The organism is Vibrio sp. 947 (assembly GCF_033339115.1).
GTDB classification, from domain to species: Bacteria; Pseudomonadota; Gammaproteobacteria; order Enterobacterales; family Vibrionaceae; genus Vibrio; species Vibrio alginolyticus.
In genome coordinates this window covers 209,245-259,516 of the sequence record NZ_JAWOTX010000008.1, presented here as the reverse complement: position 1 = coordinate 259,516, position 50,272 = coordinate 209,245, and the positions used below count along the sequence as shown (strand labels likewise).

The 50,272-nt window shown below is 44.9% G+C and carries 47 protein-coding genes and 3 tRNA genes; 19 read left to right on the top strand and 31 right to left on the bottom strand.

Annotated features, from left to right (window positions below; all coding sequences use genetic code 11):
* Positions 1 to 507: 507 nt before the first annotated feature.
* The 14 genes from R7Q39_RS13085 to R7Q39_RS13020 form a co-directional block, all read right to left on the bottom strand.
* Complete coding sequence (locus R7Q39_RS13085) at positions 508 to 1,662, bottom strand: flagellin (protein WP_005382038.1); 1,155 nt, start codon at positions 1,660 to 1,662, stop codon at positions 508 to 510.
* A 427-nt stretch (positions 1,663 to 2,089) separates the two neighbouring features.
* Positions 2,090 to 3,283: a flagellar hook-associated protein FlgL gene (gene flgL / locus R7Q39_RS13080; RefSeq protein WP_005382037.1), complete on the bottom strand. Its 1,194-nt coding sequence runs from the start codon at positions 3,281 to 3,283 to the stop codon at positions 2,090 to 2,092.
* Between the two features lie 13 nt (positions 3,284 to 3,296).
* Positions 3,297 to 5,237 (bottom strand): flagellar hook-associated protein FlgK, encoded by a 1,941-nt coding sequence (gene flgK, locus R7Q39_RS13075; RefSeq protein ID WP_115385803.1) that lies wholly within the window; start codon positions 5,235 to 5,237, stop codon positions 3,297 to 3,299.
* Positions 5,238 to 5,397: 160 nt separating this feature from the next.
* Positions 5,398 to 6,324, bottom strand: a complete 927-nt coding sequence (gene flgJ / locus R7Q39_RS13070) for a flagellar assembly peptidoglycan hydrolase FlgJ (protein WP_053807678.1) — start codon at positions 6,322 to 6,324, stop codon at positions 5,398 to 5,400.
* 16 nt (positions 6,325 to 6,340) lie between these two features.
* Entirely contained in the window at positions 6,341 to 7,432 is a 1,092-nt protein-coding gene (locus R7Q39_RS13065; protein ID WP_005393118.1) for a flagellar basal body P-ring protein FlgI, read from the bottom strand.
* A 43-nt stretch (positions 7,433 to 7,475) separates the two neighbouring features.
* On the bottom strand, positions 7,476 to 8,255 hold the full coding sequence (flgH, locus tag R7Q39_RS13060) for a flagellar basal body L-ring protein FlgH (RefSeq protein ID WP_005382033.1): 780 nt from the start codon (positions 8,253 to 8,255) through the stop codon (positions 7,476 to 7,478).
* 30 nt (positions 8,256 to 8,285) lie between these two features.
* Positions 8,286 to 9,074: a flagellar basal-body rod protein FlgG gene (gene flgG / locus R7Q39_RS13055; RefSeq protein WP_005382032.1), complete on the bottom strand. Its 789-nt coding sequence runs from the start codon at positions 9,072 to 9,074 to the stop codon at positions 8,286 to 8,288.
* A gap of 18 nt (positions 9,075 to 9,092) precedes the next feature.
* Positions 9,093 to 9,842 (bottom strand): flagellar basal-body rod protein FlgF, encoded by a 750-nt coding sequence (flgF, locus tag R7Q39_RS13050; protein WP_005382031.1) that lies wholly within the window; start codon positions 9,840 to 9,842, stop codon positions 9,093 to 9,095.
* A 330-nt stretch (positions 9,843 to 10,172) separates the two neighbouring features.
* Complete coding sequence (gene flgE / locus R7Q39_RS13045; RefSeq protein ID WP_005382030.1) at positions 10,173 to 11,486, bottom strand: flagellar hook protein FlgE; 1,314 nt, start codon at positions 11,484 to 11,486, stop codon at positions 10,173 to 10,175.
* Between the two features lie 30 nt (positions 11,487 to 11,516).
* Positions 11,517 to 12,227 (bottom strand): flagellar hook assembly protein FlgD, encoded by a 711-nt coding sequence (flgD, locus tag R7Q39_RS13040; protein ID WP_005382029.1) that lies wholly within the window; start codon positions 12,225 to 12,227, stop codon positions 11,517 to 11,519.
* 17 nt (positions 12,228 to 12,244) lie between these two features.
* Positions 12,245 to 12,658 (bottom strand): flagellar basal body rod protein FlgC, encoded by a 414-nt coding sequence (gene flgC, locus R7Q39_RS13035; RefSeq protein ID WP_005393132.1) that lies wholly within the window; start codon positions 12,656 to 12,658, stop codon positions 12,245 to 12,247.
* A gap of 5 nt (positions 12,659 to 12,663) precedes the next feature.
* Positions 12,664 to 13,059, bottom strand: coding sequence for a flagellar basal body rod protein FlgB (gene flgB / locus R7Q39_RS13030; RefSeq protein ID WP_005382026.1), 396 nt, complete (start codon positions 13,057 to 13,059; stop codon positions 12,664 to 12,666).
* Between the two features lie 303 nt (positions 13,060 to 13,362).
* On the bottom strand, positions 13,363 to 14,190 hold the full coding sequence (locus R7Q39_RS13025; RefSeq protein ID WP_005382024.1) for a CheR family methyltransferase: 828 nt from the start codon (positions 14,188 to 14,190) through the stop codon (positions 13,363 to 13,365).
* 11 nt (positions 14,191 to 14,201) lie between these two features.
* Positions 14,202 to 15,128 (bottom strand): chemotaxis protein CheV, encoded by a 927-nt coding sequence (locus R7Q39_RS13020; protein WP_005382022.1) that lies wholly within the window; start codon positions 15,126 to 15,128, stop codon positions 14,202 to 14,204.
* Between the two features lie 76 nt (positions 15,129 to 15,204).
* Between R7Q39_RS13020 and flgA the strand changes: the two genes are divergently transcribed.
* The 3 genes from flgA to R7Q39_RS13005 all read left to right on the top strand — a co-directional run bounded on the left by flgA (position 15,205) and on the right by R7Q39_RS13005 (position 16,835).
* The gene (flgA, locus tag R7Q39_RS13015) at positions 15,205 to 15,951 is read left to right on the top strand and encodes a flagellar basal body P-ring formation chaperone FlgA (RefSeq protein WP_005382020.1); all 747 of its coding nucleotides are present in this window, start codon (positions 15,205 to 15,207) and stop codon (positions 15,949 to 15,951) included.
* 116 nt (positions 15,952 to 16,067) lie between these two features.
* The gene (gene flgM / locus R7Q39_RS13010; RefSeq protein ID WP_005382018.1) at positions 16,068 to 16,382 is read left to right on the top strand and encodes a flagellar biosynthesis anti-sigma factor FlgM; all 315 of its coding nucleotides are present in this window, start codon (positions 16,068 to 16,070) and stop codon (positions 16,380 to 16,382) included.
* 27 nt (positions 16,383 to 16,409) lie between these two features.
* Positions 16,410 to 16,835, top strand: a complete 426-nt coding sequence (locus tag R7Q39_RS13005; protein WP_005382015.1) for a flagella synthesis protein FlgN — start codon at positions 16,410 to 16,412, stop codon at positions 16,833 to 16,835.
* A 102-nt stretch (positions 16,836 to 16,937) separates the two neighbouring features.
* On the opposite strand, the gene flgP is transcribed toward R7Q39_RS13005, so the two are convergent.
* Positions 16,938 to 17,369 (bottom strand): flagellar assembly lipoprotein FlgP, encoded by a 432-nt coding sequence (gene flgP / locus R7Q39_RS13000; RefSeq protein WP_005382014.1) that lies wholly within the window; start codon positions 17,367 to 17,369, stop codon positions 16,938 to 16,940.
* A 9-nt stretch (positions 17,370 to 17,378) separates the two neighbouring features.
* Positions 17,379 to 18,017, bottom strand: a complete 639-nt coding sequence (locus tag R7Q39_RS12995; RefSeq protein WP_005382013.1) for a FlgO family outer membrane protein — start codon at positions 18,015 to 18,017, stop codon at positions 17,379 to 17,381.
* Between the two features lie 169 nt (positions 18,018 to 18,186).
* Between R7Q39_RS12995 and R7Q39_RS12990 the strand changes: the two genes are divergently transcribed.
* The 3 genes from R7Q39_RS12990 (at position 18,187) to R7Q39_RS12980 (ending at position 20,358) form a co-directional block, all read left to right on the top strand.
* Positions 18,187 to 19,320, top strand: coding sequence for a flagellar assembly protein FlgT (locus tag R7Q39_RS12990; protein WP_005382012.1), 1,134 nt, complete (start codon positions 18,187 to 18,189; stop codon positions 19,318 to 19,320).
* Positions 19,321 to 19,495: 175 nt separating this feature from the next.
* A tRNA-Arg gene (locus tag R7Q39_RS12985) sits at positions 19,496 to 19,572 on the top strand.
* A gap of 279 nt (positions 19,573 to 19,851) precedes the next feature.
* Complete coding sequence (locus R7Q39_RS12980) at positions 19,852 to 20,358, top strand: hypothetical protein (protein WP_005382011.1); 507 nt, start codon at positions 19,852 to 19,854, stop codon at positions 20,356 to 20,358.
* A gap of 115 nt (positions 20,359 to 20,473) precedes the next feature.
* On the opposite strand, the gene R7Q39_RS12975 is transcribed toward R7Q39_RS12980, so the two are convergent.
* From R7Q39_RS12975 to chiP, 4 genes are all read right to left on the bottom strand, one after another.
* Positions 20,474 to 21,436: an OmpA family protein gene (locus tag R7Q39_RS12975; RefSeq protein WP_005382010.1), complete on the bottom strand. Its 963-nt coding sequence runs from the start codon at positions 21,434 to 21,436 to the stop codon at positions 20,474 to 20,476.
* Between the two features lie 640 nt (positions 21,437 to 22,076).
* Positions 22,077 to 23,504, bottom strand: a complete 1,428-nt coding sequence (gene gltX, locus R7Q39_RS12970; RefSeq protein ID WP_005384075.1) for a glutamate--tRNA ligase — start codon at positions 23,502 to 23,504, stop codon at positions 22,077 to 22,079.
* A gap of 177 nt (positions 23,505 to 23,681) precedes the next feature.
* On the bottom strand, positions 23,682 to 24,278 hold the full coding sequence (locus tag R7Q39_RS12965; RefSeq protein ID WP_031780870.1) for a DUF2057 domain-containing protein: 597 nt from the start codon (positions 24,276 to 24,278) through the stop codon (positions 23,682 to 23,684).
* Positions 24,279 to 24,401: 123 nt separating this feature from the next.
* Positions 24,402 to 25,523 carry a chitoporin gene (gene chiP / locus R7Q39_RS12960; protein ID WP_005382007.1) on the bottom strand — a complete coding sequence of 374 codons (1,122 nt, stop codon included), beginning with the start codon at positions 25,521 to 25,523 and terminating at the stop codon, positions 24,402 to 24,404.
* 478 nt (positions 25,524 to 26,001) lie between these two features.
* Here chiP and R7Q39_RS12955 point away from each other — a divergent pair, with 478 nt between their 5' ends.
* Positions 26,002 to 28,698: a heavy metal translocating P-type ATPase gene (locus tag R7Q39_RS12955; RefSeq protein WP_213890057.1), complete on the top strand. Its 2,697-nt coding sequence runs from the start codon at positions 26,002 to 26,004 to the stop codon at positions 28,696 to 28,698.
* Positions 28,699 to 28,719: 21 nt separating this feature from the next.
* Complete coding sequence (locus R7Q39_RS12950; protein ID WP_318076363.1) at positions 28,720 to 29,169, top strand: DUF411 domain-containing protein; 450 nt, start codon at positions 28,720 to 28,722, stop codon at positions 29,167 to 29,169.
* A 65-nt stretch (positions 29,170 to 29,234) separates the two neighbouring features.
* Here the strand turns inward: R7Q39_RS12950 and R7Q39_RS12945 are convergent, their stop codons facing one another.
* Together R7Q39_RS12945 and R7Q39_RS12940 are read right to left on the bottom strand one after the other, a co-directional pair.
* Positions 29,235 to 29,927, bottom strand: a complete 693-nt coding sequence (locus tag R7Q39_RS12945) for an oligogalacturonate-specific porin KdgM family protein (protein ID WP_005382004.1) — start codon at positions 29,925 to 29,927, stop codon at positions 29,235 to 29,237.
* A gap of 438 nt (positions 29,928 to 30,365) precedes the next feature.
* Positions 30,366 to 33,017, bottom strand: a complete 2,652-nt coding sequence (locus tag R7Q39_RS12940; protein ID WP_262602730.1) for a beta-N-acetylhexosaminidase — start codon at positions 33,015 to 33,017, stop codon at positions 30,366 to 30,368.
* A gap of 494 nt (positions 33,018 to 33,511) precedes the next feature.
* Here R7Q39_RS12940 and R7Q39_RS12935 point away from each other — a divergent pair, with 494 nt between their 5' ends.
* Both R7Q39_RS12935 and R7Q39_RS12930 read left to right on the top strand, forming a co-directional pair.
* Positions 33,512 to 34,384, top strand: coding sequence for a TraB/GumN family protein (locus R7Q39_RS12935; protein WP_172563351.1), 873 nt, complete (start codon positions 33,512 to 33,514; stop codon positions 34,382 to 34,384).
* 137 nt (positions 34,385 to 34,521) lie between these two features.
* Positions 34,522 to 34,905 carry a hypothetical protein gene (locus R7Q39_RS12930; protein ID WP_005384085.1) on the top strand — a complete coding sequence of 128 codons (384 nt, stop codon included), beginning with the start codon at positions 34,522 to 34,524 and terminating at the stop codon, positions 34,903 to 34,905.
* A 185-nt stretch (positions 34,906 to 35,090) separates the two neighbouring features.
* Here R7Q39_RS12930 and R7Q39_RS12925 read toward each other — a convergent pair.
* A tRNA-Pro gene (locus R7Q39_RS12925) sits at positions 35,091 to 35,167 on the bottom strand.
* Positions 35,168 to 35,426: 259 nt separating this feature from the next.
* Between R7Q39_RS12925 and R7Q39_RS12920 the strand changes: the two genes are divergently transcribed.
* From R7Q39_RS12920 to rluF, 3 genes are all read left to right on the top strand, one after another.
* A complete protein-coding gene (locus R7Q39_RS12920; RefSeq protein WP_005382236.1) occupies positions 35,427 to 35,567 on the top strand; it encodes a DUF3149 domain-containing protein in 141 nt (46 codons plus the stop codon).
* A 132-nt stretch (positions 35,568 to 35,699) separates the two neighbouring features.
* Positions 35,700 to 36,281: a DNA endonuclease SmrA gene (gene smrA / locus R7Q39_RS12915; protein ID WP_005382233.1), complete on the top strand. Its 582-nt coding sequence runs from the start codon at positions 35,700 to 35,702 to the stop codon at positions 36,279 to 36,281.
* A gap of 94 nt (positions 36,282 to 36,375) precedes the next feature.
* Positions 36,376 to 37,533 (top strand): 23S rRNA pseudouridine(2604) synthase RluF, encoded by a 1,158-nt coding sequence (gene rluF / locus R7Q39_RS12910; RefSeq protein WP_017634839.1) that lies wholly within the window; start codon positions 36,376 to 36,378, stop codon positions 37,531 to 37,533.
* Positions 37,534 to 37,597: 64 nt separating this feature from the next.
* On the opposite strand, the gene ybaK is transcribed toward rluF, so the two are convergent.
* The 8 genes from ybaK to hemA form a co-directional block, all read right to left on the bottom strand.
* Positions 37,598 to 38,071 (bottom strand): Cys-tRNA(Pro) deacylase, encoded by a 474-nt coding sequence (ybaK, locus tag R7Q39_RS12905; RefSeq protein ID WP_005384092.1) that lies wholly within the window; start codon positions 38,069 to 38,071, stop codon positions 37,598 to 37,600.
* 102 nt (positions 38,072 to 38,173) lie between these two features.
* Positions 38,174 to 39,856, bottom strand: coding sequence for a bifunctional UDP-sugar hydrolase/5'-nucleotidase UshA (gene ushA, locus R7Q39_RS12900; protein WP_318076362.1), 1,683 nt, complete (start codon positions 39,854 to 39,856; stop codon positions 38,174 to 38,176).
* Between the two features lie 220 nt (positions 39,857 to 40,076).
* The gene (gene kdsA, locus R7Q39_RS12895; RefSeq protein WP_318076361.1) at positions 40,077 to 40,928 is read right to left on the bottom strand and encodes a 3-deoxy-8-phosphooctulonate synthase; all 852 of its coding nucleotides are present in this window, start codon (positions 40,926 to 40,928) and stop codon (positions 40,077 to 40,079) included.
* A 53-nt stretch (positions 40,929 to 40,981) separates the two neighbouring features.
* Positions 40,982 to 41,791 (bottom strand): SirB1 family protein, encoded by an 810-nt coding sequence (locus R7Q39_RS12890; protein WP_005384098.1) that lies wholly within the window; start codon positions 41,789 to 41,791, stop codon positions 40,982 to 40,984.
* Between the two features lie 6 nt (positions 41,792 to 41,797).
* A complete protein-coding gene (locus R7Q39_RS12885) occupies positions 41,798 to 42,181 on the bottom strand; it encodes a SirB2 family protein (protein ID WP_005382225.1) in 384 nt (127 codons plus the stop codon).
* 40 nt (positions 42,182 to 42,221) lie between these two features.
* Positions 42,222 to 43,076 (bottom strand): peptide chain release factor N(5)-glutamine methyltransferase, encoded by an 855-nt coding sequence (gene prmC, locus R7Q39_RS12880; RefSeq protein WP_318076360.1) that lies wholly within the window; start codon positions 43,074 to 43,076, stop codon positions 42,222 to 42,224.
* A gap of 3 nt (positions 43,077 to 43,079) precedes the next feature.
* On the bottom strand, positions 43,080 to 44,168 hold the full coding sequence (gene prfA, locus R7Q39_RS12875) for a peptide chain release factor 1 (RefSeq protein ID WP_005382222.1): 1,089 nt from the start codon (positions 44,166 to 44,168) through the stop codon (positions 43,080 to 43,082).
* Positions 44,169 to 44,197: 29 nt separating this feature from the next.
* Entirely contained in the window at positions 44,198 to 45,454 is a 1,257-nt protein-coding gene (hemA, locus tag R7Q39_RS12870; protein ID WP_005384104.1) for a glutamyl-tRNA reductase, read from the bottom strand.
* A gap of 134 nt (positions 45,455 to 45,588) precedes the next feature.
* Here hemA and lolB point away from each other — a divergent pair, with 134 nt between their 5' ends.
* The 6 genes from lolB to R7Q39_RS12840 all read left to right on the top strand — a co-directional run bounded on the left by lolB (position 45,589) and on the right by R7Q39_RS12840 (position 50,270).
* Entirely contained in the window at positions 45,589 to 46,227 is a 639-nt protein-coding gene (gene lolB, locus R7Q39_RS12865; protein ID WP_258476597.1) for a lipoprotein insertase outer membrane protein LolB, read from the top strand.
* Positions 46,224 to 47,096, top strand: coding sequence for a 4-(cytidine 5'-diphospho)-2-C-methyl-D-erythritol kinase (gene ispE / locus R7Q39_RS12860; RefSeq protein ID WP_005384108.1), 873 nt, complete (start codon positions 46,224 to 46,226; stop codon positions 47,094 to 47,096). Before lolB ends, ispE begins: the two co-directional genes overlap by 4 nt.
* 27 nt (positions 47,097 to 47,123) lie before the next feature.
* On the top strand, positions 47,124 to 48,068 hold the full coding sequence (locus R7Q39_RS12855; RefSeq protein WP_005393176.1) for a ribose-phosphate pyrophosphokinase: 945 nt from the start codon (positions 47,124 to 47,126) through the stop codon (positions 48,066 to 48,068).
* A gap of 151 nt (positions 48,069 to 48,219) precedes the next feature.
* Positions 48,220 to 48,810, top strand: coding sequence for an aminoacyl-tRNA hydrolase (gene pth / locus R7Q39_RS12850; RefSeq protein WP_005384112.1), 591 nt, complete (start codon positions 48,220 to 48,222; stop codon positions 48,808 to 48,810).
* 10 nt (positions 48,811 to 48,820) lie between these two features.
* Positions 48,821 to 49,912 carry a redox-regulated ATPase YchF gene (gene ychF, locus R7Q39_RS12845; protein ID WP_005393178.1) on the top strand — a complete coding sequence of 364 codons (1,092 nt, stop codon included), beginning with the start codon at positions 48,821 to 48,823 and terminating at the stop codon, positions 49,910 to 49,912.
* 284 nt (positions 49,913 to 50,196) lie between these two features.
* A tRNA-Met gene (locus R7Q39_RS12840) sits at positions 50,197 to 50,270 on the top strand.
* Positions 50,271 to 50,272: the final 2 nt, after the last annotated feature.

Below are 50,272 nucleotides of genomic sequence, written 5' to 3'. Positions count from 1 at the left end.
TGGTGATTTCTCCAATTGATTTTCCGGTGTAGCGGTTTCCGACGTCTCGGAAAACCAAGTAGTTCTCTCAAAGTTACCTCTATTAACGACACCAAATTCAGAAGCTTTAGAAAAAAGTTTAAAAAAATAACATTGCGAGATTTAGCTAATAAAATTGAAGAAAAGTAAGAAAAAGTGCTCAAGTTTCCACAAATCGAGCCGAGAGGGATAAATTGTATAGAAAACCAGCAAAAGGAAACAATTGAAGATAAGTTCGCAGACGATAGACGTGAAAATTAGAAAAGAAAAAGCCCCTTTTCCTTTGAGAGAACTGGGGCTAGGTTGGTCGCCAGAGCCTATGTGGAGATCAAGAGAAATGAACACATTTCCGGCATACCGAGTGCAACTTTACATTGAAAATGATTGGCAGGTGAGAGATGAGAGAGCCGCTCATTCTATTGTAAAGTTGCTTGCCAAAAGCCTGCATTCCCATCCACGTCTGAATGTATTGAGTACAGGCTAAGTAAACTACTGCAATAGTGACATTGCAGAGTTTGGCAACTGTTTCGCTTGAGCAAGAATCGATGTACCTGCCTGTTGCAAAATTTGTGCTTTGGTCATTTGCGTGGTTTCTTTCGCAAAATCTGTATCTTTAATTCGGCTGTTCGAGGCGTCAACGTTTTCTTGGATATTCGCCAAGTTGTTGATGCTGTGACTCAGACGGTTTTGCTTCGCACCTAAGTCTGCACGTTGCGAGTCTACGTATTTCAGTGCCGAATCCAGCACAGAAATCGCGTTTTGAGAACCTTGTACCGTGGTCATATCAATATCTTGTACTGACGTTCTGATAGGTTCATCACTCAGGCCAAGCTCAGATGCTAATCCACCAGAAATAGAAATCTCACCCTGAACGTTTGGATGCGCGACAAAAACTTGCAACTTGCCATCTTCACTTACAGACGCATTAATCATATCAGACTGACCATTAATGTAAGTGGCAAGCTCTTCGATGTCGTCGCCCGCTTTGGCATTAATGTTGATTTCTAGATCATCAACATTGCCGTCTTCGTCTTCACCCATACCTGGTAGCGTGATCTTCAAGTCAGATTTAGCTGGGTCAACGCTCCAGTTTTTATCTTTACCGTTCTCAGATAAGAAGGTCACACCGCCCATGCGAGTATCGTCCGCACGAATGCTGGTGAGTCCCATGATCATGGCTTCACCTGAGCTCGCACCAATCTGGAATGCTGCTTCACCGAATGAGCCGTTCAATAGACGACGACCACCAAATGAAGTGGTTTCTGCAATACGGTTTAGCTCGTCAATCAATGCCATTGACTCTTCGTTGATCGCCTGACGCTCAGCTGGAGAGTTAGTACCGTTCGATGATTGAATCGCAAGGTCACGCATTCGTTGCATGACAGAGGTTGCCTCATTCATCGCACCTTCAGCGGTTTGTGCAATCGAGATACCATCGTTCGCGTTACGCATTGCGACATCTAGGCCACGAGACTGTGCAGTTAAGCGGTTAGAGATCTGTAGACCTGCCGCATCATCTTTTGCACTGTTAATCTTATGTCCTGAAGATAAGCGCTCCATCGACGTGTTTAATTCATCAGTCGCTTTGTTTAGGTAACGCTGCGCGGTCATCGCGGAGACGTTAGTACTAACTGTTACAGCCATTTTGCTCTCCTGTTGAGTTCGCAAGCTTTTGCGAAGCGGCCAGCTTTACTCTCATTTGGATAAGCACTGACCGTAAAAGTTACTTGCTAAATCTGCCTTAAACGCAGGGTTTAGAATCTCTAAATCTGTTCTGATATTTTCAATACAATTTGTGTGCCAACTTGCGTAAATTATTTAACTACTTTTAAAAGAATCAAATAAACAATAAGTTAGCTTTATCATTAAGCTATTTCCGGTTTGTCAGACTCATCTTAGCCCAAGGGTATTGAACGCTGCCCTGTTGCCGCCCGACTTGCCTCCCGCATCATTGCCGCTTTGGGTAAAATCGTGCCGCATGACATCTCAGACTCTCAGGTTACGTCGACTTATCGCGCTTAAGGCTTTGCACATAAGGCATCAAAATCAGACAATGTGTATGAGTGTCATACTAGATGTAGTTAAACAACGTTAGATCTTTGGTCTTACCGAATGCTTGTTGCGATGCCTGTAACGCTCGCGAGTTTTCACTGAACTCGATCACGGCTTTAGAGTAATCCAAGTCCTCAAAGTTGCTCTTCGCTTTTGCCAGAGACAAATTAAAGTCTTCATGATTTTGCTCTTGGATATCCAGCGTACTCAATCGAGCACCGGCATCTGTACGCGCTTTATTCAAATGGATAAAAGCAGCGTGGAATTCTTCTGTCATTTGGTGCAATTTGGCGGTCGCCGACGTATCCGAAACCGATTTGTCTGACCATGCCATTGCATCCTTGAAGGTATCGAAAATGCTGAACTCTGCCCGCTTTTCGATCTCAATGCTGTCACCAGGCGTAATTTGGCCTTTTACGTGCACTTTCAGGCCTTTGTATTCAATCCCTTTCTCTGGAGAAAACTCATCGGCATCCACTACTTTGCCGTTACGCTCTAATTGGTAACCAAATTTGCCGTTATTCATATCGACAAATGTCACGCGATACGCCGCATCATCCTTCGCGTCAACGTTAGTGGCTTTGTTTAGCAACAGCTCAGAGCCGTTTTGTAGATCGTAATTCGGCTGATAGTCGCCAAATGGGTTTGGTATCTCCATAAACAGCTTGCTGCCAGGATCGTTCATTGGCATCTCAAGCATGCTGGAGACTTTCATTTTGCGCTGATAATCGTCCCCAGCGTATTGAACACTACCGTCTTTATCGCGATAGAATGGTTGGCTTTTTGGCTTAGTACCCGCAAACACGTAGTTACCAGATTCATCTTGCGAGTTCACTAAGTTAAGGAAATTGTTCGCAATCTCTTCTAACTCACGCTTCTTTGCTTGTCGGTCTTCAGCAGAAAAGGCACCGTTAATCATCTCCATCGTTAAGCGCTTCGACTCGTCGGCAAAATTCTCCGCATTGGCGATATTAACTTCGTGGTTTTCTAGACGATTACGCACCAACACTATCGAGCTAAGATATTGTTGTAGCTGCTCTTGTTGCTGACTAATGTTTTGGATGTAATGCGCAGCGAGGGGGTCGTCACTAGGTTTCAGTAACTTTTTCCCTGAAGCAAGTTGCTCTTGGTTGTGGTGAACCTTATTCTCTTGACGACGCAGATCATTTTGTACGGACTGATAGTTATGGAAACTAGAAATTCGGGTTAGCACTTATCTCTTCTCCTTACCTCAGTTGTAAAATGGTATTGAAGGTATCATTCGCCGCTTGCATCACACGTGATGAAGCCATGTACGCTTGTTGAAACTTCATCATGTTGGCCGCTTCTTCATCGAGGTTAACACCAGAAATAGAAGCAACGCGCTCTTGCGCCGCTTCATGCTCTAAACGAGCGACGGAGGCTAAACGGTTTGCTGTAGAAGACTTCAGTCCAACTTCGGTATTGAGGTTATGATAAACATCGATCAAGGTACTGGATTTTCCATCCATCATCTTGTCTGTTTGGATCTTCTGCATTTTTCTCAAGTTGCCGTTACCACCTTCAGAAGGCACCAAGTTTGCGGTGAATTTATCATTCATCAGTGCGCCTTCGCTCAACTCAAACACGGTTGCATCGCCGTTTTTATACAGCGGATGGCTTTTCGGCACTGATATTTCAATCTTCGGGTTATCTTTATCTAACGGGTATGAGTATTTGTCCGATAGTAAATTACCCTTGTTATCCGTGATCTTTAACCACGGCTTATCATGCTTCTCGTCGGCTGGTTGTACGGTAACCTCAAACTCTTTAACATCCCCCGCCTCACGAATTTTAAACTTGGCGTTACCTTGGGCAAAAGTGGTTGAGGCTTCATAACTTTGTGCGGCAATAGCTTTTGCGTCATTGGTTTCCATCTTTATGATGGCTGCACCACTTCTCGTTGGGCGGAGCAATACGCGCTCACCGGCGGCAAGGCCTTCACCAATTTGCACTTTCATACCATCCAGAACAAATGACGAATCCGAACGGTCGATGTTCAACGACATTTGCTCACCTTTCGGTGTTGTCACGCTGTATTGATCGCCATCATAACGCAGCGAATATTCACCACCTTTGATCGCGGAAATGTCCTCGATGTAAACCGCAACATCAGCTTGGGAGTCAGGCGCAGCAAAAACTCGAGATTTTGCCACCAGCTCAGAGTTCACGTCGGTAAATACGTCTTTACCTATCTTACCGTTGAGATCCAGACCTTGAGATTGCAGCTGATTAATTTTGTAGGAAAAGCCCGTCGCTAAACGGCCCATTTCATCTTGCAGTTGTGGGATGTGTTTGTCGCGCATTTCAAGTAAAGCGCCGATTTTGCCATCCATATCATCAGACTTGATCGCTTTAATGCCATTCCCTTCCACCATTGCTAATCGTCTTTGATGAACATCCGGATAGCCATCGATCATTTTGAGCTGGCTTGCTTCCGTGCCAGAAACAAGAGTGTGTCCATTGCCGATATGAACATTAAACCCTTCCGCATTTTTGCGTGGGGTTACGGTAACTTTGGTGTACTCTGACAGCTCAGTAACCAGCTTTTCATGCTGATCCATCAGGTCATTATGTGGACCGGGAGTACGCATCATCAGTCGATGAATATCGCGAATTTCCAACGCAAGTTGATTAACGCGCTCAATGCCCATATCCAATTTTTTATTGGTGACATCAGATTGCAGTCGCACGGTTTCGTGGAAATCATTTAATGTATCAGAGAAGATTTTCGCCTTTTCCAATACCACTTTTCGTGCCCCTAAATCGTTCGGGGTATCTGCCATGGTTTTTACCGCATCGAACCACTCATTCAGGTTCTCGGGAATTTTCTTCGATGCCACAGAGCTCAACATGCTAGAAAGCATATCAAGATTATCTTGGGTATCCGTTTTGTTGGCATTGTTGGTCGACGACAGGTTCAGTTCATTCACGGCAAACTGATCCCACGAGCGGCGAACATTTTCCACATGCACACCCATGCCGTAGGTAGAACCACCGAACATGCGCGGATCATTCGTGCCTTGGATAACAGACTGACGGCTATAACCCTCTGTATTAACATTAGAAATGTTATGACCAGTGGTGTTTAATTGTCTCTGAGCAGTAAGCACACTTTGAGTACCTACATTCAGAAGATCTGACGCCATACATGCCCCCAAAAACGAAATATAAATCGGCAAAACCGATCACCTAGACACATTAAAAGCAAAAGATGTGCCAAGTGATAGAAAGGCGTAGATGTTCAGATAAAGTGAAGGCTTGCACTATGGCAAGCCTTCGAGAACGTCATAAATTGTCGCAGAGACATTACATACTTTCGATTTTATCCTTCACCTGCAGGACTTTATCTGCGTAATTCGGATCGGTCGCGTAACCCGCACTGTGGATACCGCGAATAAACGACTCTGAATTCCCGCGTTGCTGCAATGCTGTATCGTAACGTGGGTTGTCATTCAAAAATCGTACAAAGTCATTAAAGCTGTCTTCGTAACTTGAGTAGGAGCGAAACGCTGCCGTCTCTTTCACTGGCGTGTTATCGTGGAACTCTAAAGTTTGAGTCGTCACTTTGTCACCCTGCCAGCTTCGATCTGCTTTGATATTAAATAAGTTGTTGCTGCTGCCACGCGCGTTCTTCACGACCTTTTGTCCCCACCCCGTTTCCAAAGCGGCTTGCGCAAGTAGCAAAGATGGCTCGACACCTAGGGCTTTCGCAGCTTTCTCCGCGTATGGCTTCATCGAGTTAACAAAGGATTCTGGTGAATCGAATCGAGTGGGTTCATTGCTTGGTCGAGATAGTTGACCAGATTCAATCAAGCGCTGTTCAATCTCGCGCGCTTTTTTCGGGTCAACACGACGATATTCCGCAGCATTGTTTGCCGCATCACGCATAGCCGTTTCTTTTTTGTCGTTCCCTTGCCCAGCCGTTAATTGCTTAACAATCATATCGGCCAGTCCCATTGAACCAGACGAACTCAATTCACTCGCCATCTGTTCATCCAACATTTGTCGGTAGAACTTCTCGTTTTGGCTGTTCATCATGTTGGACTCAAAGCCCTCATTGGCTTCACGCATGGATTTCAACATCATGGAGGTGAAGATCGATTCGAACTGACGAGCAGCCGCATGCAATGCTTCTTGCTCGCCATCTTTTCCCTCTTTCACTGCTTTTTGACGCAGAGTGTCCAGAGAACTGATGTCATGGATAAAACCAATGTCGTTAGGATTGTTCATTATACCTACCTCCTAACCATTAAATGATGATCAACTGGCCTTCAATGGCACCAGCTTGCTTCAATGCTTGTAAAATTGCCATCAAGTCCGAAGGCGCAGCCCCGACTTGGTTCACGGCACGGACCAAATCATCCAACGTTAAGCCTGGTTCGAACTTAAACATTTTTCCTTGCTCTTCGCTGACTTCGATATCCGAGTCTGGTACGACTACGGTTTGCCCACCAGAAAAGCCGTTAGGTTGGCTAACATTCAGGTTTTCTTTGATCGCAACCGTCATGCCGCCATGCGTTACTGCTGCTGGTTTAAGACGTACATGCTTACCAACTACAATAGTGCCCGTTCGTGAGTTAACGATGATTTTGGCTGCACCATCTGCCGGGTCGAATTCTAGGTTTTCGATTGCCGATAAGAACGCAACACGCTGACTGACGTCACGAGGAGCACGCACGCGCACTGATGTCGCGTCAACAGCGCTCGCCATTTGTGGGCCAAGGAAGTTGTTTACAGCATCCGCCATACGTTGAGCCGTTGTGAAGTCTGACTCAAGCAAGTTGAACGTGATGTAATCACCACGACCAAATGGGTTTGGAATTTCTCGCTCTACTGTCGCACCACTAGAGATAAGACCAACGGTTGGATTGTTACCTACGATTTTAGAACCGTCAGCGCCTTCAGCACTGAAGCCGCTCACCACTAAGTTACCTTGAGCAACCGCGTAAACTTGACCGTCGAGACCTTTGAGGAACGTTTGTAGTAGCGTACCACCACGCAAACTTTTAGCACTTCCGATGGAAGAGACAGTCACGTCCACTTGCTGACCCGGTTTAGAGAAAGGCGGCAACTCTGCCGTAACCATGACTGCGGCAACGTTTTTAATTTTTGGCTTTGTGCCCGGCGGCATCTGAATGCCGAAGTTTTGCAGCATGGCGGCGAAACTTTGCTCTGTAAACGGGTTCGCTTCACCCGTACCAGGTAAGCCTGAAACCAAACCATAACCCACGAGTTGGTTGCTTCGTACACCTGCCACTTGCGCGACGTCTTTGATACGTGCGGCTTGGGCTACGGTAGAAAACAGAGCAACGCTCATCAGTACTAAAAGGAGTTTTTTCATGCTTACTTATCTCTTGCAGTCAAATTGCCGTCAGAACGGCGTGTTATAGAGCTACATTAAAGAATCGTGCCAAGAAGCCTGGCTCTTGCATATCTTGTTGCAAACCAGTCCCTGAGTATTGAATTCTTGCGTTAGAAACACGATTTGATGCAATGGTGTTGTCGAAATTAATATCATCCGGACGAATAGTGCCACTTAAACGTATGTACTCATCACCTGTATTTAGCGTCATCCACTTCTCACCGCGGATCACGAGGTTCCCGTTTGCCAGTACTTCAATCACCTCAACAGTGATGTAACCACTGATGCTGTTGCTCTGCTTTGCAGAAGAGTCACCTGCAAATGAGTTGGAATTGTTTAAGTCATAAGAGAAATTATATTTTCCGCCAATTTGCAGCTCTTCTCCGCCCACTTGAAGCGGGTCCATTTGCGCTTCATTGGTTTTCGATAAATCGGCATTTGCGCTTTTCGTCGCACTGGTTGTCTCATCCAGTGTTACGGTAATAATGTCGCCAATACCACGTGGTTTAGAATCGTCGTAGAGATCGGTAATGTGCTCGGCGCTAAACAACGAACCTGTTGCAGCAGCATAATGCTCAGGTTTGTTTTTCGGATGAATTGGAGCCCAAGCAGGGTCGCCAGCAACCGGATCGCTTCTACCACGTAAAGTATCTACAATACCGCTGCTCTCTTCTTTCGATTTATCGCCTTCTACTGCGTCGACCACAGTGGTTGCTTGTGTCACTTCATCCGTTTCAATCGGTTCCAACATGGCACAGCCCGACATCGTAGCAATCAAAGCGAGTAGGCAAATACGTTTCATCGTGAGCTCCTCAAATCTTGCTCTTAATCGTTACAATTGCTGGTTAACGAAGCTCATCATTTTATCGACTGACGAGATCACTTTTGAGTTCATTTCGTAAACGCGCTGGGCTTCGATCATGTTGACCAACTCTTCCGTTACATTCACGTTGGACGCTTCCAGCATGGATTGACGAATTTCACCCAAACCGTCCAAACCAGGAACACCCTCTTGTGGATCGCCACTGGCACCCGTTGGTAAGTAAAGGTTCTGACCAATTGGCTCTAGGCCGCCCGGGTTAACAAAATCTGTAATGGTTAGCTGACCAACGACTTGGTTGTCTTGCTGACCTCGGACGCGAACCGACACTTCACCATCCGTACCGACAGTAATAGAAATCGCATCTTCTGGAATCACAATTTCAGGCTCTACAGGGTAGCCAGAACCCGACGTGACTAACGTGCCTTCACCATTTAGCGTGAACTGACCGTTACGGGTATAACCGATGTTGCCGTCCGGCAATGTCACTTGGAAAAAACCGTCGCCTTCCACCATCATGTCCAGTGCGTTGGTCGTTGTCTGTGCATTGCCGTGCGTGTGCACTTTTTGCGTCGCAACCACTTTAGAACCCGCACCTAACATCAAACCACTTGGCAGTTCCGTGTTCTGAGATGACTGGCCGCCAGGTTGGTTGATGTTCTGATAGAACAAATCTTCGAATACTGCACGGCTCTTTTTGTAGCCGACAGTAGAAGCGTTCGCCAAGTTGTTCGAAATCGTGGCAATGTTGGTTTGTTGGGCGTCTAGACCTGTTTTACTTACCCATAGTGCTGGATGCATAGTGAACCTCTAACTCTGTTAACTCATACGAAGCAGTGAATCTGAAGATTTATCCATTTCTTCAGCTGTGCTCATCATCTTGACTTGCATTTCAAACTGACGTTGTAAGTCAATCAATGCGGTCATTTCACCTACGGCATTCACGTTACTGCCTTCTATCGCTCCCGTCTGGAGACTAACAGTCGCGTCTGCTTCGTAAGGTTGGTTTGGAGTTTTATGGCGAAATAAGCCATTGGTGTCTTTAAACAAGCTTTGATCATTAGGCTTAACGAGCTTAATGCGATCAACCGCTTGGAATTCTTCTGCCGGGGCACCTTGAGGAAGTACAGAGATGGTGCCATCCCGACCGATTTCAATTTTGGAGAGAGGGATAGGCAAAGTAATCGGCGCGTCGTTTTCACCCAGCACCAAATGACCACTTGCGTTGGTAAGCATGCCATTTTGATCGACTTTTAGGTTGCCGTTACGGGTCAACCCTTCTTTCCCTGTATGATCGAGTACCGATATCCAACCGCTGCCTTCAATCGTCACATCCAGATCACGCCCTGTTGTAATCACGCTACCTTGAGCAAAGTTATGCCCTGGACGCTCTGTCATGCTGAATACACGTGAAGGATGGCCTTCACCATAAGCCTGCATTGAGCGAGCCTGTGCTAAATCAGCCCGAAATCCGGTCGTGCTTACGTTAGCCAAGTTATTAGCGCGCAATTGTAGTGCCTGCATATTTTGCTTGGCGCCACTCATTGCGAGAAACAGTGCGCGATCCATAAATTACTCCAAAAAATCTCTCTGTACACGGAGTAAAAGCAATAGTTATGCCAAAACAAAAATAGGCTTATCAATCAATACTTTGAATTAACAATCAACAATTAAAAGAGGTCAATAGGGGCAGAAAACTGTAACGAGAGGCAAGGTTTTGATCCATACGGCGGCAACAGCGGCAAATCGTAGATCAAAGCATGCTTAGCCTGAGTGAGGTGTATTAAGGCTAAGCATCAGATGAATGTCATGATGAAAATGAACAAAGCGGTAATTACTAAGAAGCAATCACACGCCATTGCTTACTCAAGCAGAGTATCGAATGACCCAGCTAGTGCTCTAGCGGATCTGTAAGATATTCTGTTGTAGTTGGTTGTGTACTTCGAGCGAACGTGAGTTTGCTTGGAAGTTACGCTGAGCAGAGATCAGGTCCACCAACTCCTGCGTCATATCAATGTTTGACTGTTCCAGCATACCGTTATTGATGGTGCCGAAAGAGCCTTTATTTGATTCACCCCAGATCTTGTCACCAGAGAACTGCGTTGAATCCCATTGAGTACCGCCTTTCTTATCCAGACCTTGCTCGTTTGGAACACGTACGAGAGCAACACGACCCAATGTAACGTTTTCACCGTTTGAGTAAGTTCCCAATACGCTGCCGTTTTCATCGAAGTCAACTTTGGTTAGGAAGCCCGTTGTTGCACCGTCTTCGTCAAACTTAGTCAGTTCGAACGGAGCCGCAAACTGTGTTGCTGAGCCTAAGCCGAAGTTAAGCGTCTGCGCAGGATCGGCACCATTCATATCGACTGGTGTCGTGTTCGTCGCCGGATCACCCAGAGCCACAGAAGTGATTGGCTGACCATTGTTCAAGCTCGCCAACGTACCATCGTTGTTGAACTTCATGGTATGCCCCACATGACCTGTTGGCGTTTGCGCATCACCAGCCGCAACATTTAAAGGCTTTTCACCTTCTTTATCTGTCACGGTGTAGTAAGTGTTCCATGTATTTGGCTGAGTCTGATCTTTCAAGTAATACGTCGTTAGCTTGTAAGACTGACCCATCGAGTCATAAATTGTCGAAGAGGTTGAACGGTTGTATGTATCTGGGTCTGAAAAATCAAACTGCGTTGGATCTTTCAAATCGCCGTTCGCTGGCAAGTTCACACCCACTTCAATGTTTGCTGTTTGTTTTGGCTTACCAAATTCAGCAGGAATATTGATGGGTTGTGGCTCGTATGAAGAAACCTCACCAGAGCTTGGGTCCACTTGGTAACCTAACAAGAACTCGTCGTTCGCGGTCACCATGTAGTTTTCTTTATTTAAGTGAAATGCACCATTACGTGTCAGTTCATTCTGTTGTGGAGTTAGACGCTCTTTCGCTACAGCGAAAAAACCTGTCCCCGAAACACGCAAATCCATTGGGTTGTTGGTGTAAATGCTAGAGCCTTCATGGAACTGCTGTGCCACTTGGCTTGCTTGCGCACCACCACCCGGTGTGGTTTTTGCGTTAGTAAATAAAGAGTTAGAGTAAACATCAGCAAACTCAGCACGGGACTCTTTAAAGCCGTACGTGTTGGCGTTCGCAATGTTGTTACTGGTGGTGTTCAAATCCAGTTGGGCGGCGGACAAACCGCTTAAAGATACATATGACATTCCAAAATCTCCTAATCTAGCGAGCTATGACTACGCTTTGCCGACTTCCAATACTTCTGCAAGTCGAACTGGCGATTCAAAACCAGCCAGATTGAGTAATACGTTTCCGTCACCTTTGCCAAGCAATACGCTGTTTACGTTGGCATACGTCGATACTGGGAACTCTTGCGACTCCCCCTCAACTAAGCCAGACGCTTTCACTTTGTATTTGCCAGCTGGCAGTGGATTTCCGCTTTCATCTTTACCGTCCCAAAGCACACGCGTGTCGCCGGCTGGTTTCGCCCCTACCTCAAAGGTACGAACCAGTTGGCCAGCTTCATCCTCTACACGAACAAACAAATTATCGATAGATTGTGAAAGCTTAACCATTGCCGCCATTGGTGCGTCGTCCTGCTTCACACCTGCTGCTCCTGGGACCAATACGTCACGCCCTACCAAAGAGGAAGCTTGTAACGCTTGATTTGATGTCATTGACGAATTCAAACTCTCAAACTGAGTGTTCATCTTGCCAATGCCATCAACGGTCGCAAATGAAGCCATTTGCGCAATCATCTGGTCATTACTTACCGGCTTAAAAGGGTCTTGCTGAGACAGTTGCTTCGTGAGCAATGATAAGAAGTCTTCCTGTTTTAGGTCCTGCTTACCCGTGCTCTCTTCCGCTTTCTTGTTACTCTCTTGTAGACTTTTAAGCTGGTCGATATAGGACAAGCCGCTTTGACCAACGTTGTTAATTCCGGCCATACGCTACCCCCTTATCCTTATTGACCCATCTGCAGCGTACGCAGCAGCATTTGTTTACTAGAATCAGCGACTTGTACATTAGTCTGATATGCACGAGAAGCTGAAATCATGTTTGCCATTTCTTCCATTACATTGACGTTAGGCTTGTAGATGTAGCCTTCTTCGTTTGCAAGGGGATGGTCTGGGTTGTACTCCGCACTCAGCGGTTTATCACTTTCTACAATACCCATCACTTTCACTGGCACCGTATCACCGCCACGCATGGCGTTACTTAACTCTGCACCAAACACGGCATGACGCGCTTTGTAAGTGTCTTTCGCAGAGCTGCTGACACTGTCGGCGTTCGCCAAGTTGCTTGAGGTAGTATTCAGACGAACGGATTCAGCGCTCATTGCGGAACCTGTCACATTGAAAACGTTAAATAAGCTCATCTAAATTATTCCCCTTTGATTGCTTTGGTTAAGTTCTTGAATTTGCTGCCTAGAAAGTCGAGTGATGCTTGGTGTCTGATTTGGTTTTGCATAAACAAGTTACGCTCTAAATCCAAGTCTACCGTGTTGCCATCTCCCGTATCTGGTTGCGTAGGAAGACGATATAACTTGTCCCCAACCAACGTTGTAGTGGCAGGAATATGCCGACCATCTGTGCGACTAAGACCAATGCTTGCCCCAGATGTTGCCGCTTGCAATTCCTTCGCAAAGTCTAAACCTCTTGCTTTGTAACCAGGCGTGTTTGCTTGTGCGATGTTGGTGGAAATCACCTCTGCATTGCGCTCACGTACGCCCACCGTGTGCTGGTGGATGCCTAGTGCATTGTCAAAAGATATAGCCATGTTTGCCTCTACAATTAAGAACTGACCGTGATTGATAACCAAAAAGCAATTAGCATGCCAAAACCTAAAGCATTACACCAACCTAGTGGTTACCGTGAATTGAAATAGCAATAAGTGAGCCAAAGTAACTGGAATGTCATGTCGTATCACTTTGCTCACTTAATAAAGATACACCGTGTTGAGGGCACAAGGCAAAAACGCGCTTCAACTAATTGAGTGATACATGAAGCGCTCGGCGCAGAAAGGTAACAAACAAAAAAGCCTGACACGAAGTCAGGCTTTTCTATCAATGAAGAGATACCGCTATTTAAGCTTGTAAATGATGCCCGGATTACAGCGCACCATTTCAAATTTATCAGTCAGACCAGTTAGCGACTCTGATGCCCCTAACAGCAAGTAACCACCAGGGTTTAAACTGCTCGCCATTTGGTTAAGCACTTTAGATTTCATTTCTGGAGAAAAGTAAATCAATACGTTACGACAGAAAATGATGTCGAACTTACCCATCAGTGCGTAACTGTCCATCAGGTTTTGTGGACGAAAGTTCACCAAACGCTTGACGTTATCTTTGACTTTCATGCGACCACCGTCCGCATTTTCAAAGAAGGTGCGACGACGTTCTGGTGAAAGCCCGCGACCCAAAGCCAAGTTGTCGTACACCCCTGCACGACACATCTCGAGCATACTTGCCGAAATATCTGTGGCTGTAATGGACACGTTTGGTAACAAGCCCGGCTTGCGCTGTTGCGTTTCCAGGATCGTCATTGCAATAGAATACGGTTCTTGGCCCGATGAACTGGCAGCAGACCAGATCTTAATTGGGCGCTTGCTTGCCGCTACTTCTGGCAATAATTTGTCAGCTAAAACCGTGAACGGATAAGTATCTCGAAACCACAAGGTTTCGTTAGTCGTCATCGCATCCACAGCGGCGACTCGTAATTCTCGATTACGCCCTGTAACAACATCACGTAGCAAATCTGATAACGATGCGAGCTTAAACTTCGTCACTAAAGGACTCAGTCGGCTACGCACGAGGTATTGCTTGCTATCACCTAACACGATGCCACATTGCGATTCTAGAAAACGGCTAAAGTCACGATACTCTTGATCACTGATTGTAATAGCAGTCATTAATGTCTCTTTTATTGTGTTAATGCAGATTTAACCGCGTTACCCAACTCATCTGGGTTAAATTTCGCAATGAAGGTGTTGGCACCTACACGCTCAACCATAGCTTGGTTGAATACACCACTTAATGAAGAATGGAGGATAACATAAAGGTCTTTCAAATCGGCATGTCTGCGAATTTCAGCCGTTAAGGTATAGCCGTCCATTTCTGGCATTTCAATATCGGAAATAACCAACGAAATTTGATCGTAGATATTGCCTTCTTGAGCCATTTCAATCAACTTATTGTACGCTTCTTTGCCGTCTTTGACAGATACGACCTCAAAACCGATGGATGTAATCGCACGCTCTACCTGTTTACGCGCGACCGTCGAGTCATCAGCAATCAGTATGCGGCGTACAATAGGCTTTTCTTGTTCTGCTTGTGCGATTTCTTCGCCAATAGCGGAATCCATCGTTTCATCAACTGGCGCAATTTCTGCCAGGATTTTTTCAACGTCAAGGATTTCAACCAGCTCATTGTCAATGTTTGTAACGGCAGTCAAGTAGTGCGCTTTACCTGCGCCGTCTGGCGGTGGCAAAATCGCTTCCCAATGCATATTGATAATACGCTCAACCGATGATACCAAAAATGCTTGGATCGTACGGTTAAATTCTGCAATAACAACAAAACATTTATCTAAATCAGTGGTTGGGCGGCCACCAATTGCCAGGCTCAAATCAATAACGGACACGGTATGGCCGCGGATATGAGCGATACCTTTAACCAGAGGGTGTAGATTTGGCATTGAAGTCAGCTTAGGGCACTGTAGTACTTCTTTCACTTTGAATACGTTAATGCCGTAGCGCTGTCGGCCCATCAGTCGAAAGGTCAATAATTCCAATCGGTTCTGACCGACGAGTTGCGTACGCTGATTCACCGAGTCAAGAATCCCCGTCATATGCTCATCTCCATCTCAAACTTTTTGTTTTTAAATGATACTCTACCACTGGCAAGCACGATACCAGGGAGACAGTATGGCGTATTTCACTTTCACTTCGACACCATTGACTATGACAATATGTAGAGCGCTAATTACAAAGTACGCTAAGTCTATCGGCATTTTGCTCAGTATGTTTAGCTTTTTTGTTCATTCAGCTTCAGATAATCAGATCGAGCAAATAAAAACAGCAGCAGAACAACATATTCTTGCTACGGTCGATCAGCCTGATGGTGGCGAGCTATCTGTTAATGCGGCAGAGATCGACTCGAGAATAAAAGCAACGGATTGCCCTGTTCCGTTAGATACATCTGCCTCTTCCACCAGCAGCACGAGAAGTAACATCAATGTGTTAGTGGAATGCCAACCGGATGACTGGAAAGTCTATGTCCCTGTGAGGATCTCGGTATCAGTACCAATGATCGTCGCTACACGAACACTAGGGAGAGGAGAAATCGTCAGCGCATCGGATGTTACCACTTCCATGATCGAGCTACAGCGCTTTCGTAAAGATGGATTTTCTAGCTACGATCAAGTGGTTGGGGCAAAGCTAAAGCGTAATGTTCGCTTAGGCGATGTCGTAGAGAGAAATGATGTTTGTGTGGTATGCCGAAATGAAAAGGTCATTATCAAAGCGGTGAATTCTGGCATGACGATCACAACGCAAGGCACAGCATTGCAGGATGGTTCAGCTGGCGATCAAGTAAGAGTGAAAAATGATAAGTCGCAACGTATAATAGAAGGCATAGTGACTGACATTGCGGAAATCACTGTTAATTTTTAATACCCACTGGTAGCGTGTTTAAACTGATCAATAAAAATGCAAAAAATGACTAAAGTTATTTTTGCGCTGGTCGATAGTCTGGATACCAGTATTACGATACAAGGCAAAGGTTAAACATGGCAGGTATAGATAATATACGTTCAGGGCAAATGATGACGACAACAAGTCGCGCACCTGCACGTAACGATTCCAATGCTACCAGCACGACAGAATCAAAAAAGGCGCCAGCGCAACAAGACGCAGTATCACTCAGCCAGCAAAGTAAAGCCGTCAGTAAACTCCAGAAGGATATGGCAGCTTCTCCGGCATATGACAGCGCCAAAGTTGCAGCAATCAAAGAAGCTATCACAAACGGTTCATACAAAGTCGATCCTGAAAAATTGGCTGACAACATGATTAAGTTTGAAAACGAATTGCAAGGCAAAAGCTAACTGACTTAGGCCGAAGGTAAGTATTTTATGGCAGCATTAGTCGATCTCGTTAATTTCCAGCTAGAAAATGCTAAGGCACTTTCCGCTGTTTTACGCCAAGAAACACAAGCAATAACGGCGCGTGTCTCTACCGAGATTGAGAACATTGCCAAACAGAAGATGACGCTCATTGATCAGCTCAGAACAACTGATCAGCGAATCGCCTCTCACCCGCACGTCAATCAACTTACTGAAGATGAGCACCTAAGTCAGGTTGTTGCTCAAATCCAATCGATCGTCCTCGACTGTCAACAAGTTAACCAAGTAAATGGCGAATCGCTTAGTCGCGCACAGCTGAGCTTCAATAAACTCAACAACATGCTCCAGCGAACTCATGGCAAAGTTGGCATGACCTACAATGCGGGCGGAAAAACCCACACCATCTCGACGCTTGGCACCAATATAAAAGCTTAAACGTCACTCCTACCCTCAATTCCCGCGCTCACGTAGATATAAAAAAGCGACTCATTGTTACCAATCAGCCGCTCAAAAAGATTATCTGTCTAGTGAAATGGTTTAAAACAAAGTTTGCTGACGCTTCTCAGGCACTTGCTGAACTTCTCCATAATCACGTAGCTTATCCATCTTACGGATATCCAGACGCAGCTCAGTCACATAACTGTCTTCAACAAGATAACTACGCACAACTTCTGCACCACGAATTACACCATCGACGGCACCAGTGGTGCTTTCAATACCCAAACGCTGGTCTTGCAGCTCTGCACGTCCACTAACACGCATGCCATAAACTTGCTCTGCTAGCTCACGATAAGCATCAATTTTTGATGCGCGCATTGCACGTACACGCTTTTCTTCTACTGTGCGGCCTGTTTGCTCACTGACGCTGGCGTAGCCCACCGCCACTAAGATTTCATCTTGACGCATCTGTTGTAATGGCTGACACCCAACCAATATCAGTGTGGCAACAATAAATAATAACTTCTTCATGCTTCTATCCTATGGACGGAGAATCACAGTGTACGGCTGACGAATGGTAGGGTCAGAACGAATCAACACACCATCTTGTGTGCGGATGCTATTTAACGTATCTAAGTCACGCCCAATACGGTCAGCCGGAAGGAAACCTTGCGCTGTCGCTACAACTACACGGCTTTGCATGCCAACCACGCGTGCATTGACAAGCACTCCCCCCTCTTGGCGCAGCATCGTTCCGGTCAATACATACTGAATTTGCTGCTCTTGAGCTAAATCTTGCCAATCACGACTTAAAGCAAAATCGCCCTGTTGCGTCACTTGAATAGAGCCCGTAGTTTTGAAATCAACCACTTTAAACCCTCGGCGCTGAAACTGATGGATAAAACCTTCAGAGACCGAGTTACCTAACCAGTTTGTTGCATCCATATTTTGTAGATCAACAAACGAGGTAATCGCAATCGGTGTCCGCGCTGATACTGCCACATTAGAAACCATCAGGTCTTCTGTCATGCTCTCAATGAAAAAGTCCATCGTATGACGCGGACTATCCATCAGCATGAACTGGCTTCCCGAGTAAGGTTCTTTACCATTGTAAATCGGTGAGTACGCGCACGATGTCAGAAGCGTCATCATCGATGCAGCGACAAGCCACTTTTTCATGGTTTGATTCTCCAGATAATCTTAGGTGATACCGTTCTTTATTAATTCCTTTCCAAGAAAGTGAATATTGGAACAGTCTTTGCTTTTCTTTGTTTGCCTAACGAAGAAAAACCCACCAAACTTCACTGAATTTGTTAAAGCAATATTTATACCCGAACGGTTGTAACCAATGAAAAAAATATTAAACAGTCTGTTTTCAATCACTTTAGTGATGCTTGTGCCTTTTAAGGTAATGGCATCTTGGTATGAAGTCACAGGCGTTGCCACCATCGTTTCTTCAGAAGAGACGGCAAGGCTCCATGCGTTGGAAGACGCGCTGTTCAAAGCCGTCAATTTTTCGGGCGCAGATATTGGCAGTATTAGCAACTTGATGCCGCTATTAGAAGAAAGTCGCAACGAATACCAGTTTACCAATCATGAAGTCCGTTACATTTTGGTGGAGTCTGAACGCAAACGTCGCGGTAAAGTCGAGGTAAAAATCCGCGTTGATATTTATCCATCGGCAACGGGTTGCCACACCGATCAATACAAAAAGACAATGCTGGTCGGCAATATTGAGGTCGCATCACCACAACAAGCAGTGATGGGACAAATTTATCAAGTTGGTGACGATTTTAGCCACGTAGTGAACCGTCAACTTGATCAAACCTCACGCAGCTTTGTGTCTGTTGGTACAACGGACTACTCAATAAGCAGCAACTATCCTGCTCGCACTCAAATGATCGCGCAAGACAATGGCGCACAATACATCATTGGAGGGGTCATTACCGATCTCACTGCAACGGTCGAATCTCAACTATTGCAAGATGACATCATCAATCGTCAGTTTGCGTTAGAAATGAAAGTATTTGATGGTAAAACTGGCCATGAAATCTTCAACAAAGCCTACCGTGAGGTCGCGCGTTGGCCATTTGCTAAGACGAGTCAAGTGGACACTCGTAGTGCACGTTTTTGGGCATCGACCTATGGTGAGATGATGCTTCGCGTTAGTCGCAATATTATGTTGGATCTGGAGTCGGAGCTATCTTGCAAAATTACACTGCCAGAGGTTGTGGCAGTCTTCGGTAATACCGTAACGATGGATCTCGGCCGTATGCACGGCGTAAAAGAGGGAGACAAATTGCAGCTTTGGCACACCGCGTCGTTTATCGACCAAAATGGATTGCCAAGAAACAAAGTCTCGCAAAGCGAAATTACATTAACGGTATCACGCATATACGAACACGAAGCGGAACTGACGATTGATCAGCCAAATTTAGCATCTAGCGTTCAAATTGGCGACGTAATGAACAAGATCCTATAAAAGCAAACATTAAGTCTTGAGATATGCTCACTTTTGAATATCATAGGCAGCGCATCTTATTTGATTATACCAATGACCGTAGCGAATCGTTCAACGTGATGCTGATACAGATCTGGTAGATTGCTAGATTTGAACTCAGTAAAACAGTGCAATGAACTGCAACTATTGGTATTACGCCCCCATGGCACAGCTGGATAGCGCAGTCCCCTCCTAAGGGACAGGTCGTAGGTTCGAATCCTACTGGGGGCGCCATATCATAGCCTTAGCTCCCACTTGAGCTAAGGCTTTTTTGTATCTTCAATTTCAAGCCTCGCACTGCTCCCCCTAGTACACCGTGTTAGATAATCTTCCCAGTAATCAATATGATCGGATCGGGTGTTTCGGTTACGGGATAAACCCTTCTACTGATCTGACTTCTTCCCCTTGAAATCATTTCAACAAGCCCTATTTACAGTTTTGTATTTTATTACTTTAATTATCTATGAGTTTTGCTTACCCTTTTAGCTATTAATAAAATTATTAGTTAGCACTATGTCTAAGAGCAATTTAATAACTAACACTGGACACCGCTTTATTTCTAAAGGCAAGACAGCCTTTAAGATACATATCCATACCCCCGAGGATACGGTACTACACCGCTCGGTAGGATTTGTTCGTATTGGAGAAAAGAAAGGCTTACAAAAAGCCATTAAGCTGAGAAACGAGTTAGGCCGGCAAATGTGGGGCAAATTCTGGCGACGTCTTTTGAAAGACCCTTACCTAATGACTAGGCTTCCACATAGCGTTGAGCCTAAAATCGTTCACAAGCCTAACCCTACTCTTGAAAACCCTGACAACCGAGATACGTGTTACATCGCCAAGTGGCGAGAGTTCAATGATGACGGTGAGTATAAATATAAAACGGTGGTTCGCTCTATTAGTAAGTACGGCAAACTTGCCGCCTACATGCAAACCAAAAAAGCGTTGTTAGAAGCACATAAAGATAACTTGGAGATCCTGACATTTATGGGGCGTTTAAACAGCATTGATCTTAAGTAATACCTGGCCACTTTGAACATTTCAGTCAGTTTTTTGAAGAGAAATAAAAAGCCCCAAAGAGCGAACTCTTTGGGGCTTTCAGCTTCAGTCTTCTATACTACGGTCGAATAGGAGCTTATTGCTGAACTTGGTATTCAAATTCTGGAACAACGACTTCTACGCGACGGTTTTGTTGACGACCTTCACGAGTGTCGTTTGAAGCGATTGGGTTGTTTTCACCTTCGCCACGAGCTTGGATACGTGATGAATCAATACCTTTTTCAACGAGTGCGTTAGCAACAGACTCAGCACGTTTTTCAGAAACTTTTAGGTTGTAAGCTGCTGGACCAGACGTATCTGTGTAACCTACAACTTCAACGTTCGCTTGTGGGTGCTCGTTTAGGAAAGCAACTAGGTTATCAAGTTTTGCAGCGCTCTCTGGTTTTAGAGTTGTGCTGTTTAGATCGAAGCTACCTGTACCAATTGTTTGAGTTTCGAATGTTTTCGTAACTACAACTGGCTCTTCTACCACTTCTTCTACAACCACTTCTTCTACAACAACTGGCTCTTCTACGATTACTGGCTCATCGTTGCCGCCGAATTTGAAAGAAACACCTAGTGTTGCAGTGTTACCTGTCGCACGAGTTACATCGTTGCTGATGTCAGTCAGTGTTTGGTATTCCGCACGAGCTGTTACGTTTTGGCTTAGGTTGAATTCAAGACCAGCCGCGCCTAGGTAAGAGTAATCATCTTTGCCATCAAACATTACGTAAGCGCCACCCACTTTACCGTAAAGTGCGATGTCTTCAGTGATTGGTAGGCTAAATTTAGGAGCAAGAGTGATTGCTTCTACGTGGCCACCGAAAGAAGTTTGGTTAAAATCACCGATGTTGTCGAAACCCGCTTCTACTGCGAAGTATTTATTCATTTCGTAACCAACAAAAGCGCCAAGAGTAGAATCGTCTTTGTCACAAGCCTGGCCCGCTACACACGCGTCTTCCATCCATGACTTACCCATCTTACCACCAACGTATACTTCTGCTTGTGCTGCTGAAGCCATAAGTAGAGACGCTGAAATTACCGCTGCTAATTTTTTCATTATTGATTCCTCTAAAGAAGTTCTTTTGTTAGATGCCGAAATGCGCCGTCTGACTGACGTTGTATTTCAATTCTTTTTATTCATTCCTTGAGTGAGATACTTAGTCAGCTTCTTTTTATGCACATGCATTTTTTTTATGGAAGCAACTTACGTATATTTCCTGTTCAGTGATACATATCGCCATCTCGGTATCGCTGACGGGATGAACTATAACGCTAAGAAATCGCGAGAAAAATCCCAATTCTGTCAATTTATTGTCATCAAAAATCTCGACAACATGTGATCTTAAGCAAAAAAATCCCCACGCAATCACCACGCAAACGTTTGCTTTGTTTTTTGAAACAAAATAGCTAAAGCAAAGGTTTTTCTTAAAAATGAGACAAACAAAATGGAACTTTAAGGAACATGGATAAAAATCAATCAGATATTTGATATATAATCGCTCGTTTTTTATTCATGCCAACGATATTTGGATTAAAAAATCTTATCCATATTGAGGTAAATTACAGGTGAAACCATCTCTTCATTCACCAATATGAGAGAAAGTTTCTCGTTATCTAAGTTGAAGATACAAAAAAGCCGCGGTTGCTCACCGCGGCTTTGTGACTATTTATTCAAAAGAACGTTCAGTTCAAAGCAATTATGCGTTTGCTTCACGCTCAGCAATGAACTCAAGCGCCATCTTAATGCGAGCAATACAACGCTCTTTTCCAACCAGCTCCATTACTGCATCGACAGAAGGAGACTGACCCCCGCCTGTTACAGCAACACGTAATGGCATACCGATTTTGCCCATGCCGATTTCCAACTCTTCACATACTGCTGCGATAACGCCATCTTTGATGTTCGCTGTCGTCCACTCAGTTAGTGCTTCCACTTTCGCTAATGCAAGTTCTAGAGGCTCTTTAGCCACGCCACGTAGGTGTTTCTTCGCTGCGCCCGCTTCAAACTCAGAGAAATCTTCATAGAAGTAACGGATTTGCTCAGCTAGCTCAACTAGTGTGTTGCAACGCTCACCCACTAGCTTGATCACGTCAGTGATAGCAGGACCATTCGTTACGTCTAGTTTTTGTTGATCTAGATGCCATTGTAGATGCTCAGCAACGTACGCAGGATCTGAGTTCTTGATGTAGTGGTTGTTCAACCATTGCAGTTTGTCAGTGTTAAAAGCAGACGCTGACTTAGATACTGCGTTTAGGCTAAATAGATTGATCATCTCTTCTTGAGAGAAGATTTCTTGGTCCCCATGAGACCAACCAAGGCGCACTAGGTAGTTGTTTAGTGCCGCAGGCAGGTAGCCCATATCGCGGTATTGCATGACTGATACAGCGCCGTGACGTTTAGACAGTTTCGCGCCGTCATCACCCAGGATCATTGCACAGTGTGCAAATGTAGGTACTGGCGCACCTAGTGCTTCGTAGATGTTGATTTGACGAGGCGTGTTGTTGATGTGGTCTTCGCCACGAACAACGTGAGTGATACCCATGTCCCAGTCATCCACTACTACACAGAAGTTGTAAGTAGGTGAACCGTCAGTACGACGAATGATTAGGTCATCCATTTGATCGTTGCGGATTTCAATGCGACCACGGATTTGATCATCAAATACTACGCTACCTTCTTTCGGGTTACGGAAACGGATAACACATGGATCGCCATCTTTTGCCGCTTCGTTTGCTGCTTTGATTTTTGGATGGTTAGCATCGTAGCGAGGCATTTCTTTATTTGCTTCTTGCTCTGCACGGATTTCATCTAGCAGCTCTTTGGACGCGTAACATTTGTAAGCTTTGTCTTCAGCAAGAAGCTTATCAACCATTTCGTTGTAACGGTCAAAACGTTGAGTTTGGTAGTAAGGACCTTCATCCCACTCCAAGCCTAGCCATTCCATGCCTTCAAGAATTGCATCAACCGCTTCCTGAGAGTTACGCTCAAGGTCTGTATCTTCGATACGTAGAACGAATTCACCACCTTGGTTTTTAGCGTATAGCCAAGAGTAAAGTGCAGTACGCGCACCACCAACGTGTAGATAGCCAGTTGGGCTAGGAGCAAAACGAGTTTTAACCGTCATTTGAGTTCCTTAGGGGTAATGAGCAACGAGAGATCTCTCGTTGTAATGTCAAGGATAAAAGTGGCGACATTTTACCACCGTAAGTCAATTCTACAATCGGTTTGACACCAGAAATAAAAACAGGGCAGAACCAAAAAGGCACAGCCCTGCTATTTACTGTTAAAGCACGAGACGAAATTACTTCAGGTTACGCATTGCCCATTGCATAAATTCTTGCTGCTCTTCACGGCTCAATTCATTAAACGATGCTTTGATTGTTTTGGTTTCCGCTGGAGAAGACGCAATGCTTGCCTTAGTCGATTCTTTATTCATTGCGTTATTATAGTCGGCAACTTCTCGTTCGTAATCACGAAAACCTTGCAAACCACCTTTACGAAGTTGAACCATAGAGAATGCCACTTCTTTTCCGTTTTTGTCTTTCAATACCACTTTAGGATCGAGTTCGAAGGCTCTCGCCTCTTCAATAGTACGGAATGTTTGATAAGCCAGAGAAAGCTCGGTGTCTTTTTCTGCATCAAACTCTAATACCAGCGGCTGCGAATCGAATTTACGGCGCTTTCCATCTTCAAATACGATTTGTCCAACCGTTACCGCTAATTGGTTTTCCCCATCCTTTAACTCGATGCTGTTGTTCTTGGATATCCACTCAGGGTAGACGAACTCGCCGTTGAGAACGCGAGGAACTAATTCAGATTGCAGAGTGAGTTGAGCAGCAAAAGCTGGCGCCGAAAGCATTGCGCAAAGTCCGAGAAGTGTCGTTGTTTTTTTCATCATGGTTTCTCACTTTATACCAATTTAGATAAGCCTCTAAAATTTACAGGCCAGTCATTTCAAAGGCTTATTTGAATAAGTATCAAGATAAAAAGGGCGTTTCCGCCCTTTTAGCTGCTTCTTTAGTTAGAAGTAGTATTCAACACCTACAGAGAACTCGTCGTAGTCAGCAGACTTCCAACGTGCTTCTGTTGGTTTATCTAATTGAGACGCACCGTCGCCAAAGTCTAGAGTACGAGCACGTACGTACAGCACTGCCGATGGGTCTACGAAATACATAACTTGTGCTGATAACACATCGTCCGCTGTATCGTTAATTTTCTTACCATCACGCTCTAGATCAAAGTTAGCGGCGTAAGCCAGTTTGTATTGCCAATCACCCGTGGTGTACATGATAGCGGCAGACATTGCATCTTGCTTTTCACTCACACCATTGCTTGCGTCCGCCTCCATGTATTTGTATTGCGCGAAGAAAGAGATTCCGTTATCAAACCAGCCTTGTGCCCCTACCAAGTACGTGTTGTTTTCCCACGTTTGGCTTTCCATCTTGATATTACGGTTACCTTCATATGCCGCATCTAACTGGATAGGACCAATTTTGTAGTGTGCTGCGATACCACCCCAGTAGTCATCCCCTTCACCTAGACCTGCTTTATCACCTGCACCAGCTGCGATATCTAGGGAGAATTTGTCAGCAAACATTGGAGAGTCCCAGCGGATAGTGTTTGATTGACGGTCTTGGTACTTGGCGCCTCCAATAGCACCACCCCAGTCGTATACATCGCCGAGACCAGGGTTAGATGCTGGCCAGTCAACCAATTCGTACATAGGTGTCAAAACGCGACCCAGACGAATTTGACCCCAAGATGCACTTTCAAAACCGACGAATGTGTCACGTTCACCAAGACCTGCGCCCTCGCCACCAAAGCTAGGGTCTACATAACCGCCTTCGATTTGCCAAATAAAAGTAGGGTCGAAGTTAGCAAATTGTTTTTTACCACGGAAACCAATACGAGATTCGTTGTTTAGCTGCATGCCACCCAAATCATCGTCCGTTGCTTTGCTGCCAGAATCGTAATCGCGGTACGCGGCCTGCATCGCGATGATTCCGTAAACTTCATAAGAAAATGAATCTTTGGTTAGAAACTCTTTTGCTGCGTCACTGTTTGCACCATCAGCAAATGCAGCACCACTGAACATCATGCCGGTAATTGCCGTGGCAAGTAGGCTTTTCTTTAGGTAAGACATTATAAACCCCTATATTTTTAGTTTTTTCCATTTTCAAATTCACTAACTAGGACATGGTAGGAGCTTGAAACAGTGTTTGGACGGGGCAAATATGACAAACTTTTTTCGCACTAAAAAACTTTCGCTACAGCAATCTGAGCGACTTCAAAATGAGAAGATCAAAAATAAAATAAATCAATAAAAAACAATTGGTTAACATCAGATATAAAAAATAAAAAACGTTAAAAGTACGTTTTGACACTGAACTGACATTGAGAGTATCTAAAAAACGTGAGCGACTTCATTCATCTTTTAGGTGTTTTAACGGAACTTTATATTCAAAGAGAAAAAACCTTGAGATCACTCGCAAGTAAAATGACCGTGCACTTGTGGGATTCGAGAGATTTTGACGAAATTGTTGTGAGTAGCAAATGGGTATTGACCTTACCCTTGCAGGAAGGTTTAAGCTCATAGCATCACTACTATTGAGGTGCAGATTATGTATCAGTTAGTTATACCTTTATCAGGGCTCAACTGCATGGGCTGTGCGAGAAAAGTTGAGAAGGCTTTACATGCAAATCACGATGTGGAGATCCTCAATTTGTCCCCGACGCAAGTAGAGGTCAAAACCGAGTCTTCTCTTAAAGAGCTCGTCTCGTCGATTGAATCTCTTGGTTACCAAGCAGGAAATCACTACGAACTAAACCTTTCAGGCTTAAGCTGTGGCGGCTGCGTCAAAAAACTTTCATCTTTATTAGAATCTAATCAAGACGTTATTTCTTTTGAGGCTTCAACAACGCACTTAGAGATTCGTACCCTCCTCTCCGAGCAACAAGTGATCGACTTAATAGCAACACTCGGCTATACCGCCAACCTTGATTCTGTCGAAGTAGAGAACGAAAGCTCACCAGAGACCGAACAGGTAGAAAAGCAAAGCAATATTAAAGATACGCAGGTGCCACCAGCGAGTATTCAATTGCAAATGCTGATTCAAGGCATGACGTGTGCGAGTTGCGTCTCTTCAGTAGAGAAAGCACTTACTAACGTAGAAGGCGTTGAGAAAGCACAGGTCAACCTCGCAGAACAAAGCGCACTAGTATTCGCAAGCCAAGACTCTGATGACCTCCTTAACGCAATTGTTGAATCGGTAAAACAAGCCGGTTACCAAGCAGAGATCCTACAAGACGCCGCAACCCAGCAAGAAAAGCAAGCGCAGCAACAACGTCAGCAACAAAAACGCTTTAAACTGGATGCTATTGCTGGCCTTGTCGTCGGTGCCCCCTTAATGATTTGGGGCGTTGCTGGCGGCAATATGATGATTCGCAACACCAACGACCAATTAGCTTGGGGCGCGATCGGTATCGTATGTTTACTCCTTCTTGCCACAGCAGGGAAACACTTCTTCAGTAACGCTTGGTTAGCAGCTACTCACAAGCGCGCCACCATGGACACGTTAGTCGCGCTCGGTACTGGCGCAGCGTGGTTCTATTCGATGCTTGTGGTGATTTTCCCAGACTGGTTCCCTCTTGCTTCACGCCACGTGTACTTTGAAGCGAGTGCAATGATCATCGGCTTAATTTCTCTTGGGCACTATATTGAAGCAAAAGCCAAAGCAAACACAACACGTTCCTTACAAGCTCTGATTAACCTGCAACCTCAGCAAGCTACGGTAATCACGGAACAAGGCGACCAACAAATCGCGGTTGAGCAAATCACGCTAGGCATGAAACTGCGTATCAAACCAGGCGAGAAAGTGCCTGTTGATGGTGTTGTGATTCAAGGTGAATCATACATTGATGAGTCGATGCTCACTGGTGAACCAGTACCAGTATTAAAAGCGCAAGAGGCTCAAGTGTCTGCTGGGACATTAAATACCGATGGTGGATTAGTCATTGAGGCAACGGGCATTGGCGCAAATACCATGCTGGCTCGTATCATCCGCATGGTGCGCACAGCGCAAAGCAGTAAGCCAGCCATCGCGAAACTGGCAGACCAGATTTCATCGGTGTTTGTCCCTGTCGTTGTTGGCATAGCAATACTGGCCGCGCTCGTTTGGTTTGCCGTTGGTCCAGAGCCAAAAGCGAGTTATATGCTGGTGGTCACCACAACCGTCCTGATCATCGCCTGCCCTTGCGCTCTAGGCTTAGCAACCCCACTTTCTGTCACGGTGGGAGTGGGTAAAGCCGCAGAGCTCGGCATTCTGATCAAAGACGCCGACGCCCTTCAATTGGCAAGCAAAGTCGACACGGTTGTATTCGACAAAACTGGCACGCTTACCCAAGGTAAACCTAGCGTTCAGCAAGTGTTTACTCACGCCACCAGCCAAGAAGATCTATTGGCTTTAGCGTATGCGGCAGAGCGTCAGTCTGAGCACCCACTGGCAAAAGCGGTATGTGATTACGCCAAACGACACGACGCAAAGGATGTCTCATTAGACAAGTTTGAGAACGTTCGCGGGCGCGGCATTTGGGCGACGTATCAAGATAAACCGCTGCTCATTGGTTCGCTTCAATTTATGCAAGCAGAGAACGTCGAGACCAGCGCACTAAAACCCGCCATCGATGAATGCGCAAAAAATGCGTGGACTCCGGTAGCTGTGGCATTGAACGGCGAACTGATCGGTCTGATCGCCATTGCCGACCCGATCAAATCAGATGCGAAGCAAGCGCTCTCTGCATTAAAATCGCAAGGCATCAAAACGGTAATGCTGACGGGCGATAACCAACACGTTGCCAATGCTATCGGCCAAGAACTTGGTATTGATGAAGTGATTGCCCAAGTAATGCCAGATGAGAAAGCTCAGCACATTGAGCAACTTCAATCTCAAGGACATGTCGTGGCAATGGTGGGGGATGGCATTAACGACGCCCCTGCTCTCGCGTTATCCAACCTAGGTATTGCCATGGGTAGCGGCAGTGATGTCGCCATTGAAAGTTCGCAAATGACCATCCTGAACACGTCACCAATGGCGGTAGTACATGCGATTGAACTCTCTCGCGCTACACTTAAGAACATGAAGCAAAACCTATTTGGTGCCTTTGTTTACAACTCGTTGGGTATTCCAGTTGCCGCTGGTGTGCTTTACCCAGCGTTTGGATTTTTGCTCAGTCCTGTTGTCGCAGGAGCGGCAATGGCACTGTCTTCAATTACTGTCGTTAGTAATGCAAATCGACTACGACTGTTTTCAGTAAAATAACCACTTCTTTTTGAGGGTATTATGAAGTTGAAACTATTGACCTTTGCAATGCTTGCGACCGTGTCCGCCAACGTATTGGCAGCCGATGTCATTAACCATAAATCGCCATACTGTGGCTGTTGTGGAGAATGGACAAAACACATGGAAGAGAACGGCTTTACGGTCGAAGAAAAATTGCACGATGACATGAACGCCATCAAACGCGATCTAGGCATCAAGAATGAACAGCTTTACTCTTGCCACACGGCAGAGATCAACGGCTATCTGTTTGAAGGTCACATTCCAGCCGAAGACATTAAAGCGTTTTTGAAAAATCCACCACGTAACGCAAAAGGCCTATCAGTACCAAGCATGCCAATGGGCTCCCCTGGTATGGAATATGGCGACAAAAAAGACAGCTACACCGTTTACGCCTTTAACGAAAAAGGCCAAGTGTTCGAATATAGCCACCACGAAGGCAACGACCAATAAAAACAAAGCCCAGCGAGATAAACCGCTGGGCTTTTTCTTAATGGACAGTTAAGACAAATATAAAATTAGAAGCCGTAAGAGGCACCAAATACAAAAGCGTTATTCACTAGGCTGTCACCACTCGCGTTTTCTGCACCGTGTGCTTGACTACGGAACTCAAAGTAAGGTTGAACACCTTTACGAGTCCACGTTGCACGAAGCTCGTGGTCCATGGTTTCCGCTTCAATCATGTAGACGTTGTTGTAGCTTAGCGTCACATCCTCATTCATCACGTAACCGATGCGGTTGTCCATGCGGTAATCTGTATCCGCATCTGCGTCTGTCGCATCAATGTGCGCACGAGTACGGTTACTTAAGGAGATGCCGTTATCGAAGTTGTAACCGATCTTAACCAATGGACGGTACTGTACATTCTCGCCAGCAGAGAACAGGTGTTGGTAACCCGCGGCAACCCATAAATGATCGGTAATATTAAATGACTGCTCACCACCCACAGTGATTGCTGGTGTTGTGTTACCTGCGCCACCGTTTTCTGTTTCCAGTTTACCCAACTGAATACCATCAAATTCGGTGTAAACCGTAAAGCCGCCGAATTGGTTATCAAAAGTATGACCAGCTTCCAGTGTAGACGTAACGTCCGAACCATGAATTCGACCATCATCGTGGAATTGAACATTACCTGTTACGTAAGAAGAACCAGCAAAAGCGCTAGAAGCGAAAGCGAGAGAAAGAGCACTCAGTGCAAAAATGTTTTTCATAATTACTGCCTTTATTTATTCACGTTATGCGATAGTTTTAGAGGGCATCTCTTCCCTTTTATCGCAAACTTTGGAATGTGCCTCCTTGGCGTTCGCAATATTGTTTTAATTAATTCGCGATGGAAAATAAAACATTTAAAAAGTGATCTTGTTCAAACCGAAGCTCAACAACCCTGATAAAAACATGGAAAATACAGGCACTTATCGTATTTTTATAAAATTATTCAAAAAATAGAAGTGTGATCGTAAACAGATAATTTATTGATATTTAGCAGATTAAGTCGATCAAGTTCACAATAACCTTGACCATTACAACCAAAAACTTATTTATCAATGAAAAATAATTAGACATCGATCACGCTTAATTTCCTCAAAAAATAAAGAAAGCCCCAACATGATGTTGAGGCTTTGCCAAAAAATTAACTTACAAGAATCGAGTTATTTCACGCTGGTCACTCGACTTGCTTTCTCACCGCTTGCTGACACAGAACGGATAAACACTTCACCTTTCACATTTGGACGAGCATTATCTACGTAAGTTAGCCAGTTCTTGCCGTCTAGAGAGTATTGAAGCTTCACACCCGGGAACTGAACGTTCATTGCCAGTTTACCCTCTTCAACTTTCGCGCCTGGTACAGGTAGGCGGTAGTCGATACCCGCTTTTTCTAGCTTAGCCAGTTCGCGTTGGCCAAGTACGTTCGCAAAGCGGTTGTAGTCTTGGTTTAGCGCAGCTTTGTTTACTAGGTTAGAGTTTTGCGAGTATTCAACACCCACTTTGTAGTCGTTTTCCCAATCAGCACGGTGCCATGCACGTTCAGCGGCTGCCAGTACGCGAGGGAATACCATGTACTCGTATTGCTCGTCGTTACGTACTGTCTCAGACCACAGCTGTGCTGATAGACCATAGAAAGGTTTCGCTTTGATTTCACCTTTACCAGTGAAGCCGTTACCATCGCGGTCTACAGAGGTTTCTGCGTTCTGAGGCATGTTCTCTGGTGCAAAACCAAACATCTTACGAGTATCTGTTGCACGCGTCGCCCAGTAGTAACCACGCTCTTTCGGGTCAACTTCGTACGGCATGTCCATGTATACGTAGTCTGGGTTAGAAACGATAACGTCGTAACCTTTCTTAGACCATTCGTACACTGATGATGTGCCACCCCAGTAAAGAACGTCCCAGAAGTTAACACGTGTGTTTTCTGTTGCGAACGCTTTCTCACCTTCACTGTACTTAAGGCCATCTTGCCAAGCTTGGAAGTTTGGAATGCCTTTCTCTGCCACCATCTTCGACACTTCTTCTGCAAAGTGGCTTGGTAGATGAGCAAAATCGCTTACCGTACCGTCTGCAATTAGCGTCTGACATTGTGGTGACTGTGCGAATGGCTTGTCTTGCTTAGACAAATCAATGTTACCCTTCCAGCTTACTTTGTCTTCTGCGTTGATGTCTTGCAGACCAGCGCCTAGCTTGATGTTCTTCGCTTCGTCACCACCAAAGTGCCATGTTGTTAGCGGTGTACCCGCTTCTTGGTGCATTGCTGCTACTTCTGAAATCACTTTATCAACAAAGCGAGTTGAAGATTCCATACATGGGTTGATGAAGCTTTGCTTGTTGTAGAACTGAACCGTCGTTACGTTCGATGTATCTTGAGGATCCATCAGGCGGTACTCGTTCGCTTCGGCTTCTTTACCTTCTTCCATTAGACGGTCGTAACGTGCTTCCATTGATACCACTGCTGCACGAGCGTGTGCTGGCATATCGATTTCAGGAATCACTTCGATGTTACGCGCTTTCGCGTACTTCAAGATGTCCACGTAGTCTGCTTTGCTGAAGAAGCCAGAACCAAAGTTGTCTGTCGTTGCACCTGAGCCAAGCTGAGGCAGTAAACAGCTTTTCTCTTCCAAATCGAAACAACGGTTAGCACCCACTTCAGTCAGCTCAGGCAGACCCGGGATTTCTAAACGCCAGCCTTCATCATCCGTTAGGTGAAGGTGTAGTTTGTTCATCTTGTACGCGGCCATTTGGTCAAGCGTTGCAAGGATTGCGTCTTTAGAGTGGAAGTTACGAGCCACGTCCACCATCACACCACGGTAATCAAAACGCGGCGCATCTTTAATAGACAGTTGTGGTAGAGAATCAGCATTTTGGCTATCTACCAGGCCAAAGATAGATTGTACTGCGTAGAAAGCACCTGCTTGGTCAAACGCTTTAATCGCAATACCGTCGCCTTTGATGCTCATTTCGTAAGCACCAGATTTTGCCAATTCACCGGTGAAGTCTGCAGGAACAACAGTGATGCTTACAGGAAGATCACCACGAACATCCACACCTACCACTTCTGCACGATCTTGGATTACCGCGTATTGAGTTGCATCGAAAGCGGCTTTAGGCAGCGCAATACCCGCCGCGATATCTACCGTACCGTTACCTGCTTCAACAGACAGTGGCGTTGGTAGTAACGTGGTTGATACGTCTTGTTTTACTAGGTCTTCGTTCTTCTCGAAACGAGACACAGCGTTTGCAAATACGTTGTTGTCATCTGGCGTACGTTTTAGGTTGTTCCCCTCAAGGCCAGTCACGAAAGATGCAACGTCTTCTGTGTTAAGAGAAGCGATCATCTTAGGCTCTGCATTTGGTGCAGCAACGAACGCGCCTGGCATGAAGTCAGTTTCAAATAGCTGCCAGTATTCAGCAACAAGAGGAAGCACAACCTCTTCACCCGCAGCAAAACCATCAAACTTATCTGTTGGTTCTAGTTTGTGTAGATCACCCGTTACGCGAGAGATTTTAAACTGTTCGTTTTCAACATCCAGAATCAAACGAATGCTATGGAAGTAAATAGCCCAATCTTTTGAGTCAACCGCTTCACCTTGGTTAACCAGCGTCATGTTTACCTTGTTACAAGACGCCCACTCAGCCCCTAAGTCCTGACAAGCAAGACCTTCGTTTGCACCGTGGTTAGTCAACACTTGGTATTGAATATCAAGATTATTAGCCAACGAATTTACAACTTGTTGTTCAGAGCTTTGCAGCGCAGAGCAACCTGCTAATGTAGTGATAACAGAAATAGCAATCAGACTAGGTTTAAACATCTTACTTCCCCAAAAAAGTCAGTGGTTCAAAACGACAATGATAAAAATCTCGGCCCCTCAAATGCGAGGTACCTAACCGTTACATTCAACATACAACCTGTTATTTCTAAGCGTAAAATAAATAGAAATAGGAAGTGATCCAGCTCAAAAAATGACACTCAGCAAAAACAATAAAAACCTAATTTTCATAGAGTTACAATACACGTCAAAATCGAACAACTTGTTTTGACGAGTTTGCTGCGATCTAGGTCACTTATATTCATGAGTTACGACTGATTTTGTAAGATTTGGATCACGCCTAATTATTTTGTGAACCATTAGTAAGCGAATTACCTATTTACCTTTCGTGAAGTGACTCTCATTTATTCGTCGTCAAAACTCGTCAATATTTTTAGAAATGACGATTTTGTCGAATACCCCACTGGAGAAATTGCACTTAACCTCACGCTATTTTGCGTATAAAGTTTAAAGGTATCTTATCTGAGGACCATTCTATGTTTCGTCTCTTGACGCTCATATCATCTCTACTTGTTACTTTGACTCCTTTTTCCTCTTATGCAGAGCCACAGCATTGGTTAGCGAAAAAAGGGGAAACCGAACTTATGATTATTGGCTCGGTACATGTGGGGGATAAAACGATGTACCCACTCCCTAGAACGGTCACCCAGCATTTAAGCCAAAGCGCAGGGTTGATTATTGAAGCAGACGTCAGGAATTCTGAAGGCTTGGTTTACCCACAAACAACCATTCTTTCTAAAGATGTTTTAGACAGAGCTCAACGTCGCCACTTAATTGAAATTGCCCAAGATTTAGGTTTGCCAGAAACTCAACTCCTAAATTCCCCACCTTGGATGGCGGCATTCACCATCCAACTCGCTTTAGTCAACAAACTGGGGTATGTCTCTGATAAAGGGGTAGACATGCACTTAATAGGACTCGCTGATAAAAAGCAAATCCCGGTCATTCCACTGGAGTCCGTGCAATTCCAAATCGATTTAATCGCAGGTCAATCAGAAGGCGGTAAAGAGATACTTCTCTCATCAATTGAAGAATATGATGGCGGAGAAGAGTTGGTTCAATGCTTGATAGAGAGTTGGAAGAGTGGTGATGGTAGCATGTTGGTCGAAGCCTCTTTGACCGATCATACAACAGAAGAGTTTAACCAAGCCTTTTTATACGAGCGTAATCGAGATTGGGCTAAAAAACTCGACACTGGCAGTGTTCTACCTCAGCAATCGGGTCGTTACACCGTTGTTGTTGGTGGCTTGCATTTAGTAGGTAAAGATAACCTGATTGAACTGCTTAAAAATCGGGGATTTAACATCAAACCACTGGGTAAGACGCGCCAAGCAAATTGTGATATCTAGTGATTGTTTGAAAAATGCCATTTAAATACAACCATTTAAAATTCATTCAAACTTTCTTATAAAACGCCGTTAAGCTAAGTGGATACAAAACAACTCATATGAAATTTAAATATTTATTCCTATACACGATTGGAATTATGCTCACTTCTTCGCTGTCTTATGCTAAACCGCCATGCAACGTAGAAGCTTTTCAAGCTATTGATATAACTCCGGAAGTAAAAGGCGGTGTTTTAGATAAAGAGAGTGGTCAATTTCTTATTACCGAAAAACCAATGATGCGTTGCGCGAACATCACGTTTTCAACAGCCCACACTCGAAATCGCGTTGCACATATGATGAACCAAGGCTTTGAAGCGGTTTACTATGATGGAAATACAAGCAAATCTCACTCAGTAACGTTTGATGAAGACGATTTAAAAGCGGGTTACGTCAAGATTGGGCCAAATCACCCAAAGACCGCTTATGTCTGTTTCACTACTTCTGAAACTCCTATCAATACTATCTCGTGTGACATCAAGTAATAAATTTACTCGCTCTAAAAAATGAAAAGGCCCTACATTTCTGTAGAGCCTTCCTCTCAATACGTGTCGGTGAAGAGCCATGTTCTAACTTCAAGCGAACCCCATTTGGTTCGATACTATTGAAGTCTAAAATTACTAGCACTAAAAACGACGAAAGCCTGCTCATTGAGCAGGCTTTCTAAAAGTGGTCGGTGAAGAGGGATTCGAACCCCCGACCCTCTGGTCCCAAACCAGATGCGCTACCAAGCTGCGCTATTCACCGAGATGTTTAACTGAGGAATTGTCCCCGTCAACGAGTGCGTATATTACGGATTCTGAACTGTGGCGCAAGTGCTTTTTACAAAAAAACCTTAGGTCTTAATTCGTTTGATGAATAACTGAACACTAGCACGTAAAATGTGACTGATAACTCACAACAAAATACAGTTTATTAACCTTAGCAACATAATTGATCCAGATCAGTGTGCAACAAGACACCGCCATTTAGTTTATTCCTGTCGGGAACATCTTGGAGGAAACGTATGGACTTTTGGCTTGATCTCCTATTTGGTAATGCAGTGGGTCTATCGTCAATGATAGTAATTTTTGGGGCAATTGGTCTGATGTTATTTTACGGCGGTTTCTTCATATACAAGATCATGAACGACAAATCTCCTCACTAGATCTCGCTTAGCTCTAGAAACGCTTTGCACCGGAGTCGGTTACTTGCCTACTCCGGTTTTTTATTTGATCTCAATGCACCACTCATTGATATAATCCTATTATTCTTCCCTGTTCTTAATGAGATTACTGCTATGTCTCACGACGACGATTTTGATCTATTTCAACAGATGATGGGCGATGTAAAGCCAATCACTCAAGACACCACCGAACACAAAAAAGTACACCAAGTAACAGAAGCACAGCTCGCAAAACGAGAAGCAGCAATCTGGTTAACGGAAGATGACCCAGAATACCTATCACTTGATCACGCTGAAATGCTCAAGCCAGAGGACTTTGTTGAGTTCAAACGTGATGGTGTACAGGACGGGGTTTACCGCAAACTTCGCCTTGGTAAGTATCCAATCCAAGCTCGCTTGGATTTGCACCGTAAAACATTGAAAGAAGCACGTGATGAAGTCGTGACGTTTTTAAAGCAATGCCTATCAATGGACATTAGAACGGTCGTTATCGTCCATGGTCGAGGAGAACGCTCAAATCCACCTGCAATGATGAAAAGCTTTGTTAGCAGTTGGCTACGACAAATAAAGGAAGTCCAATGCGTCCATAGTGCGCAACGCTTTCACGGTGGAACTGGAGCCGTTTACGTCCTACTTAGAAAAAGTGCGGAAAAGAAATTAGAAACCCGCGAACGTCACCAAAAACGGTTAGGCTAAATTTCACCCTAATGCTAGAATGCCCGCCCTTATTCTTCCTTCCCCTTAAAGGAAGGGAGCTTCATTCGCCGTTGTGAAACGTTAGGAGACAAAAATGTCACAAGACAACGCTAAACGATTAAATAAATTCATCAGTGAAACGGGGTTTTGCTCACGCCGTGAAGCAGACAGACTAATTGAGCAAGGCCGTGTCACCATTAATGGCAACAAACCTGAAATGGGGACAAAAGTGCTACCTGGTGATGATGTTTGTGTGGATGGTAAGCCAGTGGCAGCAAAAGAGAAGCCGATTTATATCGCTCTCAATAAACCAACAGGCATCACCTGTACAACTGAGAGAGACGTCCCTGGAAACATCGTTGATTTCATCGGCCACCAAAAACGTATCTTTCCGATCGGCCGCTTAGACAAACCCTCTGATGGTCTGATCTTTTTGACCAACGATGGCGACATCGTGAACAAAATCCTTCGCGCAGGCAACAGCCACGAAAAAGAGTACGTCGTACGCGTGGACAAGCCAATTACAGGCGAGTTTCTCAAACAGATGTCGAGTGGCGTTAAGATTCTCGACACAGTCACCCTACCTTGTAAGGTAACAAAAGAGACTAAATTCTCTTTCCGTATTGTGCTCACTCAAGGACTTAACCGTCAGATCCGTCGCATGTGTGAAGCGCTGGGCTATGAAGTATTCAAGCTGCGTCGCGTTCGCATCATGAATATCTCTCTTGATGGTATTCCGAATGGAAAATGGCGTTATCTAAGTGACGAAGAAGTGGCAGAGATCCTAGCAATGTGTGAAGGCTCGGTAGGTACAGAAGAAGCATCAAAAACAGACTCTAGAGGTCGCAACATTCGTAAAGCGACCGACGCGAAGCTGTTTGATAGCCGTGAAGAAAACCAAGATTCTACTGCTCGTCGTAACCAGAAGACACGAACTTTCCGCGGTAACAATGCTGATGAATTCCGTCATGCACCAAACTCGAAAAAAGGTCAACAAAAGCGTCGTCAGCGTGATGATGAAGGCGGACGTCCAGCTAAAGAACATTACAAAGCGAAATCACAAGGTGAACGCAGCAGACCGCAAGGCGAGCATGGTAAATCGCACCGTAAACCAGATGCATCGAGCAATACGCATTCAGCAAACAAGCCTCAATCACTGAGTAAGCCTAAGCAGCATTACATGAACCCAAATGCCGCGAAACCAAGCAAACCAGCTAAACGCACTGGTGGTACATTGAGTCTGAAGAAGTAACGCTTCACTGACAGGCAAGATCAAAAAAGGACGCTCATGAGCGTCCTTTTTATTTGTCATGAGTTTACAAACAAAGAGGTGCAAACTGACCACGAGTTAAGCTCAGCAAATCTCTCGGGGCTAACTCAATTTCTAAACCACGTTTACCAGCACTCACACAGATTTTGTCTTGCTCTGCTGCGCTTTCGTGCAAAAAAGTAGGTAAGGCTTTCTTCTGCCCTAGTGGGCTAATTCCACCAACGACATAACCTGTGGTCTTTTGGGCGATTTCCGGATCAGCCATATCGGCCTTTTTGCCCTTCGCTGCTTTCGCCGCCAGTTTTAGGTTCAGCTTTTGATCAACAGGGATAATCGCAACCGCAAGGTTCTTTGGCTCCCCGTTCAAGCAGAACAGCAAGGTTTTAAATACTGTTTTCGGATCCTGCCCCAGTACTTCAGCAGCCTCCAAGCCATAACTATCGGCTCTAGGGTCATGCTCATACTGATGAATCGTGTGTGGAATTTTTTTCTTTTTCGCAAGATTAATGGCCGGAGTCATCAAGATTCTCCTCATAAAAACAAAAAGCGCAGATTGAATTGGATCTGCGCTTTTAGTTAATGATATCAGCGAGTTTGAGTCAATCGCTTTTTCTCTGTTGGGTTACTGATCAATCGCCGTATCAACTAAATACGTGATTTCACCTGAAGGGGCATACTCATTAACATCAATAGGGCTATGTGTTTCTAAATAATCCTTCAAAACCTCAGCATCGGTAAAACCTGTATTTACATACCCTGGATGATCGTCGATTTTAGGGTAACCATCTCCACCAGCAGCATTATAGCTTGGTACGGTAAAGCGGTAATTACCATCTAAGCGAAGTTGCTTATTACCAATGAACACATTGGTTACCTCACCATTATTGATACTCATCGCAATGCCGGCAAACTGCGCGTAAGCTCCAGAGTCAACAGGCTTAGTTGCAACGACATTTAGATAATCTAATACCTCTTTACCCGTCATATCAACGTAAGAAACCATATTGCCAAATGGCTGAACAGTGAGCACGTCTTTATAAGTAATATCACCCGCAGCAATCGAATCTCGAACACCACCAGAATTCATTACGGCGAAATCTGCTTTCGCACGTTCCATGTGAGCCGTTGCAATTAATCGACCTAAGTTTGTTTGCTGGTAACGAACCACGTTGCGGTCACCCTCAAGCTTACCGTTAGATTCTGCAATCTTCACGTTTAGCTTGCCCTGACCTTTTTCTTGATAAGGACGAAGAAACTCAAGCATCATTTCGTCTTGCTTAATCTCTTCTTGGATAAAGACTCGTTGTGACTGACCATCAACTTTAACTTTCTTTTTCAAGTTTACAGGGATCAGATCGTAGCTCACCATCGAGAGTTCGCCATTACGAAACTCGTAATCGGCGCGTCCCACATATTTCCCCCACTCATGTGCCTGAACAATAAAGGTACCATTTTGTTTATCGGGCTGACATTCATCACTTGGTTTAAAGTTCTTTTTGATAACGTTTGGACCTTCCATGCACACAGGTTCTTGTGAGTGTCCTCCAACGATCATGTCGAGATCGCCGTCATTCAAATAACGAGCTAACGCCACATCGCCAGGAGCATTGATGCCTCTATTACCATTTTCATAGTGTCCCATATGCGTGACAGCAAAAATCAGATCTGGGTACTCTGTCTCTTTCAGTTCTGCAATCAACTTCTTGGCTTCTTCTTTTGGGTCACGGAAGTCAATTTGTTCAATGAATTCAGGGTTGCCAAGTTTCGCTGTGTCTTCGGTTGTAAGGCCAATGACCGCAATTTTAATGCCCTGCTTTTTAAACATCGCGTATGGTTGGAATAAACGCTTGCCAGTATTTTTATCGTAAATATTGGCAGACAACATCGGAAAGTTTGCCCACTCTTGCTGCTTGAATAGCACGTCCAATGGATTATCAAACTCATGATTACCTAGAGCCATCGCATCGTAACCAATTTTGCTCATGCCTTTAAAATCCGGCTCGGCATCTTGTAAATCAGACTCAGGTACTCCTGTGTTGATGTCACCACCAGAAAGCAGTAACACGCTGCCCCCCTCAGCCTGTATTTCTTCGCGCAAATCATCGATTAACGTTTTACGCGCCGCCATGCCATATTCACCGTATCGATTTTGCCAAAAGCGACCATGATGATCGTTAGTGTGCAACACGGTCAATTTATAGGTTGTATCGGCATTCCATTCTGGTGCAGGTTGCGTAGCACACCCAGCTAACGAGGCCAAGATAGCGGCACTCAAAACAGTTTTGATCATCAGACGCTGATTCATTTATTTACCTTTTTCTTATTGGGATTACTGAAGCACATTTTAAGCATTCGATCTATTTGAAAACCACGTGCACCCTAACACATTGATTTAATAATTATGATGCATTGTTTAGCAATAACAAATTCATCAGTAACAAGTTTGAGAATTCACGGCTTTTCAGATAAAAAAATAGCCAACACTCGGTTGGCTATAGTATTTGTTACCACCAGTCATCTGGCGTTTACTTGATATCTATATCTGCAAAGCTCTTGATCAGATCATCAAGCGATTTCATTTGTGCTAAGAATGGCTCTAACTTGTCTAGAGGCAGTGCAGATGGGCCATCACAACGCGCTTGGTCTGGGTTTGGGTGCGCTTCGATAAATAGACCTGCGATGCCTGTCGCTAGACCCGCTTTTGCAAGCTCAACTGTCTGCTCACGACGGCCGCCAGATGCTGCGCCTGATGGGTCACGCATTTGTAGTGAGTGCGTTACGTCAAAGATGATTGGGCTACCTTTCGAAGCATTTTTCATCACACCAAAACCAAGCATGTCTACAACTAGGTTATCGTAACCGTGGCAAGAACCGCGCTCACATAGGATGACCTTGTCGTTACCGCATTCTGCGAACTTCTCAACGATGTTACCCACTTGACCAGGGCTCATAAATTGAGGTTTCTTCACGTTGATAACCGCACCTGTTTTAGCCATAGCTTCAACAAGGTCAGTTTGACGAGCTAGGAATGCAGGAAGCTGAATAACGTCTACCACGTCAGCGACAGGTTGAGCTTGCGCTTCAGTGTGAACGTCCGTGATGATCTTTACACCAAAAGTGTCTTTCAGCTCCTGAAAGATTTTCATACCTTCTTCCAGACCTGGACCACGGTATGAATGAACAGAACTGCGGTTTGCTTTGTCAAACGACGCCTTAAATACGTAAGGAATACCAAGTTTTTCCGTTACTTTTACGTAGTGCTCACAGATCTGCATCGCAAGATCACGAGACTCAAGAACGTTCATACCTGCAAATAGGGTGAATGGCTTGTCGTTAGCAACCTGAATGTCGCCGATATTAACGATTTTCTGTTCCATTTTGATTCTCTTTTTCTGTCCACGATACGCCACAGTTCGGCACATCGATAAAATTAGTGAAGTGTGACGTGCGTTTCACTCATCACATTAACTTGTGATTTTAGTAGCTCGGAAGCCGGATCGTCAGGGCATTGGTCAATAAAGTACTGAAAATCTGATACCGCTACTTGAGGGCACTCTAGCTGTTGGAAAATAAAACCACGGTCACGAATTTCGTATGGATCATCTGGCACAAACGTTAGAGCAAGATTCGTACAACGTAATGCCAACGTATAATGCTCTTCACGCAACATCGCACTTTTAATCAATGCCAACCAGCGACCAATAATTGTTGGGTTGTCAGCTTCCTCAAAATGTTCAGGCTTTAGCTGAGCTAGCGGTCCTTCCTGGCCAATAAGCCAAGCTTGAAGAATCCTTTCACCTACATACTCACCATTAAATGGATTGATGTAGTCTGGTTTCTTATGCATCCAGTCGACTTTTAACAGGAACTGAGTAGGGAAAGTAACTCCCTTCAGCGGGAAACCCAGCTTTTTGCCTAGGTATAACAAAATCGAACCTAAGCTCACAGGAATACCTTTTCTGCGCTCCAACACTTTATCGATGAAGCTGTTGTCCGAAATAAAGTATTCCTGCTCGTCGCCTTTGAATCCCCACTCGTGGAAAAACAGTCGTAGGAATGCATCAAATCGTTGCTCTTCATCGGTTTCATGAACAAGCGTGGCTTCTGCATCTTTGTAAAGACGCTCTAACTCTTGTTTCGCCCAATGTACTTTGGTTTCTGGGTTAATCGCTTTGTTTAGCTCAAGCGCACCTTCCACCAACGGTATATTGTCAAAATCTTCGTCAAAAAACTCTAACATGACGTCTTATCCAAATAACGTAGGGCTCTTAGACACAGCAATGTTTGCAGCCATGACCAACCAACCTAATGCGCCGAAAAAGCCAAATATCTTCAGTAGGTTGTTTTTCGCAAGTTTCAATGAGAAGAATCCAAGCGCAATGTACGCCAGTACGCAGGTGATTTTGTTTGTTAACCACGGTGCGGCATCGGTAAACGGGATGAAACCAGTAATGAAAATAAGCGCGATACCTGACACTAGCAATGCAGTATCAACGATGTGGGGAAACACTTTCAAAAAGCGATTATTTCGCTTCGGTGAGTTCATCATCATTAACACGAATCGGATCGATAGTAGCGTCGCGCTGAGAGCGATCGTCACTAAGTGTATGTGTTTTAGAGCTACGTACATTTTTCTTCTCTTTTTAGTTAGTGTTTGCTGACTTCCATGATTAACTGACCAGACAACCAAGCGTTACTCGATCGTTACCGCCATAATCTTTTTCCGTAGCGACCTGTTGGTAACCAAAGCCACGCATTATCTCACGCACCGCCTCACCTTGATCATAACCATGTTCAAATGCCAGCCAACCGCCCACTTCAAGATACTGACGAGCAAGATCCGAGATATGACGAATATCAGCTAAGCCATTCTCTTTAGCAACTAATGCAGATTTTGGCTCAAAGCGCACATCACCTTGGGATAAATGTGGATCTTTTTCATCAATATATGGCGGGTTGGAGACAATTAAAGCAAACTTCGTACCTTCTGTAATAGGCTCAAACCAACTGCCTTGAGCAAAGGTCACATTTTTGATGTTTAGCTGCTCAGCATTGTACTCTGCAAGTGCTTTCGCTTCTTGCTTAAGGTCTACGCCCATCACTTGACGCTTTGGCATTTCAGATGCAAGCGCGATGGCGATAGCTCCCGTCCCCGTTCCAAGATCTAAAATAGGCCCAGTTTGCTCGTAGGTCTTATCGAGTGCAACTTCGACCAAACGTTCTGTATCCGGTCTAGGTATCAGGGTAGAAGGAGAAACTTTAAACGGTAAAGACCAAAACTCTCGCTCACCAATAATATAAGCGACGGGTTCACCAGTTAAACGTCGTTCAAGTAGAGCATCAAACTGAGATTTTTGCTCTGCTTCTAACGCTTTTTCTGGCCAGGTCAGCAGGTAAGTTCGTGGTTTGCCAAGGACATGGCAAAGGAGTACAGCTGCATCGAGAGAAGGCGACTCTTTGCCGCCTTCTGCCAGTTTCGCCGTCGCACTTTTCAGTGCTTGCTCAATCGATTGAACTTGGCTCATCGATTAGCCGTTCTCTGCGAGCGCCGCAAGTTGGTCTGCTTGGTGCTCTTGAATCACAGGATCAATCAAGCTCTGCAGGTCACCTTCCATCACTTCGTTCAAACGATAGATGGTCAGGTTGATACGGTGATCAGACACACGACCTTGTGGGTAGTTGTATGTACGAATACGGTCACTACGGTCACCAGAACCTAGAAGGTTACGACGTGTATCAGACACTTCTGCGGCACGACGCTCTTCTTCCGCTTGAACGATACGAGCAGCAAGAACCGCCATTGCTTTCGCTTTGTTCTTGTGCTGTGAACGCTCATCCTGACACTCTACTACCGTACCCGTTGGTAAGTGGGTAATACGGATTGCAGAATCCGTGGTGTTAACGTGCTGACCACCCGCGCCAGATGCACGGAACGTATCGATTTTCAGGTCTGCTGCTTTGATTTCTGGCAGATCCGCTTCAGGGATTTCCGCCATTACTGCTACTGTACAAGCAGAAGTATGCACACGGCCTTGAGATTCAGTTGCAGGAACACGTTGCACACGGTGACCGCCAGACTCAAATTTCAACACGCCGTATGCACCGTCGCCGCTCACTTTTGCGATCATCTCTTTGTAACCACCGTGCTCAGCCTCGTTTGAAGACATGACTTCGATGCGCCAGCCACGCTTTTCTGCGTACTTGCTGTACATACGGAATAGATCACCCGCGAAAATGCCCGCTTCATCGCCACCCGCACCTGCACGAATTTCTAGGAAACAGTTACGATCATCGTTCGGATCTTTTGGCAGAAGAAGAATCTGTAACTCATCAGTAAGACGCTCAATCGTCGCTTTCGCTTCTTTGATTTCTTCTTGCGCCATTTCACGCATTTCTTCGTCGTCTTCGTTTGCCATCTCTTCAGCGGCGACAAGATCTTCTTGTGCTTGTTGATAAGCTTGGAAGCACTTGGTTACTTCTTCTAGCTGAGAGTACTCTCTTGATAGAGCACGGAATTTGTCCTGATTTCCAATTACATCAGGATCACCAAGAAGATGTTGAACTTCTTCGTAACGTTCTACTAGCGTTTCTAGCTTAGTCAGAATAGAGGCTTTCATAGTGTCGTTTTCTTAATAAAAAGCGTGAGTTATAGATCATCCAAGCCAAGTGTTTGGCGGATAATCGTTAATTTTGCTGGTTCGCCTTGCTCTGCTGCACTTTGCAATGCGCGAGTTGGAGCGTGAATCAGTTTGTTGGTGAGTTTATTACTCAGCTCGCGCAGCACTTTCTCCGGATCTGCGCCTGCCGCTAAAGATTGCAAACTTTTGCTCAGTAACTCTTCACGAATTTCGTTGGCTGATTTGCGATAGTCGCGAATACTATCGACGGCTTGCAGTGAACGCAACCATGTCATAAACGCAGCGCTTTCTTCACTAACAATCGCTTCAGCTTGAATCGCTTCGACTTTACGCTGCTCAATGTTGCTGTCGATGATAGATTGCAAGTCATCAACAGAATACAGATATGCGTCGTTCAGTTCACCGACTTCCGACTCTACATCTCGCGGCACCGCAATATCGACTAACAAGATAGGTTGATGTCGGCGCTGCTTTAGAGCCGTTTCGACCATACCTTTGCCAATAATAGGCAATGGGCTCGCCGTTGAGCTAATCACAATATCCGCTTTCGCCAAATGTTCAGGAATTTCGTTCAAACTGATCACTTCTGCGCCAAATTGGTCCGCTAAGCCTTGCGCGCGCTCTTTAGTGCGGTTCGCGACAATCATTTTTGTGCAACCGTTGGACGCTAAATGCTTCGCGACCAATTCAATCGTCTCGCCCGCACCAACTAAAAGCACGGTTGAATCTGATAACGACTCAAAAATATGTTTTGCCAATGTACATGCCGCATAAGCCACGGACACGGCATTACCACCAATATCTGTCTCTGTTCTCACCCGTTTGGCGACTGAGAACGTCTTTTGAAACAATTTATCAATCGAGGCATCGACGGCTTGATGATCTCGCGAGTCAGAAAATGCTTGCTTTACCTGCCCCAAAATTTGAGGCTCACCCAACACCAGAGAGTCAAGACCGCACGATACGCGCATCAAATGCTTTATTGCAGCTTGTTCTTCATGAACATACAAACTCGGCATTAAATCTTCGCGGCTCACTTGATGAAATTGAGCAAGCCAATCGATCAGCTTGTTTCGCGCTCCTTGCTTAACATCGCAGTACAACTCTGTTCGGTTACAGGTTGAAACAATCACACTGCCGTTAACCGCTTCGTGCTCTCTAAGTTGCTCGAGTGCAGGGCCGAGTTTATCCGGACCAAACGCCACCTTCTCTCGCAAGTCGACAGACGCTGTATTGTGATTAATTCCAATAGCAAGCAAGGACATCTAACGTGGTATCTCTGGGATAGGTTATAAAATAGGTCCAGAATTTTACTGTAAGCACGCATTTATTGAAAGGGTAAGCCGGATTTGTTTTCCTAAGTGCGACTTTTCAATGCTATAGTTGTGAGCGATTCCCGATGAAACAGATTAATAAGCCATCAAACATGACGTTACGCTCCTTTATTCTTTTTTTCTTGTCGAGCTTACTGCTCGCTGGTTGTTCGTCCGTTCCTGAAAGTGTTACCAGCGTTGAATGGCAAGTTCATGAGCAGCGACTCGAAACCATCCAAGATTTTCAAGCAACGGGGAAACTTGGTTATATTGGCCCAGACCAAAGACAAAATTTAAACTTCTACTGGAAACATTCTTCAGCACTAAGCCAGTTGCGTTTAACAACGATTCTCGGACAAACGGCATTAAAGCTCACCATCACCCCACAAGGCGCCACAGTAGAAACTTACGATGATCAGGTCCTTTCTTCTCGCAGTGCTAACCAACTGATTTACCGTCTTACAGGGTTAATGATGCCCGTCGAGCACATGCCTGACTGGCTATTAGGTCTACCTACCGATGCCGACAAATTCCAACTGTCTCCAACCAATACACTGCAAGCGTTAAACAAACAAATTGGTTTAAATGATTGGAGTATCGCTTATCAACGATATGGCGACGTTCAATGGCATGAACAGTCTCTCCCTCTGCCAAATAAGCTGAAACTCACCACAGCTGATGTCAAAATAAGTCTAGTGATCACAAAATGGAACATCACCCAATGATTGAACTTTCAACACGCTGGCCATCACCAGCGAAATTGAATCTCTTTCTATATATCAACGGCCGTACAGAGAATGGCTACCACGAGTTACAAACCTTATTCCAATTCGTCGATCACGGCGATGAGCTCACCATTCAAGCGAACCATTCTGGTGATATTACGATTTCTCCAGAGATAGAAGGTGTGCCTCTTCAAGACAATTTAATTTGGAAAGCAGCAACCGCGCTTCAAGCTTACTCAAACTGCCCTTTTGGCGCTCATATTGAGCTACAGAAAGTGCTGCCTATGGGTGGAGGCATTGGCGGAGGCTCATCGAATGCAGCTACAGCATTAGTGGCACTGAATTACTTATGGCAACTGAATCTAACTGACGACGAACTGGCTGAAATTGGTTTAAAACTGGGCGCAGATGTGCCCGTATTTGTGCGCGGATTTGCAGCTTTTGCTGAAGGTGTTGGTGAAAAACTCTCTCCTGCTTATCCCGAAGAAAAATGGTATTTAGTCGTCAGACCGAATGTATCTATCGCAACCGTCGACGTTTTTTGTCATCCAGATCTGACGCGAAACACCCCAAAACGAGATCTAGAAACACTTTTAAATACGCCAAGCGTAAACGATTGCGAAAAAATTGTACGAATGCTCTACCCAGAGGTTGATAAGCAACTTTCTTGGCTGCTACAATACGCGCCGTCAAGATTGACGGGGACAGGATCTTGCGTTTTTGCTGAATTTTCGAGCAAATCTGAAGCAGAAACTATCCTTGCACAACTCTCTGATAAAGTCTCGGCATTTGTCGCTCAAGGGCGCAATATTTCGCCATTAAAAGAGACTTTGGCTGAATACCAATCAGCCTCACACCGACCTATTTAAACTGGACGCAAACCCGAGGTTTCCACCGTGCCTGATATGAAGCTATTTGCTGGTAACGCAACACCTGAACTAGCCCAACGTATTGCTGATCGTCTTTACATCTCTCTTGGTGATGCATCTGTTTCTCGCTTTTCTGATGGCGAAGTTGCAGTTCAAATCAATGAGAATGTTCGTGGTAGCGATGTTTTCATCATTCAATCCACTTGTGCACCGACTAACGACAACCTAATGGAATTGGTTGTTATGATTGATGCAATGCGCCGTGCTTCAGCAGGCCGTATCACTGCAGTTATCCCTTACTTCGGCTACGCTCGCCAAGACCGTCGTGTACGTTCTGCGCGTGTACCAATTACTGCAAAAGTTGTTGCTGATTTCCTATCTAACGTTGGTGTTGACCGCGTTCTAACTATCGACCTACACGCAGAGCAAATTCAAGGCTTCTTCGATGTACCTGTAGACAACATCTTCGGCACGCCAGTGCTACTTGAAGATATGCAGGCTCGCGGTCTAGATAACCCTGTAGTGGTATCTCCTGACCTAGGTGGCGTTGTTCGTGCTCGTGCAACAGCAAAAGCACTAGGCGACATCGACATCGCAATCGTAGATAAGCGTCGTCCACGTGCAAACGTTTCTGAAGTAATGAACCTAATCGGTGATGTTGAAGGTCGTGACTGTGTGATCGTTGATGACATGATCGACACAGGTGGCACACTATGTAAAGCAGCTGAAGCACTAAAAGAGCGCGGTGCTAAGCGTGTATTCGCTTACGCTACTCACGCAGTATTCTCAGGCAACGCTGCGGATAACATCAAGAACTCAGTTCTTGACCAAGTTATCGTAACTGACTCTATCTCTCTGTCTAAAGAGATGGCTGCAACAGGTAAAGTGACAACACTAAGCCTATCTCGCATGCTGGCTGAAGCGATTCGTCGTATCAGCAACGAAGAGTCAATCTCTGCAATGTTCAACTAATACGAACATTTCAGTTACACTGATTTCAAAAGCACCCCTCTTTGGGGTGTTTTTTTATTTGTACTGATAACTAGAAAATCCCTTGGTCGCCCACCGCGAGTTTTCTGTGCTATCATACTGCGCTTTTTGAGATTCCAGAGAGATCCTAACCTTGAGTCAACAAATCAAACTTCTTGTTGGTCTTGCTAATCCAGGACCAGAATACGCCAGAACTCGTCACAATGCGGGCGCTTGGGTTGTAGAAGAATTAGCACGCGTTCACAACGTTACACTGAAGAACGAACCAAAGTTTTTTGGTCTAACAGGACGCATTATGGTCAATGGCCAGGATCTCCGTTTGCTTATCCCAACCACCTTCATGAATCTATCAGGTAAATCGATCGCAGCGCTTGCGAAATTTTATCAAATTAAACCTGAAGAGATCATGGTTGCTCATGACGAGCTAGACTTACCGCCAGGTGTCGCTAAGTTTAAAAAAGGTGGGGGTCACGGTGGACACAACGGTCTGCGTGACACCATTAGCAAACTGGGCAATAACAAAGATTTTTATCGTCTTCGTATTGGCATTGGTCATCCGGGACACAAAGATAAAGTGGCGGGTTTTGTATTAGGTAAAGCGCCAGCTAAAGAGCAAGAGCTTTTAGATGCAGCAGCTGACGAGGCTGTTCGTTGTCTAGATATCCTGATTAAGGATGGCCTATCTAAAGCACAAAATCGCCTCCACACGTTCAAAGCTGAATAAGGTTACTATCATGGGTTTTAAATGTGGCATCGTTGGTCTACCTAACGTAGGTAAATCAACTCTGTTCAACGCACTAACTAAAGCGGGTATCGAAGCAGCAAACTTCCCGTTCTGTACCATTGAACCAAACACTGGTGTGGTTCCTGTGCCAGATCTACGTCTAGACGCACTAGCTAAGATCGTTAACCCACAGAGAGTTCTTCCAACGACGATGGAGTTCGTGGACATCGCTGGTCTTGTTGCTGGTGCATCACGTGGTGAAGGTTTAGGTAACAAATTCCTAGCTAACATCCGTGAAACAGACGCGATTGGCCACGTTGTACGTTGTTTTGAAAACGAAAACATTGTTCATGTTTCAGGTAAAGTTTCACCTATCGAAGATATCGAAGTGATCAACCTCGAACTTGCAATGGCTGACCTTGATTCTTGTGAGCGAGCGATTCAACGTAACGCGAAGAAGGCAAAAGGCGGCGATAAAGACGCAAAATTTGAACTAACCGTACTAGAAAAACTGTTACCAGTACTTACTGAAGGCGGCATGGCACGCACAGTTGAGCTATCTAAAGAAGAGTTAGCAGCAATCGGCTATCTAAACTTCCTAACACTGAAGCCAACTATGTACATTGCAAACGTAAACGAAGATGGCTTCGAAAATAATCCATATCTAGATGCGGTTCGTGAGTTCGCAGAAAAAGAAAACAATGTCGTTGTACCTGTATGTGCAGCTATCGAATCTGAACTATCTGAACTAGAAGATGAAGATCGCGAAGAATTCCTAGCAGATATGGGGATCGAAGAGCCGGGTCTGAACCGTGTAATTCGCTCTGGTTACGAACTACTGACTCTACACACCTACTTCACAGCAGGTGTTAAAGAAGTACGTGCTTGGACAATCCCTGTTGGTGCAACTGCGCCTCAGGCGGCAGGTAAGATCCACACTGACTTCGAGAAAGGCTTTATTCGTGCAGAAGTAGTCGGTTACGACGATTTCATCCAATTCAATGGTGAAAATGGCGCAAAAGACGCAGGTAAATGGCGTCTAGAAGGTAAAGACTACATCGTAAAAGATGGTGATGTTGTACACTTCCGCTTCAATGTTTAATTAAATGAATGAATTCTAAACACTTCATTTACACTAAAAGCCAGCTGTTAAGCTGGCTTTTTTAATACCTTAAGTAAATGAACAAAAATAAATTACGCAACTGCAAGCTAATTTATTTCCAGTTTTAGATCATAAACACGCCTCTTTGTTTAAAAAGGAAGCGAACGAGGTTTTTTCCGAAATTTATTAAAAAAAACTGTTGACGGATCTCACTCAACTTCGCATAATGCGCGCCGTTCCCAACGACAAGGCAACAAAGCGTTGAGAACAAAAAATATGGTTTTGGCTACGTAGCTCAGCTGGTTAGAGCACATCACTCATAATGATGGGGTCACAGGTTCGAATCCCGTCGTAGCCACC

Coding starts and splice junctions, on each gene's coding strand:
- R7Q39_RS13085 (WP_005382038.1), bottom strand. CDS start 1,662: ATGGCTGTAACAGTTAGTACTAACGTCTCCGCGATGACCGCGCAGCGT.
- flgK (WP_115385803.1), bottom strand. CDS start 5,237: ATGGCGTCAGATCTTCTGAATGTAGGTACTCAAAGTGTGCTTACTGCT.
- R7Q39_RS13065 (WP_005393118.1), bottom strand. CDS start 7,432: ATGAAAAAACTCCTTTTAGTACTGATGAGCGTTGCTCTGTTTTCTACC.
- flgH (WP_005382033.1), bottom strand. CDS start 8,255: ATGAAACGTATTTGCCTACTCGCTTTGATTGCTACGATGTCGGGCTGT.
- flgG (WP_005382032.1), bottom strand. CDS start 9,074: ATGCATCCAGCACTATGGGTAAGTAAAACAGGTCTAGACGCCCAACAA.
- flgF (WP_005382031.1), bottom strand. CDS start 9,842: ATGGATCGCGCACTGTTTCTCGCAATGAGTGGCGCCAAGCAAAATATG.
- flgE (WP_005382030.1), bottom strand. CDS start 11,486: ATGTCATATGTATCTTTAAGCGGTTTGTCCGCCGCCCAACTGGATTTG.
- flgD (WP_005382029.1), bottom strand. CDS start 12,227: ATGGCCGGAATTAACAACGTTGGTCAAAGCGGCTTGTCCTATATCGAC.
- flgC (WP_005393132.1), bottom strand. CDS start 12,658: ATGAGCTTATTTAACGTTTTCAATGTGACAGGTTCCGCAATGAGCGCT.
- flgB (WP_005382026.1), bottom strand. CDS start 13,059: ATGGCTATATCTTTTGACAATGCACTAGGCATCCACCAGCACACGGTG.
- R7Q39_RS13025 (WP_005382024.1), bottom strand. CDS start 14,190: ATGACTGCTATTACAATCAGTGATCAAGAGTATCGTGACTTTAGCCGT.
- R7Q39_RS13020 (WP_005382022.1), bottom strand. CDS start 15,128: ATGACGGGGATTCTTGACTCGGTGAATCAGCGTACGCAACTCGTCGGT.
- flgA (WP_005382020.1), top strand. CDS start 15,205: ATGGCGTATTTCACTTTCACTTCGACACCATTGACTATGACAATATGT.
- flgM (WP_005382018.1), top strand. CDS start 16,068: ATGGCAGGTATAGATAATATACGTTCAGGGCAAATGATGACGACAACA.
- R7Q39_RS13005 (WP_005382015.1), top strand. CDS start 16,410: ATGGCAGCATTAGTCGATCTCGTTAATTTCCAGCTAGAAAATGCTAAG.
- flgP (WP_005382014.1), bottom strand. CDS start 17,369: ATGAAGAAGTTATTATTTATTGTTGCCACACTGATATTGGTTGGGTGT.
- R7Q39_RS12995 (WP_005382013.1), bottom strand. CDS start 18,017: ATGAAAAAGTGGCTTGTCGCTGCATCGATGATGACGCTTCTGACATCG.
- R7Q39_RS12990 (WP_005382012.1), top strand. CDS start 18,187: ATGAAAAAAATATTAAACAGTCTGTTTTCAATCACTTTAGTGATGCTT.
- R7Q39_RS12980 (WP_005382011.1), top strand. CDS start 19,852: ATGTCTAAGAGCAATTTAATAACTAACACTGGACACCGCTTTATTTCT.
- R7Q39_RS12975 (WP_005382010.1), bottom strand. CDS start 21,436: ATGAAAAAATTAGCAGCGGTAATTTCAGCGTCTCTACTTATGGCTTCA.
- gltX (WP_005384075.1), bottom strand. CDS start 23,504: ATGACGGTTAAAACTCGTTTTGCTCCTAGCCCAACTGGCTATCTACAC.
- R7Q39_RS12965 (WP_031780870.1), bottom strand. CDS start 24,278: ATGATGAAAAAAACAACGACACTTCTCGGACTTTGCGCAATGCTTTCG.
- chiP (WP_005382007.1), bottom strand. CDS start 25,523: ATGTCTTACCTAAAGAAAAGCCTACTTGCCACGGCAATTACCGGCATG.
- R7Q39_RS12955 (WP_213890057.1), top strand. CDS start 26,002: ATGTATCAGTTAGTTATACCTTTATCAGGGCTCAACTGCATGGGCTGT.
- R7Q39_RS12950 (WP_318076363.1), top strand. CDS start 28,720: ATGAAGTTGAAACTATTGACCTTTGCAATGCTTGCGACCGTGTCCGCC.
- R7Q39_RS12945 (WP_005382004.1), bottom strand. CDS start 29,927: ATGAAAAACATTTTTGCACTGAGTGCTCTTTCTCTCGCTTTCGCTTCT.
- R7Q39_RS12940 (WP_262602730.1), bottom strand. CDS start 33,017: ATGTTTAAACCTAGTCTGATTGCTATTTCTGTTATCACTACATTAGCA.
- R7Q39_RS12935 (WP_172563351.1), top strand. CDS start 33,512: ATGTTTCGTCTCTTGACGCTCATATCATCTCTACTTGTTACTTTGACT.
- R7Q39_RS12930 (WP_005384085.1), top strand. CDS start 34,522: ATGCTCACTTCTTCGCTGTCTTATGCTAAACCGCCATGCAACGTAGAA.
- R7Q39_RS12920 (WP_005382236.1), top strand. CDS start 35,427: ATGGACTTTTGGCTTGATCTCCTATTTGGTAATGCAGTGGGTCTATCG.
- smrA (WP_005382233.1), top strand. CDS start 35,700: ATGTCTCACGACGACGATTTTGATCTATTTCAACAGATGATGGGCGAT.
- rluF (WP_017634839.1), top strand. CDS start 36,376: ATGTCACAAGACAACGCTAAACGATTAAATAAATTCATCAGTGAAACG.
- ybaK (WP_005384092.1), bottom strand. CDS start 38,071: ATGACTCCGGCCATTAATCTTGCGAAAAAGAAAAAAATTCCACACACG.
- ushA (WP_318076362.1), bottom strand. CDS start 39,856: ATGAATCAGCGTCTGATGATCAAAACTGTTTTGAGTGCCGCTATCTTG.
- kdsA (WP_318076361.1), bottom strand. CDS start 40,928: ATGGAACAGAAAATCGTTAATATCGGCGACATTCAGGTTGCTAACGAC.
- R7Q39_RS12890 (WP_005384098.1), bottom strand. CDS start 41,791: ATGTTAGAGTTTTTTGACGAAGATTTTGACAATATACCGTTGGTGGAA.
- R7Q39_RS12885 (WP_005382225.1), bottom strand. CDS start 42,181: ATGTACGTAGCTCTAAAACACATACACTTAGTGACGATCGCTCTCAGC.
- prmC (WP_318076360.1), bottom strand. CDS start 43,076: ATGAGCCAAGTTCAATCGATTGAGCAAGCACTGAAAAGTGCGACGGCG.
- prfA (WP_005382222.1), bottom strand. CDS start 44,168: ATGAAAGCCTCTATTCTGACTAAGCTAGAAACGCTAGTAGAACGTTAC.
- hemA (WP_005384104.1), bottom strand. CDS start 45,454: ATGTCCTTGCTTGCTATTGGAATTAATCACAATACAGCGTCTGTCGAC.
- lolB (WP_258476597.1), top strand. CDS start 45,589: ATGAAACAGATTAATAAGCCATCAAACATGACGTTACGCTCCTTTATT.
- ispE (WP_005384108.1), top strand. CDS start 46,224: ATGATTGAACTTTCAACACGCTGGCCATCACCAGCGAAATTGAATCTC.
- ychF (WP_005393178.1), top strand. CDS start 48,821: ATGGGTTTTAAATGTGGCATCGTTGGTCTACCTAACGTAGGTAAATCA.